Origin of the sequence: Corynebacterium sp. HMSC074C05 (assembly GCF_001838325.1) — a bacterium.
In the GTDB taxonomy this organism is placed as follows: Bacteria; Actinomycetota; Actinomycetes; order Mycobacteriales; family Mycobacteriaceae; genus Corynebacterium; species Corynebacterium amycolatum.
Genome location: NZ_KV836295.1, coordinates 48,527 through 106,197, shown reverse-complemented (window position 1 = coordinate 106,197; position 57,671 = coordinate 48,527). Strand labels below are relative to the sequence as shown.

The 57,671-nt window shown below is 60.0% G+C and carries 46 protein-coding genes and 1 tRNA gene (1 of these 47 cut by a window edge); 28 read left to right on the top strand and 19 right to left on the bottom strand.

Going from position 1 to position 57,671, the window contains the following annotated elements; all coding sequences use genetic code 11:
- Window positions 1–119: the 5' portion of an HAD family hydrolase gene (locus tag HMPREF3042_RS08635; RefSeq protein ID WP_049189454.1), read on the bottom strand. Its footprint begins 763 nt before the window's first position; 119 of the gene's 882 nt are visible here — the first part of the coding sequence; its start codon is at window positions 117–119; its stop codon lies off the left edge, out of view.
- Between the two features lie 519 nt (window positions 120–638).
- On the opposite strand from HMPREF3042_RS08635, the gene HMPREF3042_RS08630 reads away from it, so the two are divergent.
- The 7 genes from HMPREF3042_RS08630 (at window position 639) to HMPREF3042_RS08600 (ending at window position 5,963) form a co-directional block, all read left to right on the top strand.
- A complete protein-coding gene (locus tag HMPREF3042_RS08630; protein ID WP_246822389.1) occupies window positions 639–2,042 on the top strand; it encodes a CpaE-like family protein in 1,404 nt (467 codons plus the stop codon).
- Window positions 2,035–3,192, top strand: a complete 1,158-nt coding sequence (locus HMPREF3042_RS08625) for a TadA family conjugal transfer-associated ATPase (RefSeq protein ID WP_083327455.1) — start codon at window positions 2,035–2,037, stop codon at window positions 3,190–3,192. Before HMPREF3042_RS08630 ends, HMPREF3042_RS08625 begins: the two co-directional genes overlap by 8 nt.
- Before the next feature lie 73 nt (window positions 3,193–3,265).
- Window positions 3,266–4,138 carry a type II secretion system F family protein gene (locus tag HMPREF3042_RS08620; protein ID WP_246822387.1) on the top strand — a complete coding sequence of 291 codons (873 nt, stop codon included), beginning with the start codon at window positions 3,266–3,268 and terminating at the stop codon, window positions 4,136–4,138.
- Entirely contained in the window at window positions 4,135–4,788 is a 654-nt protein-coding gene (locus HMPREF3042_RS08615; RefSeq protein ID WP_070601320.1) for a type II secretion system F family protein, read from the top strand. The genes HMPREF3042_RS08620 and HMPREF3042_RS08615 overlap by 4 nt, the downstream gene beginning before the upstream one ends.
- A gap of 206 nt (window positions 4,789–4,994) precedes the next feature.
- Window positions 4,995–5,255, top strand: coding sequence for a DUF4244 domain-containing protein (locus tag HMPREF3042_RS08610; protein ID WP_070856806.1), 261 nt, complete (start codon window positions 4,995–4,997; stop codon window positions 5,253–5,255).
- Entirely contained in the window at window positions 5,248–5,601 is a 354-nt protein-coding gene (locus tag HMPREF3042_RS08605; protein ID WP_053092999.1) for a TadE family type IV pilus minor pilin, read from the top strand. Before HMPREF3042_RS08610 ends, HMPREF3042_RS08605 begins: the two co-directional genes overlap by 8 nt.
- Entirely contained in the window at window positions 5,598–5,963 is a 366-nt protein-coding gene (locus HMPREF3042_RS08600; RefSeq protein ID WP_070827629.1) for an Rv3654c family TadE-like protein, read from the top strand. The genes HMPREF3042_RS08605 and HMPREF3042_RS08600 overlap by 4 nt, the downstream gene beginning before the upstream one ends.
- On the opposite strand, the gene HMPREF3042_RS08595 is transcribed toward HMPREF3042_RS08600, so the two are convergent.
- Complete coding sequence (locus HMPREF3042_RS08595) at window positions 5,947–8,283, bottom strand: DEAD/DEAH box helicase (protein ID WP_070857037.1); 2,337 nt, start codon at window positions 8,281–8,283, stop codon at window positions 5,947–5,949. The genes HMPREF3042_RS08600 and HMPREF3042_RS08595 overlap by 17 nt on opposite strands.
- Window positions 8,284–8,596: 313 nt before the next feature.
- Between HMPREF3042_RS08595 and HMPREF3042_RS08590 the strand changes: the two genes are divergently transcribed.
- Window positions 8,597–8,800, top strand: coding sequence for a cold-shock protein (locus HMPREF3042_RS08590; protein ID WP_005511370.1), 204 nt, complete (start codon window positions 8,597–8,599; stop codon window positions 8,798–8,800).
- 692 nt (window positions 8,801–9,492) lie between these two features.
- Entirely contained in the window at window positions 9,493–12,453 is a 2,961-nt protein-coding gene (gene topA / locus HMPREF3042_RS08585) for a type I DNA topoisomerase (RefSeq protein ID WP_070856805.1), read from the top strand.
- Between the two features lie 3 nt (window positions 12,454–12,456).
- Here the strand turns inward: topA and HMPREF3042_RS08580 are convergent, their stop codons facing one another.
- Window positions 12,457–13,779 (bottom strand): DUF418 domain-containing protein, encoded by a 1,323-nt coding sequence (locus tag HMPREF3042_RS08580; RefSeq protein ID WP_371440726.1) that lies wholly within the window; start codon window positions 13,777–13,779, stop codon window positions 12,457–12,459.
- 235 nt (window positions 13,780–14,014) lie between these two features.
- Here HMPREF3042_RS08580 and HMPREF3042_RS11025 point away from each other — a divergent pair, with 235 nt between their 5' ends.
- Window positions 14,015–14,368 carry a hypothetical protein gene (locus tag HMPREF3042_RS11025; RefSeq protein ID WP_246822385.1) on the top strand — a complete coding sequence of 118 codons (354 nt, stop codon included), beginning with the start codon at window positions 14,015–14,017 and terminating at the stop codon, window positions 14,366–14,368.
- A 237-nt stretch (window positions 14,369–14,605) separates the two neighbouring features.
- The gene (locus HMPREF3042_RS08570) at window positions 14,606–14,809 is read left to right on the top strand and encodes a helix-turn-helix domain-containing protein (RefSeq protein WP_005511351.1); all 204 of its coding nucleotides are present in this window, start codon (window positions 14,606–14,608) and stop codon (window positions 14,807–14,809) included.
- A 49-nt stretch (window positions 14,810–14,858) separates the two neighbouring features.
- Here HMPREF3042_RS08570 and HMPREF3042_RS08565 read toward each other — a convergent pair whose 3' ends face one another.
- A complete protein-coding gene (locus HMPREF3042_RS08565; RefSeq protein WP_191622167.1) occupies window positions 14,859–16,385 on the bottom strand; it encodes an adenylate/guanylate cyclase domain-containing protein in 1,527 nt (508 codons plus the stop codon).
- Window positions 16,386–16,467: 82 nt separating this feature from the next.
- Between HMPREF3042_RS08565 and HMPREF3042_RS08560 the strand changes: the two genes are divergently transcribed.
- Together HMPREF3042_RS08560 and HMPREF3042_RS08555 are read left to right on the top strand one after the other, a co-directional pair.
- Complete coding sequence (locus HMPREF3042_RS08560; RefSeq protein WP_070856803.1) at window positions 16,468–17,841, top strand: DNA polymerase III subunit delta'; 1,374 nt, start codon at window positions 16,468–16,470, stop codon at window positions 17,839–17,841.
- Between the two features lie 134 nt (window positions 17,842–17,975).
- Window positions 17,976–18,048 (top strand) — tRNA-Thr (locus HMPREF3042_RS08555).
- Window positions 18,049–18,086: 38 nt separating this feature from the next.
- Here HMPREF3042_RS08555 and HMPREF3042_RS08550 read toward each other — a convergent pair.
- On the bottom strand, window positions 18,087–18,998 hold the full coding sequence (locus HMPREF3042_RS08550; RefSeq protein ID WP_241482050.1) for an SNG1 family protein: 912 nt from the start codon (window positions 18,996–18,998) through the stop codon (window positions 18,087–18,089).
- A gap of 131 nt (window positions 18,999–19,129) precedes the next feature.
- On the opposite strand from HMPREF3042_RS08550, the gene HMPREF3042_RS08545 reads away from it, so the two are divergent.
- Both HMPREF3042_RS08545 and HMPREF3042_RS08540 read left to right on the top strand, forming a co-directional pair.
- Entirely contained in the window at window positions 19,130–19,729 is a 600-nt protein-coding gene (locus tag HMPREF3042_RS08545) for a TetR/AcrR family transcriptional regulator (protein WP_048732292.1), read from the top strand.
- Window positions 19,730–19,890: 161 nt separating this feature from the next.
- Window positions 19,891–20,862 (top strand): N-acetylmuramoyl-L-alanine amidase, encoded by a 972-nt coding sequence (locus HMPREF3042_RS08540; RefSeq protein WP_016421946.1) that lies wholly within the window; start codon window positions 19,891–19,893, stop codon window positions 20,860–20,862.
- Between the two features lie 81 nt (window positions 20,863–20,943).
- On the opposite strand, the gene HMPREF3042_RS08535 is transcribed toward HMPREF3042_RS08540, so the two are convergent.
- The gene (locus HMPREF3042_RS08535) at window positions 20,944–22,995 is read right to left on the bottom strand and encodes an acyl-CoA dehydrogenase family protein (protein ID WP_070856802.1); all 2,052 of its coding nucleotides are present in this window, start codon (window positions 22,993–22,995) and stop codon (window positions 20,944–20,946) included.
- 214 nt (window positions 22,996–23,209) lie between these two features.
- Window positions 23,210–24,553, bottom strand: a complete 1,344-nt coding sequence (locus tag HMPREF3042_RS08530; RefSeq protein WP_070856801.1) for an MFS transporter — start codon at window positions 24,551–24,553, stop codon at window positions 23,210–23,212.
- A 750-nt stretch (window positions 24,554–25,303) separates the two neighbouring features.
- Between HMPREF3042_RS08530 and HMPREF3042_RS08525 the strand changes: the two genes are divergently transcribed.
- Together HMPREF3042_RS08525 and HMPREF3042_RS08520 are read left to right on the top strand one after the other, a co-directional pair.
- Entirely contained in the window at window positions 25,304–26,593 is a 1,290-nt protein-coding gene (locus HMPREF3042_RS08525) for an MFS transporter (protein WP_070856800.1), read from the top strand.
- Between the two features lie 129 nt (window positions 26,594–26,722).
- Window positions 26,723–27,688 carry a GDP-mannose 4,6-dehydratase gene (locus HMPREF3042_RS08520; protein WP_038629306.1) on the top strand — a complete coding sequence of 322 codons (966 nt, stop codon included), beginning with the start codon at window positions 26,723–26,725 and terminating at the stop codon, window positions 27,686–27,688.
- A 61-nt stretch (window positions 27,689–27,749) separates the two neighbouring features.
- On the opposite strand, the gene HMPREF3042_RS08515 is transcribed toward HMPREF3042_RS08520, so the two are convergent.
- The 7 genes from HMPREF3042_RS08515 to HMPREF3042_RS08485 form a co-directional block, all read right to left on the bottom strand.
- Window positions 27,750–28,745 carry a DsbA family protein gene (locus HMPREF3042_RS08515; protein ID WP_070856799.1) on the bottom strand — a complete coding sequence of 332 codons (996 nt, stop codon included), beginning with the start codon at window positions 28,743–28,745 and terminating at the stop codon, window positions 27,750–27,752.
- 49 nt (window positions 28,746–28,794) lie between these two features.
- A complete protein-coding gene (locus HMPREF3042_RS08510) occupies window positions 28,795–29,217 on the bottom strand; it encodes a DUF2304 domain-containing protein (RefSeq protein ID WP_038627495.1) in 423 nt (140 codons plus the stop codon).
- The gene (locus HMPREF3042_RS08505) at window positions 29,214–29,906 is read right to left on the bottom strand and encodes a glycosyltransferase family 2 protein (protein ID WP_038629309.1); all 693 of its coding nucleotides are present in this window, start codon (window positions 29,904–29,906) and stop codon (window positions 29,214–29,216) included. The genes HMPREF3042_RS08510 and HMPREF3042_RS08505 overlap by 4 nt, the downstream gene beginning before the upstream one ends.
- 23 nt (window positions 29,907–29,929) lie before the next feature.
- Window positions 29,930–30,751 carry a glycosyltransferase gene (locus HMPREF3042_RS08500; protein ID WP_070856798.1) on the bottom strand — a complete coding sequence of 274 codons (822 nt, stop codon included), beginning with the start codon at window positions 30,749–30,751 and terminating at the stop codon, window positions 29,930–29,932.
- Window positions 30,752–30,825: 74 nt separating this feature from the next.
- Window positions 30,826–32,175, bottom strand: a complete 1,350-nt coding sequence (locus HMPREF3042_RS08495) for a polysaccharide biosynthesis protein (RefSeq protein WP_070856797.1) — start codon at window positions 32,173–32,175, stop codon at window positions 30,826–30,828.
- 18 nt (window positions 32,176–32,193) lie between these two features.
- Window positions 32,194–33,654 (bottom strand): M1 family metallopeptidase, encoded by a 1,461-nt coding sequence (locus HMPREF3042_RS08490; RefSeq protein WP_070856796.1) that lies wholly within the window; start codon window positions 33,652–33,654, stop codon window positions 32,194–32,196.
- Window positions 33,655–33,664: 10 nt separating this feature from the next.
- On the bottom strand, window positions 33,665–35,839 hold the full coding sequence (locus tag HMPREF3042_RS08485; protein ID WP_083327453.1) for a prolyl oligopeptidase family serine peptidase: 2,175 nt from the start codon (window positions 35,837–35,839) through the stop codon (window positions 33,665–33,667).
- Between the two features lie 82 nt (window positions 35,840–35,921).
- Here HMPREF3042_RS08485 and lpdA point away from each other — a divergent pair, with 82 nt between their 5' ends.
- Window positions 35,922–37,337: a dihydrolipoyl dehydrogenase gene (gene lpdA / locus HMPREF3042_RS08480; RefSeq protein ID WP_038629314.1), complete on the top strand. Its 1,416-nt coding sequence runs from the start codon at window positions 35,922–35,924 to the stop codon at window positions 37,335–37,337.
- 216 nt (window positions 37,338–37,553) lie between these two features.
- Here lpdA and ramB read toward each other — a convergent pair whose 3' ends face one another.
- Window positions 37,554–38,978 carry an acetate metabolism transcriptional regulator RamB gene (gene ramB, locus HMPREF3042_RS08475; protein ID WP_246822383.1) on the bottom strand — a complete coding sequence of 475 codons (1,425 nt, stop codon included), beginning with the start codon at window positions 38,976–38,978 and terminating at the stop codon, window positions 37,554–37,556.
- A 214-nt stretch (window positions 38,979–39,192) separates the two neighbouring features.
- Window positions 39,193–40,485, bottom strand: coding sequence for an isocitrate lyase (aceA, locus tag HMPREF3042_RS08470; RefSeq protein ID WP_070549779.1), 1,293 nt, complete (start codon window positions 40,483–40,485; stop codon window positions 39,193–39,195).
- A 1,018-nt stretch (window positions 40,486–41,503) separates the two neighbouring features.
- On the opposite strand from aceA, the gene HMPREF3042_RS08465 reads away from it, so the two are divergent.
- The 9 genes from HMPREF3042_RS08465 to HMPREF3042_RS08425 all read left to right on the top strand — a co-directional run bounded on the left by HMPREF3042_RS08465 (window position 41,504) and on the right by HMPREF3042_RS08425 (window position 53,782).
- A complete protein-coding gene (locus tag HMPREF3042_RS08465; protein ID WP_070856794.1) occupies window positions 41,504–43,714 on the top strand; it encodes a malate synthase G in 2,211 nt (736 codons plus the stop codon).
- Window positions 43,715–44,016: 302 nt separating this feature from the next.
- Window positions 44,017–44,790: an HAD family hydrolase gene (locus HMPREF3042_RS08460; protein ID WP_038627507.1), complete on the top strand. Its 774-nt coding sequence runs from the start codon at window positions 44,017–44,019 to the stop codon at window positions 44,788–44,790.
- 15 nt (window positions 44,791–44,805) lie between these two features.
- Window positions 44,806–47,421: a glycoside hydrolase family 65 protein gene (locus HMPREF3042_RS08455; protein ID WP_070856793.1), complete on the top strand. Its 2,616-nt coding sequence runs from the start codon at window positions 44,806–44,808 to the stop codon at window positions 47,419–47,421.
- A 418-nt stretch (window positions 47,422–47,839) separates the two neighbouring features.
- Window positions 47,840–48,580, top strand: a complete 741-nt coding sequence (locus HMPREF3042_RS08450; RefSeq protein WP_070856792.1) for a succinate dehydrogenase cytochrome b subunit — start codon at window positions 47,840–47,842, stop codon at window positions 48,578–48,580.
- Between the two features lie 19 nt (window positions 48,581–48,599).
- Entirely contained in the window at window positions 48,600–50,618 is a 2,019-nt protein-coding gene (locus tag HMPREF3042_RS08445) for a fumarate reductase/succinate dehydrogenase flavoprotein subunit (RefSeq protein WP_070856791.1), read from the top strand.
- Window positions 50,618–51,367: a succinate dehydrogenase/fumarate reductase iron-sulfur subunit gene (locus tag HMPREF3042_RS08440; RefSeq protein WP_016421966.1), complete on the top strand. Its 750-nt coding sequence runs from the start codon at window positions 50,618–50,620 to the stop codon at window positions 51,365–51,367. Before HMPREF3042_RS08445 ends, HMPREF3042_RS08440 begins: the two co-directional genes overlap by 1 nt.
- Before the next feature lie 40 nt (window positions 51,368–51,407).
- The gene (locus HMPREF3042_RS08435) at window positions 51,408–51,806 is read left to right on the top strand and encodes a hypothetical protein (protein WP_016421967.1); all 399 of its coding nucleotides are present in this window, start codon (window positions 51,408–51,410) and stop codon (window positions 51,804–51,806) included.
- 190 nt (window positions 51,807–51,996) lie between these two features.
- Entirely contained in the window at window positions 51,997–53,346 is a 1,350-nt protein-coding gene (locus tag HMPREF3042_RS08430) for a DUF445 domain-containing protein (RefSeq protein ID WP_070856790.1), read from the top strand.
- Window positions 53,347–53,470: 124 nt separating this feature from the next.
- Window positions 53,471–53,782: a DUF2516 family protein gene (locus tag HMPREF3042_RS08425; RefSeq protein WP_042388363.1), complete on the top strand. Its 312-nt coding sequence runs from the start codon at window positions 53,471–53,473 to the stop codon at window positions 53,780–53,782.
- Window positions 53,783–53,933: 151 nt separating this feature from the next.
- Here the strand turns inward: HMPREF3042_RS08425 and purU are convergent, their stop codons facing one another.
- The 3 genes from purU to HMPREF3042_RS08410 form a co-directional block, all read right to left on the bottom strand.
- Complete coding sequence (gene purU, locus HMPREF3042_RS08420) at window positions 53,934–54,839, bottom strand: formyltetrahydrofolate deformylase (RefSeq protein WP_038627519.1); 906 nt, start codon at window positions 54,837–54,839, stop codon at window positions 53,934–53,936.
- 17 nt (window positions 54,840–54,856) lie between these two features.
- Window positions 54,857–55,627, bottom strand: coding sequence for an LmeA family phospholipid-binding protein (locus HMPREF3042_RS08415; protein ID WP_070856789.1), 771 nt, complete (start codon window positions 55,625–55,627; stop codon window positions 54,857–54,859).
- A 116-nt stretch (window positions 55,628–55,743) separates the two neighbouring features.
- A complete protein-coding gene (locus HMPREF3042_RS08410; protein WP_038627523.1) occupies window positions 55,744–56,241 on the bottom strand; it encodes a DUF2505 domain-containing protein in 498 nt (165 codons plus the stop codon).
- An 85-nt stretch (window positions 56,242–56,326) separates the two neighbouring features.
- Between HMPREF3042_RS08410 and HMPREF3042_RS08405 the strand changes: the two genes are divergently transcribed.
- Window positions 56,327–57,502: a UDP-N-acetylmuramate dehydrogenase gene (locus tag HMPREF3042_RS08405; protein WP_070857035.1), complete on the top strand. Its 1,176-nt coding sequence runs from the start codon at window positions 56,327–56,329 to the stop codon at window positions 57,500–57,502.
- Window positions 57,503–57,671: the final 169 nt, after the last annotated feature.

Genomic DNA, 57,671 nt, shown 5'->3' with positions numbered 1-57,671 from the left:
AGGTCAAAGAACGCAGCGACGCGAGAGTTAGCGGTGGCGGGAGCATCGTCCACGATGCCTGTGTTCGTAGAAGCGTGCGGCTGCGGCGTTGTTGAAGCCCTGTTCTCGCCGGTGTTCATAGACTCTGAGCTTACCCATGGATGTCGGGCTCGGGGAGACGTGACATCGAATATCGTGACATCGAACATATTGGGCATTAAATCCTTTAAAAGGTATTTGCAGATTCCTCGTGATATGTAATACTTGGACGTGGCTGGCCCCTTCTAGTTCTTTTTAGAAACAGACTGCGAGGCCGCCCCGGCTCAATCCCCCCCCGAGCCGGTTAAAGACGCCTCGCGCCAATCCCCCCCCGGCGCGGGGCGTCGCCCCTTTTTGGGCCCAATGTTGAGGGGTATGTAGTAAAAGTGCGGGCTGCAAATGTGAAACTGTGCGAGTTTATGACCCTACCAGCCTTTTTTCGTGCCATTTTTGACATAAACGCAGTCACTAACTTGCATTGGCCAGGCCGCGCAGTAGCCATAAGGCAAAGGCGACATGGCGTTCTGCAGTTATCCACAGTCTGAAAATTATCCACAGACAGCGAGGTTTTGGCCCCTTGCGAGCATCATTGAATCCGCCTTCTAGTGCACGCTATGGCCATGGCAATCAAGAAACTGTCCATGGCTCAGCGAACCGAGGCTCCAGCAAATCCAGTAGTCAACGCTGTCGATGATGAAGCGCTGCGTGAAGAGGTTGCACTCATAGTCGCTGCTACCGGTCGTGACTGTGTGCAAGAGACCGTGCCACCTGTGGCTGCAGCGCCAGTGGCCGCACAAGCATTGACATCGTCGCCAGCATCACCACCAGTATCAGCCACAGCGTCAGTGCCCGCATCGACCGGAGCGGGAGTTTCATCGGCCCTGTGGCGTCGGGCGCCAGCGGTGTTCGTCGATGCGTTGGCAGCCCGAAGATTAGCCGGGCGGCCTCATTGTGAGGGAGCAATCTTTCTGGTCCGCAGTGATACTGAGGCGGAAGATACGCAGGTGGCGAAGGTTTTAGCTCCTGTTTACAGCGCCAGCTTGCCTGCGGATAACGTCGATATTGTCGAACTGCTCGGCCGAGCCGAGGTACACCCGGATGGTCCGAGGCTGTCCGATTTCCAACACAGCTCGAGCCTCCTGAACCACCAACACACCCCAGCGTCACCTGCGAGCGCAGACGTGATTACAGCACCAGGTACAGAACCGGCACCGAACGTGCCAGCAACTACAACCGATTCCACGGCAACGTGCCTGATGTTGGTTCCTGCGGTCGGCGGTGCCGGTGCTTCCATTACGGCGGCAGCGAGTTCATTGGTTCTTTCCCGTGAAAAGCCCATCTGCTTGGTGGACGCAGATGCGCTGGCGGGAGGTATTGATCTGGTGCTCGGGATGGAAACGGAACCGGGACTGAGGTGGCAAGACTTCTCGGCTGCTGATGGCCGTCTCGACGGGGCGGCACTCTACGAAGCACTGCCATCCTGCCCGCGATCACCCGCGCTGAAAGTGTTGACGTGGACTCGCAGTCGCACGCCCGAGACGGCTTACAACCACGCCTCGGCGGCCACCAAATTCGACAGTGCCGACAGACCCGGCAGAACCGACAGACCCCACGATGTTCGACACATTGCCAGCACCATTAGTTGCCTTATTCATGCCGGAATTACGGTTATCGTGGATTGCCCGAAGCAGGTGGAGTACGTCACCACTCTCGGCGCGCTTGCCGATGACACCGTCATCATCCTGCCCACCTCGGTCCGAGCTATCGCAGCCGGTGGACACCTGGCCAGCGTCTGTGCACAGGCAGGATTCACGCCAAGTCTTGCGGTTCGGCACCAGCAGCACCGCGATATCAGTGTCGAAGAGGTTGAGTACGCGCTCGATCTGCCCATTGCTGGTGAGATTGAGTACTGCAAGAAAGTAGCTCACGAGATAGATGTGGGCGGGCTCGCTGGGGCCGTCGGCAAGCTGACGCGGGGATTGGAAGCGATGTTTGCCCTTGTCGGCGGTGGTGGCGATGGATGACGTCAGGCTGTTGGCGGCGGTGCGGACGGCGCTTGCGGAGCGGCCTGGGGTGGCATCGCATAGTGAGGTCGCCGACATCATTCGCGCAGAGACCTCGGGGGTTGTCTCCGATGTGAAGGTGCTGGAGATTCTGCGCACGATTCGTGAGGAAACAGTGGGCGCGGGCGTGTTGGATGCGCTGTTGCGCCGCCCGGGTGTCAGCGATGTGCTGGTCACCGCGCCCGGCGAGGTTTGGGTCGACGCTGGCAACGGACTGGAGCGGACCGAGATTTCCTTCGCGGACGAAGGCGAGGTGCGCGCGTATGCGGTGCGGCTCGCGTCGCGGTGCGGACGAAGGCTTGACGACGCGCAACCTTGGGCCGACGGCCATATTCCTGGTGGTGTCGGCGGCTGTGGTGTGCGAGTTCATGCGGTGCTTTCACCACCGTCAGCGACCGGCACTCAGATTAGCCTGCGGGTGCTGCGTCCGGCTCGTCGCGGACTTGCGGAGCTATGCGATGTCGGGCTGTTTCCACCGGAGATTCTGCCGGTGTTGCGGGGAATCGTGGCGGGACAGCTGTCGTTTATTGTCGCCGGAGGCACGGGTGCGGGAAAGACGACGCTATTGGCGGCGATGCTCTCAGAAGTTAATCCTGACCAGCGCATTGTGTGCATCGAGGACACTCCGGAGTTGCAACCGCAGCATCCGCATGTGGTGAAGCTGGTGACCAGGGCCGCCAACTTGGAGGGGGCCGGTGCGATTGGGCAGCAGGAGTTGCTGAAGCAGGCGTTGCGCATGCGTCCCGACCGCATCGTCGTCGGAGAGATTCGTGGCGCCGAAGTGGTGGATCTGCTGGCTGCGTTGAACACGGGGCATCGCGGTGGGGCGGGGACAATTCACGCCAACCGGATTGGGGATGTCGTCGCGCGCTTCGAGGCTTTGGGGCTGATCGGTGGCCTTAGTCGCGCCGGGCTGCATGCGCAGTTGGTCTCTGCGGTGCAGGTGGTGTTGGTGGTCGAACGCGCTGATGTTCGCCGGCTGGCACAGATCGGGCTGCTGCGCGGTAACCCACCGGAGGTGGTGGAGGTTTGGACTGCTCGGGACGGGCCGGGGCCGGGGTGGGAAACGTTGCAGAAGTTGCTGGTCGGCAGGGAACAGTCGGTGGAATAACCGGTGGAATAACCCGGGGGCAAAGTCAGGGGATTAGACGGGGAGATTAACAGCTATGGGGGAGGGATTTAGCGTGACCGTACTCATTGGGGGCGCGGCTGCGGCAGTCGCTATCTGGCCGGACAGCTCGGCGGCGGTGCGCTCGCGAGCGCTGGCAGGCCGTGCCCGTGAGGTGTCCTGTGGACTGAAGTGGTTGCAGCGCATGGTTGGACTTGGGGCTGGTTCCACGGGGTCGAGCGCCGCAAGCACTGGCAGTGCGAATAGAGCTGCAGGGCTATCAATCCTCATCGTTGCAGGCCCGGCACTCGTGTTGCTGTGGCTCGCCGGGATTCCAGGTGCCATCGCCGGGCTATTGCTGGGCCGCACCGCAGGGGCCGTAGTGCGCGCTGTGGGGACTAGGCGCTGTGAACGTCGGGAAGCGGACAGCGCTGCGGTAGCGCTGGAAACCTTGACCGCGCAGTTGCGCGCAGGTGCGGCGGCCTCAAGAGCGCTCAACGCGGCAGCAGCGGAATTGCGCAGGGCAGAGGACATGACTGTGCTGGCCGATCATCTTGCGCACGCGGCGCACCGCGCGAACTTCGCCGACCCGTGGGAGACCGAAGAGTCTTCGGAGCAACTGCGTCGGATTGGGCGTATGTGGACGGTGGCGCAGCAACATGGTCTGAGTTTGGCCGGGTTACTGGACTGCGCGCGGGGTGATCTGCAGGCTCGTCAGGCACATCGTTCTCAGACCTCCGCTGCGCTGGCGGGACCACGCATGACGATTGCCATTTTGGCTTCGCTCCCAGTCTTCGGGCTGATTATGGGGCAAGCTTTCGGAGCGTCCCCATTCGAGTTCCTCAGTCGCGGTATCGGAGGAATTGTGCTGGTCATCGGTGTTGGATTGGTGTGCGCGGGCATAGAATGGGCCGTCGCGATCATCGATCGTGCGGAGGCCGGACAATGATCGCCGCCGCACTTCTCATCGCTGCCTACCTCTGCTTGCCGACATTCAATCCCGTCCGCAGCCGACTGCCCGAATTGGTAGCGGAGTCGGATGCTCGTACGCGAGGAAGCGTGCGCCGGCAGGTGACCAGTCGGGTTGCGCAGATTGCCGCACAGGTGAGGGAACGTGTGCGAACTGTCATTGGCGGTGAGCGCATCAGCCCGGCTGTGCTTCTCGATGCCGCGGCGGCCCTCGACATCATTGGCGCTTGTTTGAGCTCCGGTATGCCATTGTCCCAGGCAATGGAAGCAGCCGCCGATGGCGCAAACTCTGAGCTGGCCGAGCCACTCCGACAGTGTTCCGCCAGGTTATCTGTGGGCGCGCACTCCGCTTGGGACAGCCTTGCTGCCACACCCGCGCTCGTGCCCCTGGCGACGGCTGGGCGCCGCGCAAGCGAATCCGGCACCGTTCTGGCGCAGGCATTGGAAGACACCGCTGCCACGTACCGCAGTCAAGCGCACGATGCGGCGCAAGCCGTCGCGGAAAAGGCTGGTGTCCTCATTGCCGGGCCGCTGGCGTTGTGCTTTCTACCCGCGTTTGTGGTGCTGGGATTGGTGCCCACAATCGCCGGGCTTGCCGACGAAATGTTTGCAGGACTGATGCCGTCATGAAGCTCGGACAGTTCTGCGCTCAGCCTCGCGTGCTGGCACGCGCCGGATGCAGTGCTGGTTGCGCTTTCGGTTGCGTCCTCGCTTGTGCACGCGGGCCACCTGCCACGCTGCAATCCACCATGCGTCAGCGCGGGTCAACGCGCGTCAATGCACATCACACCTCACAACTGACCTGTCACTCGACATCCACATAGGGGGAAACATTCATGACCACTCAAAACTCCAACCGTCCAACCAATCTTCCGACCAATCCGCTGACCGCTGCACAGTCCCAGCTGCGCTCGTATTTGACCAAGCGTCTGCACGCTCTGACAACTGAGGAAAACGGCATGTCAACCGTGGAATATGCTTTGGGAACGATCGCGGCCGCCGCTTTCGGGGCCCTGCTTTACACCGTCGTGACCGGCGGGGATATCACCCAGGCGCTCACCGACATCATCGAAAGGGCGCTCAACACCGATGTCTAGCCGCATCCGCTCTACGCTTCATCGCCTGTGCGTCGGCGACGAAGGCCAAACCACGGTAGAAACCGCTTTCGGTCTCGCGGCACTGGTCACGGTCATGGTCACGGCTCTGTCCGGGCTGGTCACAATCGCAATGTACCTAGGGCTTACCGACGCAGCCGGAGCCATCGCACGGGCTGAGGCGCGGGGCGATGCGGAGACAGTAGCCGAGCTTCGCGCAGACGCGGATGGGCAGGTCGCGATATCGGAAACCTCCGGTACCGTGCGCGTGACCATTCGGCGCTCAGCGGGGCCATTTTCGCTGGAAGCACGCGCGGTCGCACTGCGGGAAAGAGCGGCATCGTCATGAGAAACGTGACAGCCCGCCTTCTCCGCGAAGAAGAAGGTTCCACCACAGTCGCAGCTGCACTGTTCATCGCCGCTTTCGTCGTTCTGACTTTGGTCGGAGTTACGGCCGGGGTGAGGGTGGTGCAGGCGCGGCAGGCAGCGGTAGCAGCGGATCTGGCCGCGGTGGCCGGCGCTGTGGCTGCGCAAGAGAGCGACGATGCCTGCAAAGCTGCGGGGTCAATCGCAAAAGCTAACCACGCACGCCTTGTGACCTGTGAGATTGAAGGGGAGGACGTGCAGGTCAGCGTCCAACGAAAGGAGAGAAAAGCCACGTCCAGGGCAGGGCCGGTAGCGGTGGAGGATGCTGCTACTGGCCGTCGTTAAGCGCGCGCGACACCCCACTGAGCACCTTGATTGCGCCGGCCTTGTCCAGCGGATCGTTGCCATTGCCGCACTTGGGCGACTGGATGCACGATGGGCAGCCGGATTCGCACTCGCAGGCGGCGACGGCATCGCGGGTTGCGCGAATCCACTGAGCGAAGGCCTCGTAGCCACGGTCGGCAAACCCCGCACCACCAGGGTGCCCGTCGTACACAAAAACGGTGGGCTGCTGGGTATCGGCGTGCATGACCGTGGAAACACCGCCGATGTCCCAGCGGTCGCAGGTGGCAATCAGTGGCAGCATGCCGATAGCCGCGTGCTCGGCTGCGTGAAGAGCCCCCGGCGCGATGTCGGAGCCCACGCCCCAGGAGCGCAGGGTGGACTCGGGCATTGTGTAGGCCACGGCGCGCGTGACCAAACGCTGTGGAGGGTAGTCAAGTTCAACACTGTCGAGAATCTCGCCGGTATCCAGGCGGCGAAGATAGGAGGTGACCTGGTGAAAGACCTCGACCTGGCAGGAGGCGACCTGTAGGCCCTGGTAGTGGCGCATATCGTCAACATCGAGGATGCGGATGGTGGTGTCCATGCGCGAGCTGGTGGAATAGCGTGGCTGCTCGGGGTGGACTAGGGCGACGAGGCTGTCGAAGTCCAGCTGGTCGACAAGGTAGGACTCACCGCGGTGCAAGTAGACGGCACCGTCGTGGACCTGCTGCATCGCACGGCCAAGATCGATGGTGCCAAGCAGTCGGCCATCGGTCTGGTCGACGATAGCTACTTCCTGGCCATCGCCGCCACGGACGTTCACGGCATCGTGGGCAGTGGCAATGCGCGGTCCCTCATCGCGGTCGGTCGGGTAGTAGACGGGCTCTTGTCCTTCCCAGGTGCGCTTGCGCAACCAGCCTGCGGACACCATGTCTTCGGCTACGGGCATGGTTCCCCACGCTTGAAGCTGGCTGGTGGTGACGGGTTTCTCCACAGCCGCGCAGTAGAGGTGTGACCACACCACATGCGGGTTGCGGGGATCGAAGACGGTCTTTTCCACCGGCCTGCCCAGCAGCGCGGACGGGTTGTGGACCAAGTACGTGTCCATGGGGTCATCGCGAGCCACCAACACCACCAGCGCTCCCTGGCCACGACGGCCCGCGCGGCCGGCCTGCTGCCAGAACGAAGCGACCGTGCCCGGGAAACCGGCCTGTACCACCGCGTCGAGGCCACCGACGTCAATGCCCAGCTCAAGTGCATTGGTGGTGGCCACACCCAGCAGGGTGCCGTCATCGAGCATGCGCTCGATGTCGCGGCGTTCTTCGGCCAGGTAGCCGGCGCGGTAAGACTCGATGCGCTCGGCGATATCGCTGCGGCGGCGCTTTTCCAGGCGCTCGCGCACGCCGAGCGCTACCTTCTCGGCATTGCTTCGCGAACGGGTGAAGGTCAGGGTGCGGGCACCCTCGACAAGCAGATCGGCCATGATATCTGCGGCCTCTGTCGGGGCGGGGCGGCGCACGGGGGCGCCGTTCTCGCCTTGGAGGTCGGGGAGCAGGCCGGGTTCCCACAGGGCGATAGTTCGCTCGCCGACCGGGGCGCCGTCTTCGGTGATGGCCTCGACAGGCTCGCCGATGAGGCGACGAGCCTGGTCAGCGGGGTCGTTGGTCGTCGCAGAGGCAAAAATCACGGTCGGCGAGGCGCCGTACTCGCGGGATAGCCGCAGGAGGCGACGCAGAATCTGAGAGACGTTGGCGCCGAATACACCTCGATAGGCGTGGCATTCGTCGACGACGATATAGCGCAGGTTGCGCAGCATCCGCGTCCACCGAACATGGTTGCCGAGCACCGAAACATGCAGCATATCGGGGTTGGTAAACACCCAACGGGCGTGGTCGCGGATGGCGCGCCGGGCGTCTTGTGGGGTGTCGCCGTCGTAAAGCGAAATCAGCGAACTCAGTGACGCCGGTGCCATCGCGCGTGCAGTGTCCAGCTGATCGGCGCCCAGCGCCTTGGTCGGGGAGAGGTACAGCGCGGTGGCCGCGGGGGTGGCGGACAGTTCTGTGAGCACGGGCAGCAGGTAGCCGAGCGATTTACCCGACGCCGTGCCCGTCGCGACGACGCAGTGCACGCCCTCGCGGGCGAGGTTCGCGGTTATCGCCTGATGAGTCCACAGGTTCTCAATTCCGCGATCTACCAGCACTTCTCTCAGCCAACTTGGCACCCACTCAGGCCAAGGCGCAGTCACGCCAGCGCGCGCAGGAAGATCCGCAATGTGCGTCACCGTCGCCCGCGGATGCGCACGAATAACCGGCCCCAGCAGCTCCCGCCCAAACGACTCCACCGACACCACCCTTTCCTGTAAACGCGCACTTCATATGCTTGACGACGCTGCCTATCAGCCACATTCTCGCTATTCGACACCCCAGTTTGTCAGGGTCTCGAACACGGGTTTACGGGGGTGGCAAGAAGCTGTTCCTAATCGGCGCTCGCGCCCCAAACGTGGCAGACTTTTTGAGTGTATCGCCCGCCAACGGGCACCCAGCAAAAACTCGCACGAGGCGAAAGGGTGATTTGGCCGTGTTTACTTCATTGTGCGTGGCCGGATGTGTGGCGAATACTTGTTTTATCGAATCCTGAAGTTGGGAAGTTTTGTAATGGCACAGGGTACTGTGAAGTGGTTCAACTCGGAGAAGGGCTTCGGGTTTATCGCCCCAGCTGACGGTGGCAACGACGTGTTCGTTCACTACTCCGAGATCCAGGGCACTGGTTTCAAGACGCTGGAAGAGAACCAGGCAGTCGAGTTTGAGATTGGTGAGGGCCAGAAGGGTCCGCAGGCTCTGGATGTGAAGCCTCTGTAAGTCAACCGTTTCCGGGTTGAACTGGGCTATTGTCTGGTTTGGCGCGCGGAATTTTTGGCTTTTCAAGGTCCATGTTGTGTTCATAGGGTGAGCCTTGATTCTCCCACGTGGAAAGTAATTTCTGCGTGGGATTTTTGCATTTCTGGGGGGGGAAGGTGCGCGACAATCGCGGGGTAACAGGCAAAAAGTGTGTCCGCTCAGCGTTCCGACTGGCGCGTGGGCGGGTGGGCGCTTTTTGCTTCTTACCTCAATGCACGTTACTGACTGTGTTTATGGCTGGGGGCGTTGGATCGATGCGAGTTACTGACTACGTTTATGACAAAAACGGCCCGAAAAATGGCTTGAAAGTGTCATAAACTCATACAGTTTCACATTTGCAGCCCCTTCAGTCACACCCAAAATCCGCCCGATACTTGAGGAATCCACGCGACAAACTAGATTGTGTGTACGGTATTCCTTATATTCTTCATATTCTTTCCAGATAATCTTCCGGGAGAACGCGGCCGGGAACTGATTTGAACTGATCGGAACCGGTTGGAACTGATTGGAACTGATTGGAACCGGTTGGAACCGATTGCGGGCTTCTCACAGCTGAAGCCCGGCCAGAGTCCGGCCAAGAACCCCAAGATTTAAACGAAAACAAGAACCTAAACAGTCAAAAACATTCAACGTTGCAGGATAGAAAAACTTCTATGGCGAATTCAGACGGCCTAAAGCGCCTTGTAATTGTCGAGTCGGCGACGAAAGCTCGCAAGATTCAGCCGTATCTCGGCGATGATTACATCGTGGAGGCGTCGGTGGGCCACATTCGCGACTTGCCCCGTGGCGCAGCCGACGTTCCGGCTCGTTACAAGAAGGAGCCCTGGGCTCGTCTGGGTGTGAATGTCGACAACGGATTCGCCCCGCTGTATGTCGTCAGCGCTGATAAGAAGAAGAAAGTCGCCGACCTGAAGGCCAAGCTCAAGGAAGTCGACGAGCTCTATCTCGCAACTGACCCCGACCGTGAGGGCGAGGCTATTGCCTGGCACTTGCTGGAGGTTCTGAAACCCAAGGTGCCGGTGCGTCGCATGGTGTTCCATGAGATCACCAAGCAGGCCATCCTGGAAGCCGCCGCCAACACCCGTGAGCTGGACCAGAACTTGGTTGACGCCCAGGAGGGTCGCCGTATCCTCGACCGTCTCTACGGCTACGAGGTCTCCCCGGTGCTGTGGAAGAAGGTCATGCCGCGCCTGTCGGCAGGCCGTGTGCAGTCGGTGGCAACGCGCGTCATCGTCGAGCGTGAGCGCGAACGCATGGCGTTTATCTCCGCCGAGTACTGGGATGTCGCCGCAACTTTGGACACCGGCTCGGCTTCTGCTGACGCCAACCAGCCGAAGGAATTCGTCGCAACCCTGACCAGCGTTGATGGTCAGCGCGTAGCGCAGGGCCGAGACTTCGATGACCGTGGCCAGCTGAAGAAGTCCGATGGCATCCGGGTCGTCGATAAGCAGCTCGCCGAAACCCTGGCGGCGGACCTCGTGGGCTCTGAGCTCAAGGTCGCGTCGGTGGAGGAGAAGCCGTACACGCGCCGCCCGTACCCGCCATTTATGACCTCCACGCTGCAGCAGGAGGCGGGTCGAAAGCTGCATTACACCTCTGAGCGCACGATGCGTGTGGCGCAGCGTTTGTACGAAAACGGTCACATTACCTACATGCGTACCGACTCCACGACGCTGTCCAAGGCCGGTATCGATGCCGCGCGTAAGCAAGCGCTGGAGCTCTACGGCTCGGAGTATGTCGCCGATGCGCCGCGCCAGTACTCGCGCAAGGTGAAGAACTCGCAGGAAGCGCACGAGGCAATTCGTCCGGCGGGAGAGACGTTCGCAACGCCGGGGCAGCTGGCGGGATCGCTGGATGCCGAGGAGTTCAAGCTCTACGAACTGATCTGGCAGCGCACGGTCGCCTCGCAGATGGCCGACGCACGCGGCACGTCCATGAAGGTCACCATCGCTGGCGCCACCGACACGCACGCCGTCGAGTTCGCCTCCACTGGACGCACGATTCGCTTCCCGGGCTTCCTCAAGGCATACGTTGAGGTCTCCGCGCTTTCCGACGGCCGCAAGGTCGCCGACAACGCTGAGAAGCGTCTGCCACAGTTGACGGAAGGCCAGGGCCTGACGGCCACGGACTTCAGTGCCGACAGCCACTCCACCAACCCGCCTGCGCGCTTCACCGAGGCCAGCTTGGTGAAGAAGATGGAGGACTTGGGAATTGGTCGTCCGTCGACCTACGCGTCGATTATCAAGACCATTCAGGATCGCGGCTACGTCTACCCTCGCGGTAACGCACTGGTGCCCTCGTGGGTGGCCTTTGCCGTGGTGGGGCTGATGGAGGAAGCGTTCTCCGATCTGGTCAACTACGACTTCACCTCCGAGCTGGAGGATGAGCTCGACGGCATTGCTGCGGGCAACAAGGATCGCACGACCTGGCTGACCGGTTTCTATTTCGGTGATGACAAGGATCACCGCCACAAGGGTGCCGATGCCATTGCGACCCACGGTGGTCTGAAGAACATCATCGACGTGAACTTGGAATCGATTGATGCTCGGAAGGTCAATTCGCTCCACCTCTTCGACGATGCCGAGGGTAACCCAATCATCGTTCGCGTTGGCCGCTATGGGCCGTACCTGGAGCGCACTCGCCCGGGTACCGGTGAAAACGGTGCCGACGAGGTGCAGCGCGCCAACATCCCGGAGGCCATGACTCCGGACGAGCTGGATCTGGCCGCCGCCGAGAAGCTGCTGGCCATGCCGCAGGGTGGTCGTGAGCTGGGCATTAACCCGGCCAATGGTCGCATGATTGTTGCTCGTGATGGCCGCTACGGCCCCTACGTCACCGAGCTGGTCACCGATGAAGAGCGCGAAGGTGTCGTAGCCAAGGCTGAGGAGATCATCGCAGCTGAGCGCGCCGAAGAGGACGCTCAGCGCGCTGCCGAGGGCAAGCGAAAGAAGAACTGGGAAACCAAGACCGCTGCCAAGCAGAAGGAAAAGCGCACCGCGGAAATCATCGAGGAAACTCTGAAGCCGAAGACGGCCTCGCTGTTTTCCTCCATGGAGCCGTCGACTGTCACGCTGGAAGAGGCTCTGAAGCTGATGAGCCTGCCGCGCGAGGTCGGTGTCGACCCGGTCGATAACGAGGTTATTACTGCTCAGAATGGCCGTTACGGTCCGTACCTGAAGAAGGGCACGGACTCGCGTTCACTGGCTAACGAAGAGCAGATTTTCACCGTGACATTGGACGAGGCGCGTCGTATCTACGCTGAGCCGAAGCGCCGCGGTCGCGCTGCTGCGAAGCCGCCGCTGAAGCAGCTGGGCGACAACGATGTCTCCGGTCGCCCGATGTCGGTGAAGGATGGCCGCTTCGGTCCGTACGTCACCGATGGTGTCACCAATGCTTCGTTGCGCAAGGGTGATACGCCTGAGACGCTGACCGATGCCCGCGCCTGCGAGCTGCTGTCTGAGCGTCGTGCGAAGGAAGCCGCCGATGGTGGCACTAAGAAGGCTGCGAAGAAGTCGACTCGCAAGACCACAAAGAAGGCTGCGAAGAAGACCACCAGGAAGGCGGTCAAGCGCACCACCAAGCGAGTGGTGAAGGCGACCCGCCGGGGCAAGTAGGGCTTAAGGGGCCGCCGCGCCCGCCGCGCTCGGCGTACCCGGCGCACCCGGCGCATCCTGCGGAGCAGGCTTGGGGCCGCCGACCCCGGCCAACTCTGCCCGCATCGTCGGCCCGTACGACAGCCGGCGATGCACCTTCTCAAACGGACCCTGCATGCCGCGACGCTCCATCGCCCACGCGGCCAACAACGTCACCAGCCAGACACCAATAGCGATGAGTGTTTGCACAAATGCACCCATGTCGCGCGGGATGTTCAGAGTAAACGGGTACACCAGCACAAAGAAGATCACCGACTGCATCAGGTAGCCCGTCATCGAACGCTTGCCGAGCGCCACAATCGGCACCAGCCAACCAGGCACAGCGGCGCCCTCGTTCAGGCGTCGTTGGAGCGGCTGCAGCGCCAACGCCAGCCCGGCTAGGATGCCAGGACCGGCGAACACTCCGGCAAAGTTATTAATTACCAAGAAGGCCATGTGCTGTCCGGCTGGAAGAACTCCAATCGCTGCCAACCCCATGGGGATTCCGACACCGAAGGCGACGATCACGGCCACCACGAGCCACCGAATAAGCAGGGGGCGGTGCGCGTCAACGTCGTCAAGCACGCCCTTGCGAGCCCACACGAAGCCAATCATCATCACCGGCAGGTAGAGGAACAGCTGCAGCGGCAGGGTAGTGATGCTCATTGTCAGGACCTGCAGATTCGCGGCGAGCATATCCAGGTAACTTGTTTCAATCGCACCGCCGTTGACGAACTGGCTCATGTCGGAGCCGACGAACTCGGCGTCGGGCATCGCAATTACGAATCCCAAAAACAGCAGGCTCAGTGCAGCGTTGATCGTCAGCGCAATCCACGCGAGAATCGTCAGCACCTTGTTGCTGAGGCCCATAAGTAGCCCGAGGATGATGCCGCAGATGCCATAGAGAAACATGATGTCGCCAAAGAACAGAAACAGCATGTGCGCAACGCCGAACAGCCCCAGGAACGCATAACGCTTTACGACGACCACCCGCGCCCGCGACCGTGGAAAGTTCCTCCTGGCCAAACTGCGGACGATGAGTCCCACACCGAAGCCGAGCAGCGTTGCGAACATCGGCAGCCCGCGGTTATGCGCGGTCACTGCGGTAAACAGCACGGTGGCCTTGTCGGCGATGCTGTCGCTTATGACGCCGCCGAAGAATGCTGCGGGCAGTTCGGGATCTGCAACCAGCCAGGCGGTGGCAATGTTCGCGATCGCGATGCCGAGGAGAGCGAACCCGCGCGCAGCGTCGGGGACGAGCATGCGAGGTCTGGGGTTGGGGCTAGAACTGGGGCGGTTGTCAGTCATTCCTCCAACGTAAGGGAACTGTGGGTGGGTGCGCAGGTTGGCGGCGGACGGCGAGGTGGGGACGGCGGTTGTCGTGACGTTATGTTGTAGAAGCCTTGCGGTATATCGAAAAGCGATATAGTATCGAAAATCGATACATCGAATAACGATGTGTTGGGGTTTGGCTGCAGCTCCAAGCGCCCCGCAGAATAATCTCACTAACCGCGCCAATTACGGTGCAGTAAGGAAGTTAGCTATGGCATCTCCACAGACCAAGAAGCCAAATGACCCGTATGTCAATCAAACTAAGGAGCGCCGGGATGTAATCGTGAGCCTTTTTGCCGGAGTGTTTGCACTGGTTTACATTTTGCTCCAGCTCCGCCATCCGGTTCTTCATCAGCAGTTCCCCAGTGATCTGACCCTGCTTTTGCCCGAAGTGCTGGGAAGTGACAAAGGGGTTCCTATCGAGGTTATGAGTGGTGGAGTCCTCTCCTTGTTTATTGCTGCGACTGTTGTTCGATGCGCTATCGTCGCCGCGATTGCCGTGCTCTGCGTGTTGTTCTCACTCTCGTACCTGAAGGGCGAGTTTTTTACAGTTAAGACTGCGTGACGAGTTATGGCTATCTCCTGGCTGGTAGCGATGTATCCGGCAAGTAGTTTCCTACAGCATATGGGTGAAAACTGGGTCGCAAGTGGCCTGAATCTGAGCGCGTGGTACCAGCGTGATCATGCCGATTTCAATGAGCACCTGGGAATATGGTTTGTGCTTATGATAGTCATCTCCACTCTCGGAGTTATGTTGTTCCGAGCTGCGCGAATGCAGGAAGATCAGGAAGGACTCATTTAAATGGCGAAGGTTGTGTGCCACTTAGATGAGCTGCTTGAAAGCCGCGGAATGACGTTGGCAGCCCTTTCCGAACAGGTCGGGGTCACTCCGGTCAACCTCTCAGTGCTGAAAAACAACAGGGCGAAGGCCGTGCGATTCACGACGCTCACTATGTTGTGCGAAGCTTTGGACTGCCAGCCAGGAGATTTATTCTCGGTGGAGTAAGTGTGTTCGCCGTCTGAGAAGTCTAGGGGTACTGGGCGCCCAACGAGCCCTAAGCTTCGTCGGCAAGCGTCGGGCGCACCGGGCGTGCAAGCTGCGTCATGTGCGTACGGCCGCGCAGCTCCACGGACTTCAGGGTGGTCCAGCGAGCCTGCTCGTCCTCGTTGGCCAGGCGAATGGTGGAAGCTGTGGCGAGCACGCGGCCCGGGGTGTCCTTGGCCAGCTCGGTCAGACGGGCAGCCTGGTTAACCGCGTCACCAATAACCGTGTATTCAAAACGGTCGCGGGCACCGATGTGGCCGGCAACGACGTGCCCGGCGGAGACGCCGATACCCGCGGTGAGCTGGAGGTCGAGCAGTTCCTCGCGCAGTTCACGGGCTGCGGTGAGAGCGTGACCAGCAGTGTCGTCGAGGGGCAGGGGAGCGCCGAAGACAGCCAGAGCCGCGTCACCCTGGAACTTGTTGATAATGCCCTTATTGCGGTGCACACAGTCAACAACGTGGTCGAAGAAGGCATTGAGTTCACGGACAACGACCTCTGGCGAGTTCTTCTCCGCGAAGTTGGTTGAACCAATCACGTCCACGAATAGCACTGCGACGAGGCGATTCTCGCCGCCTAGAGTCGGCTTTTCTTCCAGGGCCTTACGAGCGACTTCAGAGCCGACGTAGCGGCCGAAGAGGTCACGCACCCGCTGACGCTCCTGCAGGCCGCGCATCATTTCGTTGAAGCCCGCTTGGAGGACACCCATCTCGGAGCCGTCGTAAATAGGCACGCGCGTTTCCACCTGGCCCTGGCGGACCTTGTTAATTGCGCCCGTGAGATCCCGAATCGGGTCGACGATGGACATGCTGGCCAGCATCGTGCCGAAATAGCCCGTGATGAGTGCCAAAACTGCCAACGCGGTAATCGTAGGCAGGAGATCCGCCGCATCATCTGTAAACATGCCACGGCGCTGACCGAGCAGCACAAGCAGGATTGCCACCACTGGAACACCGCTGGTCAACACCCATGTCTGGCGCAGGCGGTGACCAATCGGTGGCTCCAGCGAGGAATCCGGAGCCCGACGCGCCAGCGCCTCCACAGCGACCGGACGCACCATGCGCTCCGCAATCAGATAGGTCAACAGCGCCACCATGGCGCCACCGAGTACCGAGGTGAGCAGCACCATCATGCCAATCTTGCTGTCATAGGTGAACGCGACCGCGCTGAAGACAATCACGCCCAAAGACCAGATGACGGTACCCAAAAGTGCCTGGTAGACGGGCACGCGCATGACCAGATATCGTACCCGCCGCGGATCGTGCATATCCGGATGACGCTGCCATTTCACCAGCGGTTTGAACAGGATCCAGGTAGTGCCGATACCTGCGATAATTGCCAGAACCAGGTACCCAGCCAGGGCATAAATGACACTATTAGCCAACCGTGGCAAGTGAGTTTCTTGGTTCAGTGGCAACAGCATGCCGAGGAACAAGCCGACAATCATGGCTCCGACAAGGTTGCAGACGAAGATAAATGAGGCATAAGCAGGCCACATTGTCCCGCTTAGCCATTTCAGATTTCGCCAGAGCCGTTGCATGACTACTACCTTAGTGGCAACCCCGGATTGCAGGGAGTAGTTACCTCACAAGAGTCTCGTGGGGCGCGCTAGAGTTGTGGCCATGACAGAGCCCATGACAAAGCGCAGCGTGTTTTCTCGTATGCCCGAAACCGGTGGGGTACGCCAGCGGCTGCAGGCTGCTGTGCGCGCTGCGCATTATCGCTTTGCCAATGGTCAACCGCTGGCAGGCGATGGGGCGGAGGTTTCGCCGGAAGGTGGGGACGCGGGGTCGTCGTTAAGCGATGCGCCACGCGACTCGGACATGACGCACGCCTGGCTGTTCACTGGTCCTGCGGGGTCGGGGCGGTCGGTGACGGCGACGGCGTTTGCGGCGGCACTGCTGTGTACGAGGCATGACAACCCCGGATGCGGCGAGTGCGAGGGCTGCCGGACGGCGCTGGCGGGAACGCATGGCGACATCAAAATCGTGCGCCCGGAGGGCACCATTATCTCGGTGGCGACGGTGAGGGACGAGCTGCGGCCCTGGGCTTACAAGATGCCCACGACGGCGGATTGCCGCGTGCTGATCATCGAAGACGCCGACCGTCTCAACGAATCCGCCTCAAATGCGCTGCTCAAGGTGGTGGAAGAGCCGCCTCTGCGCACCGTCATCATCATGTGCGCACCAACGACAAACGCGGAGGATTTCTCCGTTACGCTCCGTTCGCGCTGCCGTCATGTCTATGTGCCGACGCCGCATATCGACGATGTCGCAGACCTCCTGCGCGCCGAGCGGCCAGAGCTTACCGACGAGCAAGCGGTCTGGGCCGCGACGGTGTCCAACGGTCACATTGGGCGTGCGCGTGGCTTTGTCTCCGATGAGGGCTCGCGTGCTTGGCGGGGTAAGGCCCTGGATTTCGTGGAGGCTGTGTTCGATCCGGCGAAGTCATACGTGGCGGCGCGTGAGCTGGCCAACGAAGTAGCAGGCGAGGTCAAGCGGCGGATGGAGCCACTAGAGGCTGAGGAGCTGGAGAACCTTGAGCGTTCGCTGGGTGTTGGGGCGTCCGGTAAGGGAGCGCAGGCGGCACTGCGTGGCTCTAAGGGTGTGATTAAGGAGTTAGAGGATAATCAGAAGCGGCGGCGCAGGCGTGCGGAGTCAGATCTGATCGACCTGTCGTTGACCGACATTATGGGGCTTTACCGTGACGCCCTGGTGCTGGCGTTTGGGGCGGAACGTGGTGGTGAGACTGCTTCGGGGGATTCGGGCTTTGGTGCTGGTTCTGAGTTTGGCGATGGCGCGGTCTACCTCATAAATCCAGACCGTCGTCGGACAGCCACGGAGCTAGCCCGACGCCTTCCGCCGGAGGCGATATTGGCCTCCATCGATGCTGTCACCGAGGTGCGCGGCATGCTCGTGACTGCAGTGAAGTTGACGGTCTTGATGGATGAATTGATGGCTAAATTGCAGATCGCGGGGCAGGTTGGTCGTAGGTAAGCCGGTAGCCGCGCCTAATGCAGCGGACTGCAGGCCCCATTTTGGTAGCGATGGGGGCAGTACAGTAGTATTACCGCTTGTACATTTTGTGCAGGGTTATTTCTGCTTGCTTGAAAGCTCGGCGCAATGTGCGTGCCGCCTTAGCTCAGTCGGTAGAGCGTCTCACTCGTAATGAGAAGGTCGCGAGTTCGATTCTCGCAGGCGGCTCGGTTTGAAACGGGATCCTTTAAAAAGGGTCCCGTTTTTTATTTTTTGGATCGGTCAAACATGAGGAGAGCGAATCCAGCGGCAACCCAGACGATGAGAACCCACCACGCTGCCCCAGCACCGTTGCCATCGAAAAATGACAGTGACCTGACTAGGTAGCCAGTCGCCCCAATGGGCATCCACTGGCCAAGGGTGGACCAACCGGCCGGAAGCAGCCAGGGGCCGGTGGACAGTCCAGAGAGCGGGTTCGCCAAGAAAATCGTCAAAATGGCGCCGATGCCCACACCGGGAGTGCCAATAATGGCCGCAAGCCCGGCGGTAAGCATTGAGGTAGCCAGGATTCCCAGAGAAATAGCCAGCCATTCCATGCCGAAGCTGCCCGAAAGCGTGCCGTAGACAGAGTGGAGCATCCACGTTGCCACGAGGGCTCCGAAGACTGCGATGCCAGCGAGGACACCCAATTTCGTCCACTTCTTACCTCGGAAGAGGAAGGTGGCTATAACTGCCGAGATGATACCGCCGAAAGCCAGCGGCAAGCCGAGGAGCGCGACACCGGAAGCTTGTGGGTCATCCTGTGTGGTTGGAGCCAAATCCTCCCGCTCTACAGGGATGTTTTGAGACTCGAGGGTCGTCGCAATGCCGTCGATAAGCTGCGAGTAAGGTGCGCCGTTGCCTGAAGCGGTGTAGGCGGTAGCGCCCGTCGGGGAGATGACGATGCCGCCAACAGTTTCGCGATTGAGGATTGACTCGCGTACGGCGTCAGGGGTGTCCATCACCTGGATATCAGGAGCATCGTCGCCAGCTTTGTGTTCGATGGCTTGGGTGATTTGTTCGGATATTGGGGCGGGGGCAGTCAGCGCAATGGGGACATCGTTCGGGCCGGAGGCAAATGTCGGTGCCAGGAACGCGAAGAGCATGAGCCCGATGACGAGCGGAATACCGAAGATCACGGCTACTGCTTTGGGGGCGGGTGAGGCTTTTTCGTCTCAGTCGTAGCTGTTGACATGGCCTATCTCCTAACTGGAGCAGAGTGTTTCACTTACAAAGTGGAGCATAGTGTTCCGTTTGTTAGGATGCAAGTGTGAGACAAGATGCAGTGATGAACAGTGATGCCATCGTGGAAGCAGCGCGAAAACTCTTGATAGAGCAAGGAGCCGGTGTATCCATGCGTGCGATTGCCAGGGAGGCCGGTGTCGGTTTAGCTACGGCAAGCAGGCACTTTCCCAGCAGGATTGAGCTTCTCGGCGCAGTCAGTGCTCGTGTTGCAGCTGATATCGACAGGGTTACTGAGGCAGCCGTAGCTCAGTTTGACGACGATCCGGACGGCGCTTGGCACGAAGCAGTCCACGCGATCGCGAAATTAAGTGTTGCGGCACTTGCCCAGGCATTATTCAGCGATCTCAATACCAGTTTGGGGAGCGAGGCGAAAAAGATTGATGGCATTATCGAAAAGCGAATGACGGAGTTGCGTCAGAGCTATACGCGACTGCTGGATAAGGCAAAAGCAGCTGGGCTATGCCCGGAGGACGTTGCACCGCTTGATTTCCACCTTGGGCTCGCTGTGGTGTCGCGTCCCCTTCCTAACTCTGCAGCGGTCGAGCAGTACTTTCCCGGTGTGCAAGAAAAGCTTGTGGACTTAATGCTTACGGGTTTGGCAGCACAGGCGAAGGGGAATCACTAAACCCCTCGGTGATAAGTCCTGAAAAATCCTGCACACGTCCCGACGTGCGGTGATTCCCCGAAACGAAGGGGGAGGAAATCTCGGAGCCGGCGACTCTCAATCGAGTGTTTGCTACTGTTACTCAGCACATAGCAGGTACGCGGAAACTAGGAGAACGCACTATGCGGCAGCCCGGACACCAGGGACTAGCAGTGCAGCGATCAGCAAGACGACTAGCTGTGGCTTTGGTGGCTGCGGCAATTTTGCCAGCCGGTCTTGTAGCTTGCACCATCGACACGGAGGCTTCCAAAGCAGGAAGCGCTCAGCAAGCTGCGTCGACAGAAACGCAAACGTCGTTGGCAGCTGAAGAAGAGGCTATGCAGATGCCGAACCCCACTCCGCCGAATGAGGAGTCTGCAATGTCTGATTCTGCTAACCCCGACGCAGTCGCTTCTGGCGATGCACAACAACAGCAAGCTAATCGCGCTACTTCGCGTGCCGACGGCTCCAGCGCTGTAGCCGGCAAGGTCATCTACCTCGACCCGGGACACGCCGGCACCCCACCACCAGCGGACATGATGGTCACTGACGGCCGCGGTGGCCAGAAGCCATGTAATACCTCCGGTACCGCTTCCAATGACGGCTTCCCGGAGCATGAGTTCAATTGGCTGATGGCGCAGGAAATTAAGCAGCTGCTCGAACAGCGCGGTGCTCAGGTGCTGCTCAGCCGCGTCGATGACACCGGTCGTGCAGATTGCATCGATGCCCGTGCAGAGAAGGAAAATGCCTCCAACGCCGATGCCGTGGTGAGCCTTCACGCAGATGGTGCTGGAGAGGGCAACCGCGGATTCCATGTGTCTGCGATTTCGCAGCCGCTCGCCAATAATGACGAGCAGGGATCTACCGCGCTGGCAACCGCGCTGCGCGATGCTTTTGTCGCAGCCGGTTTTGCTCCATCCAACTACCTCGGTAGCCAGGGGCTGAATCCGCGCGCTGACCTCACCGGACTCAACCTATCGACGAAACCAAAGGCACTGGTCGAATACGGCAACATGCGTGATAGCAGCGACATTGCCCTCTTGACCTCCAACGAAGGCCGTCAGCGCTTGGCAGAGGCCACTGTGGCTGGGTTGGAAGGTTTCTTGGCGCAGTAGCCAACCTGCGCATCCAGGCCGTAGCTACCTCACACCAGTCACCGCCACAGCAGCCACCACAGCGGCCAACCGGCCAACACGCTAACTAGCCGGGTTTGCCTTAGCTTTCGGTGTCATCGCGTCGTAAGGCTCCATCATGGGGATATCCAGCATGGTGCTGGGGACACCGAAGGCGTCGACAAGCACCTCAGACCAGGGGCCAAGGGAATCAACAAGATCGGCCAAGCCCGCCCGCGCGCCCTTGGTGCGAGTACCGGTGAGCAGTGACTGCTCCAAGAACCAGCCGGCGTTATCGCAGACCACCGACAGGAAGAACACATCGCGAACCTGCTCGAGCACCTCTTGAGAGCGCTCATCTGTGAGTGTGGATTCAGCTTCAAAGAACGCTTCCAAAATCATGCGATCGATATGCGCCCACGCGCAGGAAATCATGTGGTCCTGGACCTTGTCCACCAGCTTCGCGGCCTTTTCCACAGGCAGTTTCCGCGCCGGGCGCAGCCTGCGAGCAAGGGACTTGAGAAGTCGATTCTCGCGCTCGATGAGCAATTGCATCTGGCTGGCGGGGTCAAAGAGCGAGGACTCATCAGCGTCAGTCAGCGCATCCAAGAGGTTCTGAACGACGGCGTCCGCACCGGTGCGACGGCGCAAAATGCCACTGAAATTGTCGAGGCCGAAGCGCACCATTTCCAGGTTGGAAAAACTCTGTACCTCCCGGGCAAAACCACCCAAAAGTTCCTTGGTGACCAGCTGCAACATCACCACGTTGTCGCCCTCAAAGGTAGTGAATACGTCAGAGTCCTCTTTGAGAATGGTCAACAGGTTCTCCGCCATGTAGCCAGCTCCACCGGTGGCCTCACGCATCTCCTGGATGGCATCGGTGGCATGCGCGGTGTTGGCGACCTTCAATGCGGCGGCATGTGCCTCCGCTTCACGTAGATCGCGAGCCTGCTCCGGGGTTAGATTCGCACGGTCCAGCCCTTCCGCTTCGAGGTCGTGAATCCGCTTGATCAGCAGGTTGGTGGCAAATTGCAGACCGTACGAACGCGCAATGCGGGGGAGTAGTCGGATTCGGTGCTGGCGGTGCTCAATGAGTTTCTTTTCCGGCAGCGAATCGTCGGGAGCAAATTGGCGCCGCAAGTGTGCGTACTTGGTGCCGATGGTCAGTGCGGTGCGGGTTGCCGCACCAGCGGCCGCACCGACTGTCACGCGGCCGCGCACGAGGGCACCGAGCATCGTGAAAAACCGTGCATTGGGGCTGTCAATATCGCTGCTGTACTCGCCAGTGGTCGAGACATCTGCAAAACGGTTAAGCAGGTTCTCCCGCGGCACGCGGTAATGATCGAACATGAGAGTGCCGTTGTCCACGCCCAAGAGGCCACCCTTGGTGCCGTGGTCGCCAATCGCAACCCCGTCGACAGGCGAACCGTCATCATTGCGGATCCGGGCAACAATGCAGTGCACACCATGGGATTCTTCTTGTCCTGGTGTGTAGAGCTGGCAAAAAACCGCAGCCCAGCGCCCATCGCGCGCGGCGTTGCCCAAAAACCATTTCTCAGAGGAAGCTGTCGGCGAATTGAGGATGAATTCTTCCGTCTCGGGGTCGTAATGTGCCGTGGTTTCGAGTGATTGCACGTCCGAGCCGTGGCCGCGTTCGGTCATCGCAAAGCAGCCGAGAGCCCGCAGCTCAATGAGGTCACGCACCAACTCGCTGTGACGCTCAGTCCCCAGATTGCTGACAGCGCCGCCGAAAAGGCCCCACTGCACTCCGGACTTCACCATCAACGACAAGTCGGTGTGGCCGAGCATTTCAATCCCGGAGAGTGTCCCGCCGGTATCTCCTGTGCCTCCCTGGTCAGTGCGGAAAGCACCATAGGGCATGCCGGTCTTAAGCACCTTGGACAACGCCTCGGTGGTGTGCTGCCTGGCCTCCTCCACGGTCAGCCCAGAGGTGGGCCGCAGGGTGGGGTCTTCTAAAAGGGCGCGGACATCAGCGCGCGCCTCGGGGAAATAGCCGTCCAGGACCTTTTGCAGTGCGCGTGCCACTTCCGGTTCCGGACGGGAGGGGAGTGTCTTCGGAGCGTCGGTCGAGCGCCGGCGGGGGATTCGCGTGGAGCTGGAAGAATTCTGTGCCATAACCCAACGTTAATGGGATATCTGGGGCTTGGCAGTCGCTTTCGACGGAGAAACTCATGAGGAAATCGGGACCGAGGAAAGAGAAAACGGGTTACCGGGAGAAAAAGAAGGTGGAAACGCAAAAGCCGTCGTCAAGCAAATGCTGTGTTGTGCAATGCTTGACGACGGCTTACGTAATCAACCCTCGGTGGGGCAGATTCCTTAGCTGTGGGAACTAGACGCGCGACTTAACTTCGTCGAGGTTAGTTTCCGGGTGCTCGATCAGGTCTCGGTCTTCGAGACCCTTCGGCAGCAGGAACAGGGCAATCAGTGCCGGGATAGCCATGGCCATCAGGTAGACGGAGATGTAGAACGGGTTGCCGGTGGCGTCCATAATCATCTGGGCAATCATCGGAGCGAATGCGCCACCGAGGACGGCGCCGATGGCGTAAGCGATGGAAGCGCCGGAGTAGCGGACCTCCGCCGGGAACATCTCGGAGTACATGGCCGGCTGCGGACCGAAGGTCAGGGCCAGTGGCAGGGTGAGAACTGCGACGGTCATGATGTACAGGAACGGACCCTTATCCAGGAGGTTCCACATGACGGCCTCCCAAATCATAATCACGACGTAGCCGATGATGAAGGTCTTAGCGCGGCCGATACGGTCGGACCAAGCGCCAGCAAGGAACATGAAGATGGTCCAGCAGATACCGGCGACGAGAGTACCGGTCCATGCAACGGTTGCCGGGTAGCCCAGTGTCTTCTGTGCGTAAGCGCCGAAGAATGCAATCACGAGGTAACCGGTAGCCTGCTGAGCAGCGAAGATCAGGGCACCCTGGATGACCTTGCCCCAGTGGTTGCGGAAGAGCTCTGGCAGCGGAGCGGAGCGCTCAGCAGACTCGGCCTGCATAGCCTGGAAGACCGGGGACTCGTCGACGCTGCGGCGAATCATGTAACCAATCAGAACCAGGATGAAGGACAGCAGGAACGGCACACGCCAGCCCCAGTCCATGTAGGCTTCCTCGCCGACGATTGCCATAACAATCAGCATGGTGCCAGTAGCCAGGGTCAGACCCAGCGGAACACCGGCCTGCGGGAATGCGCCGTAGAGACCGCGCTTTTCCTTCGGTGCGTACTCCACGGACATCAGGGCTGCGCCGCCCCATTCGCCACCCGCGGAAAGTCCCTGGAAGATACGGAGCAGAACTAGCAGGATAGGTGCTGCGATGCCGATTGACTCATAGGTCGGCAGCAGACCGATGCAGAAAGTAGCTGCACCCATACCGATGAGGGTGAAGACCAGAATCATCTTGCGGCCGTAACGGTCACCGATATGGCCAGCGACGATCGCGCCAAGCGGGCGGAAGAGGAAGGAAATACCCAGGGTTGCCCAAGCGAGGACCTGGGCCACCTGTGGATTCGACTGTGCAGCAGGCTCGATGAAGTGCGGAGCAAGCACGATAGCTGCGGCCTGAGCGTAAATCAGGAAGTCATAAAACTCGATGGTCGTACCCACGAGAGTTCCCGTGAGCACCTGACGGCGCTGCTTGGGATCATTCGCGATGATCGAAGTAGTCATAAAAAACAAGACTTTCTTTACATACCCGTCCGCACGGCCATCGAGGACCTTGGTGATCTCAGCGGTCGCGCAGAAATCGCCCCAGGTTTTTCTCAGCCAGCGCTTGGGGAAAGGACAGAATGTTTGACGGTGTCGAATTCTTACACAGCCAGACCGGTAGCGACCAGCGTTTGAACTTCAGCGAGCGGTGACAAAAAGTGAACAACGGGGGTAATGGGGGTTGGTGAATGGCGGTAGAGTTCCTTTGTTTGTGACCGATTTATTTATACACATGTCTGAAAAAGGCGGATTCGGGGGTGTGTAAAGGGGGTGCGTTGGGCGCTACTTAACGACGGGTTGTTTCTGGCTCAATTTGCGCGACCTAGTGGCCGTCTATGTGTGAGATTGTCTTAAATAGGGGAAATCTGCGTTTTATGGCTGTTCGACTACCCCCACATTGAACTAATTTGTAATTATATATTCAGAAGTTGTGCGAATGGTGTGGCAAAAGTGGCTCAAGATACAGAAGAAGTAACGGAACAATAACGATGTAGTGTCGAAAAGGGCACTGCCCCCGGATGGGGCAGGGAAACAAGGTTGGCAACAAGTCACCCCGAGACGGGGGTGTGGGCCCCAGGTTTCAGGGGCATTTTGGGGCGGTGGTAGCGCCAAGCGCCGAAACCACCCCGACACATCTTTTGTGGTTAGCCCCCGTAACTCAATTTCCACCATTGCGCGTAAGGCGCTGGGGACCGTCGTAAAGTAAACGACATGTCTTCTCACGCAGGAACTAACGGCAATGAAAATGAGGTACCTCACGGCAGGGCCAAATCCAATAAGGGCACGCCGTTGTGGTTGCTCGCCGCAATTGCAGTTTTCGCCGTCGCGTGGGGTGGCAACGAATTCACGCCGCTGATGGTGATGTACCGCGAAAATGCCGACCTGGCGCCGGTGTTCATTGACCTTCTATTGCTGGTCTACGCCCTCGGCATCGCGCCGGCACTGCTGATTTCTGGCCCAATCTCGGACCGTATCGGCCGTAAGCCGGTGATGCTCGCCGCGCCGGTTCTCTCGATTCTGGGGTCGACTCTTATTGCGTTGGGCGAGACTACCGCCCCGCTTATCCTCACTGGTCGCTTTATCTCTGGCTTGGCAGTCGGCATTGTCATGGCCGTGGGCGGCTCGTGGGTAAAGGAGCTCTCCGATCCGCGCTTTGACCCCAAGGCCAAGTCAACCTCGGGCGCGAAGCGTCAGTCCATGGCTCTGACCTTGGGCTTTGGTCTGGGTGCGGGAATTGCCGGCACGCTAGCGCAGTTCGCACCGCTGCCGGGGCAGCTGGCTTATATCATCCACATCCTGATTTCTATCCCGACAATCTTCGGTCTATTGGCTGTGCCGGAGACCCGCCAGTCTCCGCACCTGGGCGGCAGCAACGCCCCGCACGAAAGCGTCTGGGAGTCCCTGCGTACCCCTTCGGTAACTAACCGTCGCTTCCTGCTCGTCGCCGCGATGGGAGCGCCGTGGGTCTTCGGTGCAGCCGGTGTTGCCTACGCAATCATTCCGTCGTTGCTGCAGGACCACGTCTCCCAGCCAGTGTTCTACTCCGCGATGGTCACACTGTTCGCGCTACTCTGCGGTTTCGGTATTCAGCAGATTGGTCCACGCTTTGTGACCGAGCACAACGCCCGCGGTTCGCTAATCGCAATTGGCATCGTGGTTATCGGCATGGGAATGGCCGCATGGATGTCCGCCAACCCCACCGCAGTGACGGCGTTCATTGCAGCGCTGGTGTTGGGCGCCGGCTACGGTCTGTCCATGTTTACCGGCCTCAACGAGGTACAGCGCATCGCTGGCCCACGCGATATGGCTGGTCTGACCGGTATCTTCTACTGCCTGACCTACGTCGGCTTCGCATTCCCGGCAATTCTGACCAAGCTCTCCGAGTCCATCTCCTGGATGACCTACCCGGTCATGCTCGGTGGCGGTATGGTCATCGCCATCCTGATGGGCTTGGTTATTTTCTTCAATTCCACTGTCAACCTGCCACAGCGCGCTGAGTAATCTCGCATTCCTCGGGAGACTAATCAACCCCGTCAATGTGAGGTTGGCACACGTATAAGCGGTTCTCCTTACTAAGCGCCTATAGTTCTTCCTATGGAGAAGCACAAGAACGAATCACCGGCCACCGCGATGACAGAATCGTCGGCAAGCGCGAAACCGCGCGCGCTGGTGACGGGTGGTGCGGGATTTATCGGTTCGACGCTGGTTGACCGGCTACTGGCTGAAGGGTACGCGGTCACGGCGCTGGACGATCTCTCCCACGGAAAGCTGGAAAACCTCCAGCAGGCATCGCTTAACGACGATTTTGAGTTCATAACCGCCGATGTGCTGGAGGTGGACTGGGACGAGCTGCTCGAGCAAAGCGGCCCGGAGGTTATTTTCCACCTCGCAGCGCAGATTGATGTGCGGATTTCCGTGGCCGACCCGGTGCGAGATGCGACGCTGAACATCATTGGCACAATCAAACTTGCCGATGCGGCCCGAAAGCACGGTGTCCGCAAGGTTGTGTTTACATCGTCGGGCGGTTCCATCTACGGCACGCCGGAGGAGCTTCCGGTGACGGAAAATGTGCCGGTCAATCCGATGAGCCCCTATGCCGCCTCAAAGGCAACGGGCGAACTGTACTTGAATATGTTCCGCAATCTTTACGGGCTCGAATGCTCGCACATCGCGCCGGCGAATGTGTACGGCCCGCGGCAGGATCCGCACGGCGAGGCCGGTGTGGTGGCTATTTTCGCTCAGCGACTGCTGGCGGGAGAGCCAACCAAGGTATTCGGTGACGGAGGAAATACCCGCGACTATGTCTATGTCGACGATGTGGTGGATGCTTTCTACCGCGCATCCGGCGAGGTCGGTGGTGGAATGCGCTTTAATATTGGCACCGGCGTAGAAACCTCGGATCGGCAGCTGCACTCGTTGGTGGCGCAGGCTGCGGATGCCGAGGATAATCCAGAGTTTGCACCGCCGCGCACTGGTGATGTGGCGCGGTCGGCGTTGGATCCCACGCGGGCGCGTGAGGTACTCGGCTGGGAGCCAGCTATGAGTATTCAGGAGGGCGTTGCCCGTACTGTGGAGTACTTCCGGAATCAGGGCTAGCGCAACTTGCGCGGGTGGCTTCGTGCACTCGCCCGCGTAAGTTAGCAGCGAGTCAGCCAGGTTACTTGCCAGCTTCCTCCGTGCGCTTGGCGTGGATGAGAGCCAGCTCGATATTGTCCTCGAACACATCGACAGGCTGTGCGCCCGAGACGAACTGAGTACCAACGAGGAAGCCTGGAATACCGGAAATGCCCAGCATGGAACCGAACTGGGTGGCATTCTCGACCGCCTCGGTCCACTTGCCGTCCTTAAGCTCCTTTTCAAAGCGCTTCATGTCCGGCACACCGGCCTCACGAGCGACGGCAATCAGTTCCTTTTCAGTGAACTCCGGGTGGCCCTGGCCCTTCTCGCCGGCCTTCTTAAACAGCGCACGGGAGAATTCCCAGAACTTGCCCTGAGCTGCCGCGGCACGGCCGGCCTCAGCGTCCTTGATGGCCTTCTCGCCATTGATGGCCATGTCGTTCCACTCCAGGCGGACCAGTCCCTCATTGACGTACTTTTCCACGAGGGCAGGCTCGGTTTCGTTTGTGAACTTCGCGCAGAACGGGCATTCGAAGTCCGAGTAGATCGAGATTACGACCGGCGCATCCACTGCACCGAGAGCAAAAGGATCATTTTCATTGCGGCGGTGGACATTGTCCATATCCTCCGGGGACTTTAGCTGCGCTCCCGCCTTTGGGCCGTAGATGCTGGCGTCGAAAGAGCCATTCGGGCCAGGTACAGGCGCAATTTCCCCCTTGCCTGGTGCAACGCCCGCCATGTTGACGGTGCTCACGCCGTTGAAGCTAGCCGAACGCGAGCCAGCGAAGAAGCCCGCTGCGCCGACAACGATCAATGCTACGACAGCTAGCGCCCATGCGGCGTTCGGAATCGAGTACCACGACTTGGTTTTTCCATCACTGTCGGCAGACCAGGACTCCAAGTCCTGCTCAGTGGGTACCGGCTGAGAAGCCTGCTGGGGTTCCTGCTGTGTCCCCTGCGGCGCTGCGTCTGCCGAGGGCTGCTGCGAATCGCTGCTGTTGTCAGCGGCGATGTTGTTCTTATTTTCTTCGCTCATGGCTTCTATGGAACCACAGCCTCAGATTCACATGCGCTTAGCGTGCCGATTAGTCGGACGGAGCGTTGTTCTCGACGTTTGTCGCGCTGTCTTTTTGGCTGCTGTTCTGGCTGCCCGAAATCACAATTTCTTCTTCCGGACGCACAGCGGTCTTCAAGGCCACTGCACGAGCCAGTCGTGCGTAGCGCAGCTCCTGTTCGCGGAAGCGGATGTAGGACGACACCGTGGTAAACACGAACGCCAACACCAGTACGTAGAGCAGCAAATCGGTGCCTCGGTTCACACCAATCCAGTTGGCCACCACGGTCAGATCGTCGGGACGCACGATTGCCCACAGGCACGCGATGACGAAAACGACGAATCCCAGTTTCACGCCCGCCTTGGCGCGCGCTTTACGACGGTTAGCGACGAAGTAAGCCACCAGGCCCACCATCGCCAGCAGCAAAATAATTTGAACGATGGATGCGGTCATGGCAGCCTCTTCGAAATCAGGGAGTCGGCAAGGATATTGACACCGTTGAACAAGGATTGTCCTTTGGACATGGAGTATTCCGTGTAGAGGATATCCACCGGCTGCTCAGCGGTACGCCAACCTCTGCTGTCCATGACCTCGACAAATTCGGAGGCATGGCTCATGCCGTTCATGCGCAGGTTCAGTTGCTCTGCCACCGTGCGGTTGAAGGCGCGCAGGCCGTTATGAGCATCGGTAAGCCCGAGTCGGCGCGTGCGTGGTGACAACATGACTACCGTCTTGAGGACAATTCGCTTAATCAGCGGCACCTGGTCATCCTCGGCGCGAGGGCGGCCGAAACGGGTTCCCACAATGATGTCGATTGGTTCGGTGCGCAGTCGCTGCACCATAGCGACGACGTCCTTGACCTGGTGCTGGCCATCGGCGTCGAAGGTGACAAAGTACTTCGATCCAGCCTGCGCGCGAGCGTATTCCACGCCGGTCTGGATAGCGGCACCTTGACCCAAATTGACAGGGTGGTTGACCAGGTGAGCGCCGGCCCTGTGGATCTCCAGGCTGGAGTTATCCGAAGAGCCGTCGTTGACCGCGACAATGTTGGGGAAGGTCTCGCGAGCGTGCTCGAGAACCTCACGAATAACCTGGCCCTCGTTGTAGCACGGCACAATCAGCCAGGTGTCCGAGAAATCCATGTTGTCAGTCATCGCTCCGAAGCCTACCGCACAAACAATCGTCGATATGCGCGTGACATGAGCTGAGTTGGCAAAAGTCGGAAAAGTGTCCGCACCGCCAAGTTAAATACCGCCCGCGGCCGGGAAATCAGTCCTTCAGCTACCAGCGTGCGCTGGAGCTGGCGTTCACTGCGGATGATGCCGCGCGAGGTTCGTCGCTCGAACATGCCGTCGGCGCGGAAGTACACCAGCGGCTCGGGCAGATTCTTAAACTTCGCGCCGGCGGCCATGAGGCGCACCCAAAGGTCATAGTCCTCCATCAGACGGATGTCGCGATATCCGCCGACCTCACGCACTTTCGCCGTGCGCAGCATCGAGGAGGGGTTATTTACAGGCGAATTGATCTTGATATAACCCGCAATCTCGGCGTGCGTCTGCGGCAGAGTCCGCACGCGCACCACATTGTTCGGCGTGCCCTCGAACTCCGCCATTGCACTGCCCAATACATCCAACTCCGGGTCAGCGGCCAGCGTGCCCCACTGCTTTTCAAATCGGTCCGCACGCGCAATATCGTCCGCATCCAGCCGCGCCACCCATGGGGTCTCCACCAGCTGAAGACCCGCCTGCGAAGCCACTCCCGAGCCACCATTTTCCGCACACCGCAGCACTGTCATCTCCGAATGCGCCTGTTCATGCTTGACGACGACCCGGTCGAGTTCCTGCCCAATCGGGCCATCGATGACCACAATGACGTGCGCGGCCGGACGCGTCTGGTTCCACAGCGACTGCAGCGCAGCATCGAGCTGGTCGGGGACGACGCGGTGGTAGACGGTCATGAGAACCGTGAGGTTAGTGATGGTGGACATGTGAGTCTCGAACCTTGGGAGTTGCAGGGGGATATGGACGGTGCTTCTTGGGACGGCATCGGATGCGGGTGGTGTTATTCCACCGCAAAAGCCTCCGATACGGCTGACCTGGCAGCACGTGGGGAAAGTGTGCGCAGCGCAAGCAGGTGAATGGCAACACCTACTGCAGAGCCTACGGCGATAGCCGCGACCGTGCGTACCGACAGGTGCCCAGGGAGGAAAAGAATGGCAACGGCGATCGTGGTCGCAGCCATCCAACCGATCAGATACATATGGTGCTTTTCCACTGCCAAGGTGACCGAGCCGGTAATCATCAACATGGCGGTCAACGTCGCACCGAGCGTCAGCGCCGCGAGCACCGGCCCGGACACGTGATAGCTGTCGTCCAGGATGAGAGTCATGATCCACGGGCCGATGAGCCATGCCAGGCCCGCCCCGAAGGTGCCGAAAGCAGCCAACGCTCCCAACGGCTTGGCCAGCGCTGCCAGTACACCCTCGGAGCGATGCCGGACAAAGCTCACAATGATGGCGTTTTGGAACTTCTCCAAGGGCATGAGCAGCGGAGCGCGGGTCAGCGTTACGGCGTAGGCGATTCCCGCAATGGTCACCGCTGCGGTGAAGTTGTTGGCATGCGGAGGGGTAAGTGACTCGGCTATCCCGGCGCCAGTGGTGACCGCTTCGCCGGCAATCTTGACGATTGTCGGAAAACCTGTGACCAGCACAGCAGATGCGCCAGATGCGCCCATGGCCGTGACCATGAGAGTGATGAAGCGGCGCACCGGGACGTCGGCACGCGCGAACATGACCGAGCGAGTTGCCGAGGAAAACAGCGCGAGAATAAGCCAACTGACTGTCCCGAACACCGTGATAATCAGCCAGGCCAGCAGGCCCCAGCCGAAGTACCAGGCGACGAGTGCCAGTGCTACGCGCACGAGAATGTCGATCATGATTAGGGCGGCGTAGGGGCCCCACAGCTGGCGGCCGCTGAGCAGACCCGAGGTGGTGGCCTGCATGGAGTACAGAGCAAGGCCAGAGGCCATGAGCAGAATTGCAGTGCCGGCATCATCCTGCACGACCAGTGGGGCCCACAGCGGACCCGTCACTGCCATGGTGATGAAAGTAACTGCGGCGACGCCCAGGGAAACTGTGATGGGACGAGCGCCGAGAGTTTGACCCGCTTCCGAGGCTTCCCGCTCCCGCCCCTGATCTTGCTCCCGCTCCCGTGATTCCGCAGCACCGATTGCGCGCGTGGTCTCCTGCATCAGCCCGCCGAGAACACCCGTGAGCGCGAAGAAAAGCCCCCAGAACGCCACAAACTGCAGATTTACTGCATTGGGAAGTGCGCGGGCCGAGATAATCAGCACCGCGAAGCTGCCTATCGCGGCGACAATCGTGGCCAGCGACAACCATTTGAAACCGGACATTGACAGGCCTCTAGCTCTCTAATCCTTGGCCTTCGAGTAGCCGAGCTTTGCAAACTGAGCAGCCAGCTTCTCGACCACGATTGGAGCACCATTATCGCCGATGCCCTGGTCAGCAGGGGAGCGCGTTGGGTCAGTGGGGAAGTCCGGCAAGGAGCTGCGTGACAGCCAGGAGTCAAAGATGACATCCAGGTGCGAGGTGGTGATGCCACGCTCACGGCACACGCGGTTGGCCAGTGCGCGGAAGTCCACTGCATCGACCACACTGTGGCGGTTAGTGGTGGTCCACTTGCGCACCAGGTCGAAGAACACCTCGTCGCCCAGCAGCAGACGCAGAGCGTGCACAGTCAGCGCGCCGCGCTTGTACAGACGGTCGTCGAACATCAGCTTTGGCCCTGGGTTGGCAATCACGATGTCCTGCTCTTCCTCAAGCAGATCCAGGTAGTGCTTGCGGGCGTGCACATCTGCGCTGGCACCACCGCTGACCTCGGACCACACCCACTCGGAGTAGCAGGCAAACCCTTCGTTGAGCCAGATATCGCGCCACTGCGAAATGCCGACACTGTTGCCGAACCACTGGTGCGACAACTCGTGGGCGATCAGTCGATTCCACGTGTCCTTGCCGTCGGCGTGGTTGGCACCGAAGATGGAAAGCCCCTGAGCTTCAATGGGGATCTCCAGGTCATCCTCACAAATGACCACCTGGTAGGCGCGGAAGGGGTAAGGGCCAAAGAGCTTGGCGAATTCATCGAGCATGCGCCCCTGATCGCGGAAGTCATGGCGAGCATTGGCCACCAGCTCAGAAGGCACCCACGCCACCACAGTCGAGGTTTCACACGGCAGCTCGACCTTCTTAAACTGACCGACATTGATGGTGGCCAGGTAGGAGGCCATGGGCTCCTCGGTGACAAACCGCCAGCGGCGGCGCGATCCGCCCACGTTCACCGGAGCGTCGGCAAGCCCTGGTGCGACGACCTCGTAGGGAGCGTCGGTGACCATCGTGAACTCGTAGAACGCCTTGACCTCGGGATCGTCATCGCAGGGGTACCACGATGCCGCGCCCACCGGCTGCGATGCCACGAGCGCACCGTTTTCCAGTTCCTCCCAGCCAATTTCGCCCCACTTCGAGCGCACCGGACGTGGCGTGCCCGAGTAAGTGACAATCAACTGCAGCGTCTCGTCGGGAGCTAGCTGGCGGTCAAAGGTGACTCGCAGCTTACGACCCGAATGGCGCCAACGCTTCACATCGATAGAGTGTGCCTGCGAATCGGAAATCGCATCCACCGAATCGGCCCCCAGCGCATCCGCAAAGTCGAGCGTGATGTGCGAGGTCCAGGCGTTGATCTCGATATGCAGAGTCGCCGTCGCCTTCAGACGATTCGGCCCGACCCGATAGTCGAGGTCCAGCTCGTATTTGTTCACCCGGAAACCCAGGTTGAACGCGATACCGGTATATGGATTAGTGAAATCAGCGCTACTCACGGCTGTTACCTTACTTGAGCTTGTTCCACAGCCACGTAGATATGAGCGCCTCGACAAACGCGACCTGCGAATTATCCGCTGCGCCCGCGTGCCCGCCCTCTGTGTTTTCGTGATAGTCCACCGGCTGTCCCGCCTCTTCCAGCAGCCACGCCAGGCTCCGCGCATGCGCCGGGTGGACACGGTCGTCCCTGGTGGAAGTCGTAATCAACGCCGGTGGGTAGGCGCGCTGCTCTCGCTTGACGACGCGCTGGACCGGCGAATACTGCGCAATTGCAGCCCGCTCGGTGGGGTCGTCCGGGTTTCCATACTCGGCCATCCAGGAGGCTCCCGCGGACAGCCTGTGATAGCGCATCATGTCCGCCAGCGGCACCTGGGACACCACTGCGCCTACCAACTCCGGGTAGGAGGTGAGGCAGACAGCGGTCAGCAACCCGCCGTTGGAACCACCGCGCACGCCCAGCTGTTCGCGCGTGCAGTAGCCACGTGCAACAAGGTCGCGCAGCACGGCCTGATGATCCTCATAGACCCTCATCCGCTCAGTCTTGACCACCGAGGAGTGCCAGGTCGGACCGAATTCGCCACCGCCACGCAGGTTGGCCTCCACGAAGTAACCACCGCGCTCGAGCCAGGTCAGGCCACGAATCGCCGAGTACTGCGGGACCAGCGAGACCTCGAAACCGCCGTAGGCGTGCACGAGGGTTGGGGCTGGGTTCGGAGTGGGTGCGTCTGTGGTTGTCTCCGCGCCTGTGCCATCACCTGTACCAGCGCCCGCCTCCGCGCCGAAGCGGCCGGTGATGCGATACGGAATGCGCGTGCCATCGGCCGAGGTCGCCCAGTGCTGGCGTGTCTCCATCCCCTCACTGTCGAAGAGCGCCGGAGCACGCCGCACTTCCGTGAGCGGGCTGCCGACTTGCCCGTACCAGAGGGTTGCCGGCTGCGTTGCCGAGGTCGACACCAACCAGATCTCATCATCGCGTTCAGAGGTCGTATCAATCACGCTCACAGTGGCCTGCGCAGGTAACTCGCCGAAGGCCTCCACCGGCTCCCATGAGGCCTCGCGCAAGACAACCAACTTCGTCGCGACATCCTCCAACAGCGTCAGCACCAGGAAGTTCTTCGTCCACGCGAGCTGCTGGAACGACGTGTGCGCATCCGGGGTGAAAATCACCTCCACCTCACGCGAGCCTGCCAGCCACTTTTCTAGCTCCACAACAGCCACGCCACCAGCCGGAATGCCGTTGAAGTCCGTGCGCGGCATCAGCACCAGCCACTGCCTATGGACACTCGTTCGGCAGTCCTGCGGCACCTCCAGAATCTGCAGCGAAAAGTCCCCATTCTGCTGCGCCGCCAACTTGCCCGAACGCTCCGCTGCCACGAACCGCTGCGAATTATAAAAATCATGCGCACGCTCGACAAACAGCCGCTCGAAACCCTCCGTCGCGTCGAACCAGCCGCCCACGGCCACATCATCACTGTGGCCCGAGAAAATCACATCCGCGCTTGACGACGGCATGCCGCGCCGCCACCTACGTACCTGCCGAGGGTAGCCCGAATCCGTCAGTGACCCGGGACCAAAATCACTGCCAACGAGAATCTCGTCACGGCCCAACCAACAGACATCGGACTTCGCCTCCGGGAGGTAGAACGGCTCATCCTTGACAAAAGTGCAGTTGACGAGGTTAAACTCCCGCACCACGGTGGCATCGGCGCCGCCGCGAGAGAGCAGAATTAACGCGCGGTCATACTCCGGATAACGGCACACCGTGCCCTTCCAGACCCAGTTTTCTCCTTCGGCTTTCGCCAGCTCATCGAGGTCAATCAGCACTTCCCACTCGGTCGCCTGCGGATCTTCCTGGCCAGCCAGATAGCTCTGCAACGAGGTGCGCCGCCACAGACCCCGCGGATGCTCGGCATCCCGCCAGAAGTTATAGAGGTACTCGCCGCGCCGCACCGGGTATGCGATCCGGGCATCGGTGTTGAGCGCAGTCAGGATGCGTTGTTCCAGGTTGGTGCGGTCGCTGGTGTCGTCGGCAAGCGAATCGACGCCTGCGACGCTGGCCTCCGACTGCGCGCGAGCCCACGCCAGCGCCTGGGAGCCGTCGATATCGTCCAGCCAATCGGGGACAAGGTCAGTGGAGAGGAAGGAGAAATTGTTGCCCAAGTCGGTGTCCGTGTCGGTGCCCATGCCCACCACCGTAGCCGACAGCAGTAGGTAAAACCGGGACTCGCGCGTGAAGTAAAGGCAAGTCGTGCGTAGACTTGTGCACGTGGCTGAACATTTTGATCTTGTAGTACTCGGCGGCGGTCCTGGCGGATACGTCGCAGCAATCCGTGCATCCCAGCTGGGTCTGAAGACCGCTGTGGTGGAGAAGCAATACTGGGGCGGAGTCTGCCTCAACGTTGGCTGTATCCCATCCAAGTCTCTGTTGAAGAACGCCGAGGTGGCGCACATTTTCAACCATGAGGCTAAGACCTTCGGTATCTCCGGCGATGTCTCCTTTGACTTCGGTGCCGCACACGCGCGTTCGCGCAAGGTGTCCGCGGGCATTGTCAAGGGTGTTCATTTCCTGATGAAGAAGAACAAGATCACCGAAATCAACGGTTTCGGTGAATTCACTGGTCCGACCTCCATGGCCATCACTGATGGCGATGACGAAGGCAAGGAAATTACCTTCGATAAGGCGATTATTGCGACCGGCTCTGTCGTCCGTTCCCTGCCGGGCGTTGAGGTCGGCGGCAACATCGTTTCCTACGAAGAGCAGATTCTCTCCGACGAGCTGCCGGACTCCATGGTTATCGTCGGCGCTGGCGCCATCGGTATGGAGTTCGCATACGTCTTGGCTAACTACGGCGTGGATGTCACCATCGTCGAGTTCATGGACAACGTTCTACCGAACGAGGACGCAGACGTCTCCAAGGTTATTGCCAAGGAATACAAGAAGCTGGGCGTCAAGCTCATGACCGGACACAAGACCACCTCCATCGTGGACAATGGTGACTCGGTTGAGGTCAAGGTCGAGGCCAAGGATGGCGGCGACGAGCAGACTCTGACCGTCGACCGCGTTATGGTCTCCATCGGCTTCGCACCGCGCACCGAGGGTATCGGCCTGGACAAGGCTGGTGTTGAGTTGGGCGAGCGCGGCGAGATTGTCATCGACGAGTACATGCGCACCAACGTCGACAACATCTACGCCATCGGTGACGTCACCATGAAGCTGCAGCTGGCACATGTCGCTGAGGCACAGGGCGTTATTGCAGCCGAGCACATGGCGGGTCACGAGACCGAGACTATCCCGGACTACAACATGATGCCACGCGCAACCTTCTGTAACCCACAGGTTGGTTCCTTCGGTAAGACCGAGGCACAGGCCAAGAAGTGGGCAGAGGAGAACGGTCGCGAGATTAAGGTCTCCACCTTCCCGTTCTCTGCAAACGGTAAGGCGCAGGGTCTGGCGGAGCCGGTTGGTTTCGTGAAGCTCATTGCAGATGCCGAATACGGCGAGCTGCTGGGTGGCCACATGGTGGGCGCCAACGTTTCCGAGCTCATGCCGCAGCTGGTTCTGGCTGAGAAGTACGAGCTGACCACTGAGGAAATCGGCCGCGCCGTCCACATTCACCCGACCATGTCCGAGGCCATGAAGGAAGCAGCCGAGGGCGTTATGGGCAAGATGATCAACCTGTAAGAGGTTGTGGCTCTGCCCTGGGGCCAGTTTTCGCTGGTCCCGGCTCAGGCAGATACGAGTTAGTGCTTAAGTTTATGACAGTTTGACCGTGAAAATCGGTGCGAAAGTGTCATAAACTTAAGCACTTTCTTTTTTTTGGGGTCTTTCTTTTTGGGGTCTTCCCCCGCAAATCAAGCCTCCGCAAACAGGCCGACCCTGCGCCCGTCGTAAAGCGAATTAGTACGGTGAGACGGTGGAACGGTGCATGTTGATGTCGATATCCCGATGAATCGGCGGGAACGCGCGCTGCGGACATGCCTCGCGGGAGCAGACCCTGCAGCCGGCACCGATCGGAGTGGCGGCGTCGAGGTCCGCGAGATCGAGACCATCGGCGTACACAGTGCGCTCAGCGTGACGGGCCTCGCAGCCCAAACCGATGGCAAAAACCTTGCCTGGCTTGCCGAAACGCGCCGCATGATGTTCCACGGTCCGCGAGATCCACATGTACGGCCGACCATCCGGCATGAGCGCGACCTGCCGCATGACTTTGCCGGGATAGGAGAAGGTCTCGTAGACGTTCCACAGTGGACAGGTACCACCCGAATGCGTGAAGTGGAAGCCCGTGGCGGATTGGCGTTTGGACATGTTGCCCGCGCGGTCGACGCGCACGAACGTCCACGGAATACCGCGCAAGCTGGGCCGTTGCATTGTGGACAGGCGGTGGCAGATGGTCTCGTAGCCGACTCCATACGTGCGCGACAACAGCTCGATGTCGTAGCGTTTCGACTCAGCCATCGCATGGAACGACTCATACGGCAGAATCAGCGCCGCCGCGTAGTACGTCGCGACTCCGCGTTGCGCCAGCTTCCGCGACTCCTCCGACATGAAATGCCCGGACGCGACGGCCTCGGAAATGGTCTCCCCCTGCTCCAAAAACCCCAGCTCCGTGGCCATGCGGAAGGCCCGCTGCCCCGGCGAGAGGTGCCGCGCGAGGTAGAGCGTCTTCGTCCGCCGATCAAGGCTGTGCTGAACATCGCCTAACGACGATTCCAGCGCAATCCGAATCCCATGGTCGTTGGACAGCCTGTCGGCCAGCACAGAGACCACATCGGTGGTCTCATCGGTGATGCGCAGCTCGCGAGCCAGCTCCTCGGCGGCGGTGTCGACCGAAGCGATGTAGTTCTGGCGGGCATAGAAGTAGTCGCGGACTTCCTCGTGTGGCATGGTCAGCGCCTGTGAGCCGGAGGCGGTGTCGGTGCTGTTGCCGAAGTTGCGCTCTTCGGTGGCCAGGGAGAGTTTGTCGGTGACGTTGCGGTAGCGGCGGTGGATGTCCACCATGATGCGGGCGATGTCGGGGTGGTTGCGGACCATTTCCGAGATTTCCTGCAGGTCCATGGGGGACTTGGCGATCTCTTTGTCCATCACCACATCTTGGACCTCAGCGAGGAGGCGGGAGTCGTCATCGCGGGAGAAGAAAGTCGCGTCAACGCCGAATGTGTCCGTGATACGAAGCAGAACAGGAACGGTCAGCGGGCGGACGTCGTGCTCGATCTGGTTGACGTAACTAGCCGAGAGACCCAACGCCTGCGCGAGCGCGGCCTGGCTGAGGTCGCGCTCGCGGCGGAGCTGGCGGAGGCGGGATCCGACATAGGTTTTCGACATACTGCCCAGCATATCGCGGGCTTTGCTGAATTTGTGTAGAAAACCGTTGCAAGCTTTGCTTGCGTGTGTAGGTGCTCAGGTTCTCTGGCACGCTTCACGACGGCCCGGAGTCGACACGTCGATGAACACACAAAAACACCCAGCGGTGGCTGCAGGTGCAGCCCTCGCTGGGTGTTGAAGCTAGGTCTTAGACCTAAGCCCTAAGCCGAGTGACTTAGAACTGACCCTCCTCGGTGGAGCCCTTCAGGGCGGTGGTGGAGGAGTTCGGGTCGACGGTGGTGGCGATGCGGTCGAAGTAACCAGCGCCAACCTCGCGCTGGTGCTTGACAGCGGTGAAGCCGCGCTTCTCGGCAGCCTCGAACTCGCGGTTCTGCAGGTCGACGAATGCGGACATCTGCTCGCGAGCGTAGCCGTAAGCCAGGTCGAACATGCCGTAGTTCAGGGCGTGGAAGCCAGCCAGGGTGATGAACTGGAACTTGAAGCCCATCTTGCCCAGCTCGTTCTGGAACTTGGCGATCTCGTCCTTCTCGAGGTGAGCGGACCAGTTGAAGGACGGGGAGCAGTTGTAAGCCAGGAGCTGGTCCGGGTACTCAGACTTGACGCCCTCAGCGAACTTCTTAGCCAGCTCGAGGTCCGGAGTACCGGTTTCCATCCAGATCATGTCAGCGTACGGAGCGTAGGACTTTGCGCGCGCGATGCACGGCTCCAGGCCGTTCTGGACGTGGTAGAAGCCCTCGGAGGTGCGGTCACCGGTGATGAACTTCTGGTCGCGCTCATCAACGTCGGAGGTGATGAGGGTAGCGGCCTCAGCGTCGGTGCGGGCGATGATGACGGTCGGGGTGTTGGAGACGTCAGCAGCCAGGCGAGCAGAGGTCAGGGTACGGATGTGCTGCTGGGTCGGAATCAGGACCTTGCCGCCCAGGTGGCCACACTTCTTCTCAGAAGCAAGCTGGTCCTCCCAGTGGGTACCAGCGGCACCAGCGTTGATCATGGCCTTCTGCAGTTCGTAGACGTTCAGAGCGCCACCGAAGCCAGCCTCACCGTCAGCGACGATCGGCAGCAGCCAGTTGTCGACGGAGTCGTCGCCCTCGATGCGAGCGATCTCGTCTGCGCGGAGCAGAGCGTTGTTGATGCGGCGAACGACGTTCGGCACGGAGTTAGCCGGGTACAGGGACTGGTCCGGGTAGGTGTGGCCGGAGAGGTTAGCGTCACCAGCAACCTGCCAACCGGAGAGGTAGACAGCCTTCAGGCCAGCGCGAGCCTGCTGAACGGCCATGTTACCGGTCAGTGCACCCAGAGCGTTGATGTAGGAGTCGTCCTTAACGTTGACGCCTTCCCACAGGATCTCAGCGCCACGGCGAGCGAGGGTGTTCTCCTCGACGACGGTGCCCTGGAGCTCAGCGACCTGCTCAGCGGTGTAGTCGCGGGTGATACCTTCCCAGCGCGGGTTCTCGTCCCAATCCTTCTGGATTTCGGCGGCGGTACGTGCCTTACCAACGTTAGACATAAACGGAGTCACTTCCTTTTGCTTGCTTTTCGAACTCCGGGTGCTGACTTAAGAACAATTCCGACAGAACCGATCTACAGGCTGACCCGATAGTGACCGCGGTGTCGCGTGAATGCAGGGGGTGCTAGCAAAATGCCGTACCCCTGCACGCAAACACGCGAACAAAAACAATGTCCGCTTCCGCGTGCCATGTCTCACATTTTGGGGCATAGCGCTAAGTTCGTCAAGCAGCTTCGGATGTGAATTCAAGTATGTAATACGGATAACACTTGTGAAGATTGCAAACATTGCATTGTGTAGCTTGGCTTTAGTAATTTTCGCCTGTGACCGGCCGGTACATTTGTACTGTTATTTCCCTATGGCGGGCTCGCTAATAATGCTCCCCCCGCTTTGGGGTGATTTATAATTTGGTAATTATCAAACCTAGTCGTTAACGGTGTTTGGGGTTTAGGGGGTGCTTCACTACCCCCGAAATTACGGCCGTAGAGGTAGAAACGGGCTTCTAAATACACTGCCGTTACACCATCAATACCCCGCTGGAGCGTTCCTGGATGGTGGTCAGAGCTTCGGTTGCCATCTCGCTTTTACGGTCTGGTTTGAAGGTGGAGGCTGTCGCGACACGATTGGTCACTGGCCGTTGATACGCAGGTCGCAATAGTAAATGCCTGTGAGGCACGACACTTTCCCATTGCGTGTGGTGTTCCGTGGCTGGAGGAAAGAGCGCCGGGGATGCTGCGGTCAATGCGGGTGGGGGAGGGCTGGTTGTGGCGTCAGGGCTGAATGCCCGAATGGTCATCGGGGAGGGGTGGGGTCTGTTCGCGGGGTGCTCGTCGTAAAGCGAATGAAATGGCAAATGTGAGCGGCGCTATACCGGGCTGGCGGTTGGGGGTTATGAAAAAAGACGGTCCATAAGTGCGCCGAATCACATACAGTAGGGGAACAACGCATCCAGTGCGTGAGCCGCTGACGTGGCTGTGGCTGGATGGGCAAATTGCAATCAATAGTTTTGAGGAGAGCAATGGCACAGCGTATTTCGGCAGGTGGAATGCAGGTCGCGAAGGTTCTTTACGACTTCGTTAATGACACCGCACTCCCCGCCGCCGGCATTGAGGACAAGGACGCGTTCTGGAACGGCTTTGGTGACATTGTCGCTAAGTACACTCCGCGCAACCGCGAGCTGCTGGCCAAGCGTGATGAGCTGCAGGAAAAGCTCGACGCTTGGTACAAGGAGCACCCGGGTGAGCAGAACCAGGATGAGTACGTCGCATTCCTGAAGGAAATTGGCTACCTCGTTGACAACCCGGGTGATTTCCAGGTCACCACCGAGGGCGTCGACACCGAGATCACTTCCACCGCTGGTCCGCAGCTGGTTGTGCCGGTCCTCAACGCCCGTTTCGCCATCAACGCTGCGAACGCACGCTGGGGCTCGCTTTACGACGCGCTGTACGGTACCAACGCTATTGCTGAAGATGGCGGTGCGGAGAAGGACACCCCGGGCTACAACAAGGTCCGCGGTGACCGCGTTATCGCATGGGGCCGTGACTTCCTGGACAAGGCTCTGCCGCTGGTCGACGGTTCCCACGCGGACGTCACCTCTTACGACATTGTCGACGGTCACCTGCAGGCAACCCTGGAAGGTGGCGCTACCTCCGGTCTGCGCGAGCCGGAGACCCTGGTCGGCTACACCGGTGACAAGGACGCACCGGAGTCCATTTACTTCAAGCACAACGGTCTGCACATCCAGCTGCTGATTGACCCGGAGTCCCCGGTTGGCAAGACCGACAAGGCTGGTGTCAAGGACATCATCCTGGAAGCCGCTGTCACCAACATCATGGACCTCGAGGACTCTGTCGCCGCAGTTGACGCTGCCGACAAGACCCTGGGGTACACCAACTGGCTGGGCCTGAACGTCGGTGACCTTGCAGTCGAGTTCACCCGTGGTGGCAAGAAGCTGTCTCGTGCCATCAACGACGACCGCACCTACACCGGTCTTGACGGTTCCGAGGTCACCCTGCACGGTCGTTCCCTGAACCTGATCCGTAACGTCGGCCACCTGATGCAGAACCCGGCCATCCTCGACCGCGACGGCGAGGAGATCTTCGAGGGCATCATGGATGCCGTCATCACCGCTGCTTGTGCAATCCCGGGCCTGGACCAGGACAACGCACGTAAGAACTCCCGTACCGGTTCGATTTACATTGTGAAGCCGAAGCAGCACGGCCCGGATGAGGCTGCTTTCACTAACGAGCTGTTCGCTGATGTGGAGAAGCTGCTGGGTCTGCCGCACAACACCCTGAAGGTCGGCCTGATGGATGAGGAGCGTCGTACCTCCGTCAACCTGGACGCTGCCATCAAGGCTGTCTCCGAGCGTGTCGTCTTCATTAACACCGGCTTCATGGACCGCACTGGTGATGAGATCCACACCTCCATCCAGGCTGGTCCGATGTTCCGCAAGGCTGTTCAGAAGACCGCTCCGTGGATGCTGGCTTACGAGGACAACAACGTCGACTCCGGCCTGGCACACGGCCTGCAGGGCAAGGCTCAGATCGGTAAGGGCATGTGGGCTATGACCGAGCAGATGGCTGAGCTGCTGGAGCAGAAGATTGGTCAGCCGAAGCAGGGTGCTTCCACCGCGTGGGTTCCGTCCCCGACCGGTGGTGTGCTGCACGCTACCCACTACCACGAGGTTGACGTCTTCGGCGTTCAGGACAAGCTGCTTACCGACGGTCGCCGCGACACCTTCGGTGATCTGCTCACCATCCCGGTAGCGGCAGCTAAGGCTGGTGAGCCGGGCGCTGACTGGTCCGATGAGGACAAGGCTAACGAGCTGGACAACAACTGCCAGTCCATCCTGGGTTACGTTATCCGCTGGGTTGAGCAGGGTGTTGGCTGCTCCAAGGTGCCGGACATCAACGATGTTGACCTGATGGAGGACCGCGCTACCCTGCGTATTTCCTCCCAGACTCTGGCTAACTGGCTGCTGCACGGTGTTGTCACCGAGGAGCAGATCATCGATTCGCTTCAGCGTATGGCCGAGGTCGTTGACCGCCAGAACGAGGGCGATGAGGCGTACCTGCCGATGGCCCCGGACTTCGACAAGTCCATCGGTTTCCAGGCTGCCAAGGAGCTCATCCTCGACGGTGTCAACCAGCCGTCCGGTTACACCGAGCCGATCCTGCACCGCCGTCGCCTGGAGTTCAAGAAGCGCGAGGGCATCGACCAGGATTAATTCTGGGTCAGGCTGCGGCTGCCGAGCCTGAAATAACAAAATAGCTACCCAAACTGCCGGTGTGTAGGTGGTATTGGCAAACCTCTGATGCCAATTCCGCGTGCGCGTCGGCAGTTTTATTTGTCGGTGCGGGGCGGGCTTGTGCTGGGAACGCACGCGTTGGGTGCCCCATGGTGGAAACATGCGATGCCCTCCGCCGAGATACCCGGGTTCACAAGCGGGGTAGGGGCAACGTTGCTAGCGTTGATTGAGAAGTTAATTGCGAATATGCAGTCTGTAACGTCCAAGGAGCTGCGACCCCCATGACTAATTCCACGACCGACAGTGCTACCAACCTTGCCAAGGCCAAAGAATTCCTCCATAGCGCGGGCGCAATCCTCTTTGACCTCGACGGGGTAATTACCCCTACCGCCGATGTGCACGAGCAGGCGTGGGCGGACATGTTTAGCGACTACTTTGAGCACAAGGGTGTCTCGGCCTACACAGAGGAAGACTACTTCACCTACCTCGATGGCCGCCGCCGGGATGAGGGTATTGCAGCAATTCTGGAATCTCGCGGCATCTCGCTGCCACACGGTAGCGATGAGGACACAGCGAAAGACGAGACGATTGTGGGGCTCGGGAAGCGCAAGAATGACGACTTCCTGGCGCGAGTCGAGAAGGGAATTGAGGCCTACCCGGGGTCGGTTGCGCTGCTCGACGAGTTGCAGGGCGCGGGGGACTCGTCGGCAAGCGAAAAACCGCAGTTGGCGGTGGTTAGCTCGTCGAAGAACGCGGTGCCGGTGCTGACGGCCGCTGGGCTGCGTGAGCGGTTCGTGGAGATTGTTGACGGCGTGGTGGCGCACGAGAACAACCTGCCGGGTAAGCCAGCCGCCGATACTTTCGTGTACGCGGCTGAGAATCTGGGGGTGGCACCGCGCGATGCTGTGGTGGTCGAGGATGCCATCAGCGGTGTGCAAGCGGGTGCAGCCGGCGCATTTGGTCTGGTCATTGGTGTTGACCGCGGTGCTGGCGCAGAAGCGCTGCGCCGAGCGGGTGCCGACATTGTGGTCAGTGATTTGGCGGAACTCGTCTAGGCTGGCTCGAGACAAATGGCTGAGAGAAAACCGGAAGGCATCATGGCCAACGATTCAACCACAGCAGCAGCCGACGAGACCGAGCGTGTGATTCCGCAGGTGCAGGGTCACGACGCGGAGACCGCCGAGGCTGAAAAACAGGAGGAGACGGTGTCCCCAGTTCGTCGTAAGCAGCGTCGTAACTTCCCGGCGGGTCGTGCGGATAAGCACCACCACCTGGTGAATGCCGAGGGACTCATGGACCGAGACATCACTCCGGTCGATGAGTGGCGTCTGATTGAGACGAAGCCGAACGGCCTTCCGCTCGGTTTGGGCGAGACGCTGTTTGCGCTGTCGAACGGGTACATCGGCATGCGTGGCAACCCGCCGGAGGGCCGTGACTCCAGTGAACACGGCACTTATATCAACGGTCTGCATGAGACATGGCCGATTAGGCACGCCGAGGACGCCTACGGCCTAGCCCGCCAGGGGCAGACGATTGCCAACGCTCCGGACGCCAAGGCAATGCGTCTCTACATTGACGATGAGCCCCTGCGTCTCGGCAATGCTGAGGTCAGCGACTACGAACGTAGCCTGGATTTCCGTGAGGGGGTGCTGCGTCGTCGGTTCATTTGGCGCACCCCGGGTGGCAAGCACGTTCGCGTCACCTCTGAGCGCATGGTGTCTTTCCAGGAAAAGCATGTCGCCGCGATGAGTCTGGAAGTCGAGCTGCTGGATGCGGATGCTGCGGTGATGATCAACTCGCAGATCCTCAACCGCCAGGACGGCGAGGACGAGTACCACGATGCCGCCAAGGCGCAGGGCACCGAACTGGATCCCCGTCGCGCCGAAGCATTGGAAGACCGCGTTCTGATTCCGGCATTTCAGTCGGAATCGGCGCACGGGCAGCGCTCGACACTGGGCTACCGCTGCGCAAACTCCGGTATGACCGTGGCCACTTCCATGGACCACACCTTTACTGTCCGCACTCCCGACGGCACGGAGCCGTTCGTAGAGGTTTCGCAGTCGACCGAGCCGGATGTGGCCAGCTCCCTGTTTAACCTGGATGCGCCGGTCGGCACTGTCATCCGCCTGGAGAAGCTGGTCGCGTACCACTCCTCCCGCAAGGTTCGTGCCGAAGAGCTGGCATTCCGCTGTGAGCGCACCCTGAACCGCGTCGGACGCATCGGCATGCTGGGGCTGATGGAGAACCAGGAGGAGTGGCTCGAACGCTTCTGGGAGCGCTCTGACGTGGTCATTTACAATCAGCCGGAGATTCAGCAGGCAGTGCGCTGGAACATTTGGCAGATTATCCAGGCCGCCGCCCGCGCTGAATTCCAAGGTGTGCCGGCCAAGGGAATGACCGGCACTGGCTACGGCGGCCACTACTTCTGGGACACGGAAATCTACGTGACCCCATTCCTTACTTATACGTCGCCGCAATTCTCGCGCAATGCCATGCGCTTCCGCTGGGACATGCTCGAAGCCGCGTGGGCGCGTGCCGACGAACTGGCGCACGACGGTGCCCTCTTCCCGTGGCGCACTATCAATGGTCAGGAGTCCTCGGCTTACTTTGAGGCCGGCACGGCGCAGTACCACATCGATGCGGACATCGTGTACGCGATGATGAAGTACGTCTATGCCTCCGGCGATGAGGAGTTCCTGCTCAAGGAGGGCACGGATCTGCTGCTCGGCACGGCCAGATTCTGGATGTCGCTGGGATTCTTCGATGCCGAGCATCGAGAGTTCCAGATTCACAGCGTCACCGGTCCAGATGAGTACAACACGGTGGTGAACAACAACCTGTACACCAACGTGATGGCGCAGTATAACCTGCGGGTTGCTGCGGACGTCGTCAAGCAGATGAAGCGTGATCGCCCTGCTGCCTATCGCGAACTGACCAACCGCTTCGACCTCACCGAGCGCGAGGTTGAAGAGTGGGAGCAGGCCGCTGAGGCGATGTACATCCCGTTCGATGAGAAGCTCGGCATTCACCCTCAGGATGACCAGTTCCTGCTGCGCAAGCGCTGGAATCTCGACGACCCCGAGGTTGGCCCGCTGCGCCCGCTGCTGCTGCATTACCACCCGCTGACGATTTACCGTCACCAAGTCATTAAGCAGGCGGACGTCGTCCTCGCACTGTTCCTCATGGGCAATCGCTTTACGACGGAACAAAAGCGCGCAGACTACATGTATTACGATCCGCTCACCACTGGTGATTCCTCGCTGTCCGCCGTTGTGCAGTCCATTGTTGCGGCCGAGTTGGGCTTGCAGGAGCAGGCAATGGACTTTTTCCTCCGCGGACTCTATGTGGACCTGGCGAACTTGCATGGCAACGCTGCCGATGGTGTCCACGTCGCATCTGCCGGTGGAGTGTGGCAGTCCCTGGTCTATGGCTTCGGTGGTTTCCGCGACCACGATGGCCGCTACAGTATCGATCCGCGTCTGCCGGAAGACTGGAGTGGTCTGACGTACCGAGTCACTATTCATGGTTGTCGTATCCGGGTGACGGTGCGTGGCCGCACGGTGGAAGTCGTCCTAGAGGAGGGCGACCACCAGGTTGGACCGATTATGGTCGCGGGCCATGAGGTCATCATTGGTCCGGAGCCGTTGACCGTGGTGATGGCGAACTCGGATCAGAGCGAGGATTAGTCGGACGGCTTCGGCTGTACACGGTGCCAATAGGGGGGGGGGATTGCCTGTTGGGGGTGGCTGTTTGGGTTCTTTGGGGAATTCGGCAGGGGTAAAAATAAAGAATTTCGCAACATAATTATTGAGTATTAAAACCGTCCACCTGAGAAAAGTGGGCGGTTTTTTATTTTCGTGCTATTTATGTTGCGTTATTAGCTGGTTTGGGTAGGTGAAAAATCGGCAAAAGTCGGGGTAGGGGCGTTTTTATGGTGGGGAAGAGGATTTATACAGCGACGACATCAGAAGTGGCTAAAATGCGATAACCTGAGAAAAGGCGGAGAAAAGCCCTAGGTAACCTGTGAAAATCCCCACCCAAAAGGGGGAAAAATGTTTACCAGGCGCTGTGTGACTTTAGAGTGAATATGACACTGGAGGTGCCATGACTGTTAAAAGTTCAAACCGTGACGCAATCGCGCACGGCAAAATTAATGTAGAACCGCTGCGCGAGCAGCCTAAATACCCCTCATGGGCTCTGAAGCTGACCATGGCCGTCACTGGCGTGCTGTTTGGCCTCTTCGTTATTGTCCACATGCTGGGTAACCTGAAAATTTTCTCTGGCGCGGAAGACTTCAACGCATACGCGACCTTCCTGCGCACTGTCGGTGCTCCGGCAGTTCCGAACGAGGGCATTCTGTGGATTTTCCGCATTGTCCTGCTGGTAGCTATTGTCCTGCACATTTTCGGTGGCCTCACCCTGGCTGCACGTGCTAAGCAGTCCCGCGGTAAGTTCCGCCGTCAGGGAATGGTGTCCAGCTGGAACACCTTTACTGCACGTTCGATGGTGATCACCGGCATCGTGCTGCTGGCTTTCATCATCTTCCACCTGCTGGACCTGACCATCGGTGCTGGCGTTGCTCCGTCTTCTTTCGAGCACGGTGAGGCGTACCAGAACGTGGTTGCGTCCTTCTCGCGTCCGGGTGTTGTTGTTTGGTACATCATTGCGCAGCTCGCTCTGCTGCTGCACCTGTCCCACGGTCTGTGGACTGCTACTTCCGACCTCGGTATCACCGGTAAGCGCTGGCGCAAGGTTCTGCTGTTCCTGTCCGGCCTGCTGCCGCTGCTGGTTGTTGTCGGCAACATCTTCATCCCAGTCGCCGTCCTGACCGGTCTGGTCTCGTAGGTCGAGGAGGAAATTTACTATGACTAACACTGAAGCAACCGCCGCTGCGGACTTCCGCGCGCCGGAAAGCGTTGTCGACGGGGTCAAGATCGGCAAGGTTCTGTCCGATAACTCCCCGGGTGACAAGGTCTCTATGAAGGACCACTGGCAGTACCAGAAGGATCACGCCAACCTGGTTTCGCCGCTGAACCGTCGTAAGTTCCGCGTCATGGTCGTCGGTACCGGCCTGGCTGGTGGCGCTGCCGCTGCTGCCCTCGGTGAGCTCGGTTACGACGTGCAGGTTTTCACCTACCACGACGCTCCGCGCCGTGCGCACTCCATTGCTGCACAGGGTGGTGTCAACTCCGCTCGCGGTAAGAAGGTCGACAACGACGGCGCTTACCGCCACGTCAAGGACACCGTTAAGGGCGGCGACTACCGCTGCCGCGAGAACGACTGCTGGCGTCTGGCTGTCGAGTCCGTCCGCGTCATCGACCACCTGAATGCAATTGGTGCTCCGTTTGCTCGCGAGTACGGCGGTACCCTGGCAACCCGTTCTTTCGGTGGTGTGCAGGTCTCCCGTACGTACTACACCCGTGGTCAGACGGGCCAGCAGCTGCAGCTGTCGACTACCTCGGCTCTGCAGCGCCAGATTGGTCTCGGCAACGTCGAGATCTTCACCCACAACGAGCTGGTTGACATTATCGTCGCCGACGGCCGTTGCCAGGGTGCCATCATGCGTAACCTCATCAATGGTGAGCTGACCGTTCACACTGCTCACGCAGTTATTCTGGCTACCGGCGGTTACGGCAATGTCTACCACATGTCCACGCTGGCCAAGAACTCCAACGCTTCGGCCATCATGCGTGCATACGACCAGGGTGCTTACTTCGCATCCCCGTCCTTCATCCAGTTCCACCCGACCGGTCTTCCGGTCAACGCGCACTGGCAGTCGAAGACCATTCTGATGTCCGAGTCCCTGCGTAACGACGCACGTATTTGGACCCCGAAGAAGAAGGGCGACGAGCGCCCGGCCAACGACATCCCGGAGGACGAGCGCGACTACTTCCTGGAGCGTCGCTACCCGGCATTCGGTAACCTCGTCCCGCGTGACGTCGCTTCCCGTGCCAACTCTCAGCAGATTAACGCCGGCTACGGTGTTGGTCCGCTGAAGAACTCCGTCTACCTGGATCTGCGTGACGCAATTGAGCGCCTGGGCCAGCCGGTCATCAAGGAACGCTACTCGAACCTGATTCAGATGTACGAAGAGGCAATCGGTGAGGACCCGTACAAGGTTCCGATGCGCATTGCTCCGACCTGCCACTTCACCATGGGTGGCCTGTGGTCTGACTTCAACCAGATGACCTCCATCCCGGGTCTGTTCACCGGTGGCGAGGCATCCTGGACCTACCACGGTGCAAACCGCCTGGGTGCAAACTCCCTGCTGTCCGGTTCGGTCGACGGTTGGTTCACCCTGCCGTTCACCATTCCGAACTACCTTGGCCCGCTGCTCGGTACCGACCGCCTGGCTGAGGATGCCCCGGAGGCCAAGGAAGCGCTGGACCGCGCTCAGGCTCGCCTGGACAAGCTGATGAGCATCCAGGGTAAGCACGGCGCTGAGTACTTCCACCGCCAGCTCGGTGAGATTCTCTACCGCGACTGTGGTGTGGCCCGTAACAAGGAAGACCTGGCTCGCGGTATCGAGGAGATCCGCGAACTGCGTAAGGCATTCTGGTCTGACCTGTTCATCCCGGGTGAGCCGAATGAGATGAACCAGCAGCTCGAGTACGCTAACCGCGTTGCTGACTACATCGACCTCGGTGAGCTCATGTGTGTCGACGCCCTCGACCGCGATGAGTCCTGCGGTGCTCACTACCGCGATGACCACATCTCCGAAGATGGCGAGGCAGAGCGCGATGACGCTAACTGGTGCTTCGTTTCCGCATGGGAGCGAGGCAACAATGGTCCTGCATGGGATCAGTCCGGTCACGAATTCATTCGCCACGCCGAGCCGCTCACCTTCGAAGCCGTCCCGCTCATGACAAGGAACTACAAGTAATGAAACTGCACCTTGAAATCTGGCGCCAAGCAGGTCCGAACGTCGAGGGACACTTTGAATCCGTTGACGTTGACGACGCCGTCGCAGAGATGTCGATCCTGGAGCTGCTTGACCACGTCAACTCCAAGTACGTCGAGTCCGGCAAGGAGCCGTTCGCGTTCGCATCTGACTGCCGTGAGGGTATCTGTGGTACCTGTGGTCTGAACGTCAACGGTCGTCCGCACGGCCCGGGCCAGAACACCCCGACCTGTCAGCAGCGTCTGCACCAGTTCAGCGATGGTGACACCCTGAAGATCGAGCCGATGCGCTCCGCCGCATACCCGGTCATCAAGGACATGGTCGTTGACCGCTCCGCTCTGGACCGTGTCCTCGAGCAGGGTGGCTACGTCTCCATCAACGCTGGTACCGCTCCGGATGCAGATACTCTGCACCTGAACCACGAGACTGCTGAGTTCGCACTTGACCACGCAGCCTGCATCGGCTGTGGTGCTTGTGTCGCAGCCTGCCCGAACGGTGCTGCACACCTGTTCACCGGCGCAAAGCTGGTTCACCTTTCCCTGGTCCCGCTGGGTAAGGAAGAGCGTGGCAAGCGTGCCCGCAAGATGGTTGACGAGGTCGAAGGCACCTTCGGTCCGTGCTCCCTCTATGGTGAATGTGCTGACGTCTGCCCGGCAGGTATCCCGCTGACTGCGGTTGCCGCCGTCACCAAGGAACGAGCTCGTTCGTTCTTCCGCGGTAAGGACGACTAAACTCTTTCTCGATTAGAGTTTTCCAGAAGGGACATAGATTATGGCGAATGCAGTCAAGCGTTACCAGGGCGAAGAGCACTTCGTCGACGGTTACGTGCCTCAGAGCATGAATGCCGAATACTCCTCGCTTCACAAGAGCATTACCTGGATTGGCATGGGTCTCATGCTCGCCTCTCTGGCGGCTTGGGGTACCTTCATTTTCGGTCTCGCAACGACCGTTTTTGCCGACCAGACTGCTGCCTCTCACAGCAACGGTTTCTTGGCTAAGGATGCCGCCAACTACACCGACTACACCGGTGGTTGGAACTTCGACGGCAGCGTGTTCATGTGGGCTGGCTTGGTAGTCGGACTGGTTATGGTTATTGCGGGTCTGGCCTGCATCTCCATCGGTCGTCGTGACTACAAGGCTTACCGAAAGGAATTCGGCACTCACCACTAAAGGCTTGCCCCAGTTAAAAGGGGCTCGCCTCTAGGCGGATGCAACGCTAGCCTTTTGAACTAGCACCTCCACAGTTGATGCCACTGTGCACAGTGCGCTGGGGTGGGGAAGTACTGAGAAGTACCTCTCTCACCAACAGCGGATTGCGGCGCGGTGGCATTTTCGCGTTTTCGGCGCCTAATCTATACACATGGATAACAACCCCGCTAAGCTCCCGGCAGCTGTAGATACGGTCTCGGACCGTCTCGAAGTTCCCGGGCCATCACCTGAGGTTGAAGCGGAAAAACGTGCGCAACTGCGTAAGGCCAAGACTTTCGCTACGATGCTGCTGGTCATCGCAACCGCTGTGTATTTCACATGCCGCGGTATTGAGTCTTCACACTTATCCGCAGGCGAAGTTGTGCCCGCGTGGGTGGGCTACGTCCGCGCTGCTTCTGAAGCCGGCATGGTCGGTGCCCTCGCCGACTGGTTCGCAGTCGTAGCTCTGTTCCGCCACCCGCTCGGCATTCCTATCCCACACACCGCTATCGTCCGCCGCAAGAAGGACCAGGTCGGTGAGTCCCTGGCGCAGTTCGTCGGAGACAACTTCCTGAACCCCGCTTTGATTGTGGACAAGGTGCGTAAGGCCGAGATCCCTGAGCGTATCGGCGAATGGCTGGTAGCGCCGGGAAACGCCGACAAAGTGTCAGCAGAGGTCGGTAAGTTCACCGGAAATGTGCTGGAGGCGATTAATCCCGACGATGCCGCCGCAGTGCTGAAGTCAGCAGTCATCGACGAAGCTGCAGCTCCGGAGTGGGGACCACCAGCGGGTAAGGTTCTCGAGCAGCTGATTGAAGAGGGGCGCACCGAGCCCATCGTCCAGCAGATGGCTGAGTGGCTGCACCGGAAGTCGCTGGGCTCCCAGAATCTTATCGACCGCCTCGTCGGAGAGCGCGCCCCATCCTGGGCGCCGAGCTTTGTCAACGATCTCATCGGCGACAAGGTCTATCGCGAGCTGGTTGATTGGACCTGGCAGGTGCAGCATGACCCTAAGCACGACGCGCGCCTGGCGCTCCACCGCTTCCTCACGCAGCTCGCCATAGATTTGCAGAACGACGAGAAGACCATCGCCAAAGTCGAAGAAATTAAGACTGACATTCTTTCGTCCGCCGCCGTCACACAGGCGCCGGCGAAGATTTGGGCATCAACATCCGCAAAGCTTGTCGACGCTGCCCGCGACCCGGACTCCCTGCTCCGTCGGAAGGTCTCGGAAACGGCCGCCCGCTACGGCGAGCGGATCCAATCCGATCCTGAGTTGCGCAAACGAATGGACCGCCGTTTGGAAGCGGCTGTCGTCTTCATCGCTGAGAATTACTCGGGCGAGATTACCTCGATCATTTCCGAGACCGTCGAGCGTTGGGACGCCGATGAGGCTTCCGACAAGATTGAACTGATGGTCGGTCGCGATCTGCAGTTCATTCGCGTTAACGGCACGGTTGTCGGATCACTGGCCGGTTTGGCTATTTACACCCTGTCGACCTTGGTGTTTGGGGCTATTTAGCAGCACAACCCAGCACATCAGACGGTGTGCGTTAGCATGTAAAAAGCAATGCATCCCTGTTAAAGGAGTTGTTCCCCCGGTGCGCCTGTTACCATCTTTGCCCAGTCTTGCGGACTCGCCGCTAATGGCGATTTCCGTCTATGTGGACGTCTTGTTTCAGTTCGCCATTCCGTTTGTCATCGGCATCTTGGCGCTAATCGGTGCGGTGCTTGTCATCACCACCCGCGCGGATGCCTTTGACGCTGCAGACCGCAAGAGCCGCAACGTCTGGGCCGGCATGCTGGTCGGTTCGGCTATCTTCCTGCTCCTGCCGTGGCTGGGCTGGGCAATGTTGGGCATCCCGCTGATTGCCGGGCTAGTCATCACGGGTATTTACTGGTTGGATGTCCGCCCACAGATTAAGGACATTTTGTCGAACGCGCAGGGCGGTTATTAGTCCCGGGCGGGTGCTAGCTTGCACTACTGAGAAAGTGTCTGGGTTTATGACAGTTTCTGGGTGAAAAACCCGGTTATTTTGTCATAAACCCAGACACTTTCTTTTTTTGGGGGTCTGGTTCCCCGAAAACCTACTGGAACACCACGGTAACCTACTGGAACACCACGGTGCGGTTGCCGTAAACCTGCACACGATCCTCCAGGTGCCAGCGCAAACCGCGGGCGAGGACCTGCTTCTCCGCATCGCGACCTTCACGCTGCATGTCCGCAGCGGTGTACTTGTGGGAGACACGCATGACGTCCTGCTCAATAATCGGACCATCGTCGAGGTCCTCAGTGGCGTAGTGGCAGGTGGCACCGATGAGCTTCACACCACGTCGATAAGCCTGCAGATACGGGCGCGCGCCCATGAACGACGGCAGGAAGCTGTGGTGGATATTAATCGCGCGGCCTTCCCACTTCTCGCACAGATCCGGCGGCAGAATCTGCATGAAACGTGCGAGCACGATGGCATCCGGGTTTTCGGCGTCGACAATCTCGGCGACCTCATCGAATGCCTTACGCTTGCCGACGGCATCCTTGGGGAAGGGCACGTGGTGGAAAGGAATGTCATACGCTGCGACCAGTGGCTCCAGATCGCGGTGGTTGCCAACTACTGCAGCGATTTCCATCGGGTAGTCCGACTGTGCGACGCGGCCGAGCAGATCCTGCAGGCAGTGGCCTTCCTTGGTCACCAGGATGACAGCGCGCTTCGGGACAGCGTTGTCGGTGACCTTCCAGCGGACCTCAGGGCCCCAATCACCGATGAGCTCAGCGAACTTCTCGCGCAGCTCTTCTACAGTCAGGTCGAGCGCGTCGGCGCGGACCGCCTGGCGAGTGAAAAACCATCCGGTCTCCGGGTCGGAGAAAAAGTCCGCCTCGGTAATCCACGCACCAATGTCGGACAGGAAGGTCGACAGGGTGGAAACGATACCGGTACGGTCTGGACAGCCGAGCGAGAAGATGTACTGGCGCTCGGTGGGAGTACCGCTTTTTGCGGTGATGAGAGAGCGAGTCATTCTCGGTATCTTACCTGCTAGCTAAAGGTAAGTTCGTTCACGGTCGACAAAGGCAGATTTGCGCCCGTCAGCGTCAACGCCAGGCCCTCCCCGGTGACGTGCGCTTCCTCCACCTGCATGCCGTGGCCGATGTCGTAGCTCAACAGCGTACCGCTCGCTTCTCCCAGCCAGCCGGCCAGGCCATCGAGGTTTAAGCCGAGGATTGAGCCGCCCTCCAGGTTGATTTCGATATGACCGCCGTTGGCAATCGGGCGGAACTTGGAGGTCGCAAATCCGGAGGCGAATTCAATGTTGAACAGGCCTTCGTCTGGCAGCGGCGTAATCGTGGAAGCGCGTACACCGCTTTCCCGGTTAATCAGCGCCTGCAGCAGCTGAGGTGGAATCGTGACATCTACTCGCAGCGACTCTGCCGTCGGATCCGCGCGATTGCTCAGATCCACGTTTTCCAGGTGCACTTCCGCTGCCGGGTCACCGTTGATCTCCGGTGCGCCACCCAGCGCCTCCGGGTTCTTGACCTCCAGTGTGTTCGGAGTGGACAGATCCATCGAGGGCACGGACTTCGTGGCCAAGGCGAGCAGCATCGGGCGGGTGCCGAAGGAAACGCTCGGGTCCTCGGTCACGGTCACACCGCGCTCTTCGGCGGAGGTGCGGTAACCGTCGGAAATCTCCTTGCTCACGAACATCCGGACGCCGATTTCGCCGGCAATCGCAATAAGCGCCACCACGATGATGACACCGAGGACGGTGGGCAGGACTTTGACGCTCGAAGAGCGTTTAGCAGAACTCATGGTTCCCAGTCTTGCTTAACGACGGCTCCGTCGCTACCACCTATCTTCGCCAGGTATCCGCCGGGGAGCCCGGCAAGCGTGGCAAACCCTTCCCCGGTGCCCCCCCGGTGCGCAACCTACTTAGCGACGTAGTCCGCCAGTACCGCGGTCTCAGCGTTGAGGACGCGCTCCAGGTACGGAGCGGCCTTCTCCTCGAGCTTGCCACCGAGCAGCGGCACGTTGATGGCGAACTCGGAGTTGGTGGTCAGCACTGCACCTTCGCCCTGGGCGGTGAGCTTCTGGGACGCACTGAAGGATGCCGGTACGCCCGAAGCTTCTGTGGTCACGGTGGAGGTCGCGCCGTCGTCGTTAAGCGGGCTGATGACGAACGTGCGCGTCATGCCGACCCCGGACTTAACGAACTTCTGCGCCTGCGCCGGAATCTTGTCGGCAGCGACGGTCTGGCGAATCACGACGGTGGTGCCAGCGTCGGTGGTCTCGAACTTTTCCACCTTGCCGTCAGCTGCCGAGAAACGGTTTGCGACCTTCTCCCAGAAACCGGCGTCGGTGAGGGCCTCGTAGACCTTCTCAATCGGCTGGTCGAAGTTGACGGTGTGCGTGTTAGTCGTAGTCATGCGCTTGATGATACGTAACTTGCACTACGCTAGGGGCGTGGAAAATCTCGACCAATCGCCGAACCCAATTCACCTGACCTCCGACATGGAAGAAGCCATCGATGGGCTTGCGGGGCTAGAGGGGGTGGAGCTCAGCACGCATACCGCTTTCTCGGATCTGACGACGCTCCGCCTCGGCGGGGTGCCGCGTGCCGTCGTCCGGTGTAGCACGACGGACGCTGTGGTCGATGTTGTACGCACGCTTGACGACGCTAACGTGCCCCTCCTCATCGTGGGAGGTGGATCCAACCTGGTGGTAGCCGATGAACTCGAGCCGCTGGTGGCTGTGGTGATCGAGGCTGACAACGTGACCATGAGCACTCGCGGACACGGGTTGGAGTCCGTGTCGGCAATCGTGGAGGCCGAGGCCGGTGCAGTCTGGGACGAGGTCGTGGAGATGAGTGTCGACGCCGGTTTTGGCGGCCTGGAATGCCTGTCGGGTATTCCGGGATCGGCCGGAGCCACGCCGGTGCAAAACGTTGGTGCCTACGGTGCTGAGGTATCGCAGGTTCTGGACGCGGTGCAGCTTTACGATCGCGCAACCGGCTCGGTCGAGTGGGTGGAACCGGAGTCCCTCGACCTTTCCTACCGCTACTCGAACCTGAAGTTCACCGCACGGGCAGTGGTGCTGGCCGTGCGGTTCGAGCTCAGCGTGGATGGGATGTCCGCGCCACTTCGCTATGGCGAACTGGCGCGGCGCCTGGGCGTCGACGAGGCCGAGGCTGCGGCTGGCGAGATTCGCAGGCCGGCTGAGCTGGTGCGCGAAAAAGTGCTTGAGCTGCGCCGGGGCAAGGGCATGGTTCTCGAAGACACTGACCGCGATACCTGGTCGGCGGGTTCTTTCTTTACCAACCCGATCATTCCGGAGAACTCGGTGGAGACCGTGCGTGCAAAGGTTGCCTCGCTGCGTGGGGCTGATGAGGCCGCGAATATGCCCGCATTCCCCGCTGGCCCCGGCCACGAGGGGTGCGTGAAGCTCTCGGCGGCGTGGCTTATCGAGCGCGCCGGGTTCCCCAAGGGCTACCCCGGTGACGGTGCGCCCGCACGACTGTCGACTAAGCACACCCTGGCACTGACCAACCGCGGGATGTCCGGCGATGGTGCGCCGACGACCGCTGCCGACTTGGTGGCTTTGGCACGCGATGTGCGCGCTGGTGTGGAAAAGGCATTCGGCGTGACCCTGGTGCCCGAGCCGGTGTGGGTCGGCGTGAGCATCGATTAGGCCCGCGGCGGGTGGCTGATGGCCAGGGGGAGCCGGGCTGGAGAGGCTGGCGTGACTGATGGGGCCGCTGGGGCTGACAGAACCGCTGGGTAGTCCTCAGCTTGCGCTCCCGGGCCTTCTGTCAATGGGCGGGGATAGAGAAAGTGACTAGGTTTATGACACGTGAATT

Excerpts from the sequence above, each read along its gene's own strand:
- HMPREF3042_RS08615 (WP_070601320.1), top strand. The coding sequence starts at position 4,135 with ATGATCGCCGCCGCACTTCTCATCGCTGCCTACCTCTGCTTGCCGACA.
- HMPREF3042_RS08495 (WP_070856797.1), bottom strand. The coding sequence starts at position 32,175 with ATGTCCGGTTTCAAATGGTTGTCGCTGGCCACGATTGTCGCCGCGATA.
- ramB (WP_246822383.1), bottom strand. The coding sequence starts at position 38,978 with ATGTCGAAAACCTATGTCGGATCCCGCCTCCGCCAGCTCCGCCGCGAG.
- HMPREF3042_RS08430 (WP_070856790.1), top strand. The coding sequence starts at position 51,997 with ATGGATAACAACCCCGCTAAGCTCCCGGCAGCTGTAGATACGGTCTCG.
- HMPREF3042_RS08600 (WP_070827629.1), top strand. The coding sequence starts at position 5,598 with ATGAGAAACGTGACAGCCCGCCTTCTCCGCGAAGAAGAAGGTTCCACC.
- HMPREF3042_RS08410 (WP_038627523.1), bottom strand. The coding sequence starts at position 56,241 with ATGACTACGACTAACACGCACACCGTCAACTTCGACCAGCCGATTGAG.
- HMPREF3042_RS08560 (WP_070856803.1), top strand. The coding sequence starts at position 16,468 with ATGACAGAGCCCATGACAAAGCGCAGCGTGTTTTCTCGTATGCCCGAA.
- HMPREF3042_RS08445 (WP_070856791.1), top strand. The coding sequence starts at position 48,600 with ATGACTAACACTGAAGCAACCGCCGCTGCGGACTTCCGCGCGCCGGAA.
- HMPREF3042_RS08425 (WP_042388363.1), top strand. The coding sequence starts at position 53,471 with ATGGCGATTTCCGTCTATGTGGACGTCTTGTTTCAGTTCGCCATTCCG.
- HMPREF3042_RS08500 (WP_070856798.1), bottom strand. The coding sequence starts at position 30,751 with ATGTCCACCATCACTAACCTCACGGTTCTCATGACCGTCTACCACCGC.
- HMPREF3042_RS08450 (WP_070856792.1), top strand. The coding sequence starts at position 47,840 with ATGACTGTTAAAAGTTCAAACCGTGACGCAATCGCGCACGGCAAAATT.
- HMPREF3042_RS08630 (WP_246822389.1), top strand. The coding sequence starts at position 639 with ATGGCAATCAAGAAACTGTCCATGGCTCAGCGAACCGAGGCTCCAGCA.
- HMPREF3042_RS08580 (WP_371440726.1), bottom strand. The coding sequence starts at position 13,779 with ATGACTGACAACCGCCCCAGTTCTAGCCCCAACCCCAGACCTCGCATG.
- HMPREF3042_RS08465 (WP_070856794.1), top strand. The coding sequence starts at position 41,504 with ATGGCACAGCGTATTTCGGCAGGTGGAATGCAGGTCGCGAAGGTTCTT.
- HMPREF3042_RS08570 (WP_005511351.1), top strand. The coding sequence starts at position 14,606 with ATGGCGAAGGTTGTGTGCCACTTAGATGAGCTGCTTGAAAGCCGCGGA.
- HMPREF3042_RS08610 (WP_070856806.1), top strand. The coding sequence starts at position 4,995 with ATGACCACTCAAAACTCCAACCGTCCAACCAATCTTCCGACCAATCCG.
- purU (WP_038627519.1), bottom strand. The coding sequence starts at position 54,839 with ATGACTCGCTCTCTCATCACCGCAAAAAGCGGTACTCCCACCGAGCGC.
- HMPREF3042_RS08530 (WP_070856801.1), bottom strand. The coding sequence starts at position 24,553 with ATGACTACTTCGATCATCGCGAATGATCCCAAGCAGCGCCGTCAGGTG.
- HMPREF3042_RS08625 (WP_083327455.1), top strand. The coding sequence starts at position 2,035 with ATGGATGACGTCAGGCTGTTGGCGGCGGTGCGGACGGCGCTTGCGGAG.
- HMPREF3042_RS11025 (WP_246822385.1), top strand. The coding sequence starts at position 14,015 with ATGGCATCTCCACAGACCAAGAAGCCAAATGACCCGTATGTCAATCAA.
- HMPREF3042_RS08565 (WP_191622167.1), bottom strand. The coding sequence starts at position 16,385 with ATGCAACGGCTCTGGCGAAATCTGAAATGGCTAAGCGGGACAATGTGG.
- HMPREF3042_RS08440 (WP_016421966.1), top strand. The coding sequence starts at position 50,618 with ATGAAACTGCACCTTGAAATCTGGCGCCAAGCAGGTCCGAACGTCGAG.
- HMPREF3042_RS08540 (WP_016421946.1), top strand. The coding sequence starts at position 19,891 with ATGCGGCAGCCCGGACACCAGGGACTAGCAGTGCAGCGATCAGCAAGA.
- HMPREF3042_RS08535 (WP_070856802.1), bottom strand. The coding sequence starts at position 22,995 with ATGGCACAGAATTCTTCCAGCTCCACGCGAATCCCCCGCCGGCGCTCG.
- HMPREF3042_RS08460 (WP_038627507.1), top strand. The coding sequence starts at position 44,017 with ATGACTAATTCCACGACCGACAGTGCTACCAACCTTGCCAAGGCCAAA.
- HMPREF3042_RS08605 (WP_053092999.1), top strand. The coding sequence starts at position 5,248 with ATGTCTAGCCGCATCCGCTCTACGCTTCATCGCCTGTGCGTCGGCGAC.
- HMPREF3042_RS08485 (WP_083327453.1), bottom strand. The coding sequence starts at position 35,839 with ATGGGCACCGACACGGACACCGACTTGGGCAACAATTTCTCCTTCCTC.
- HMPREF3042_RS08520 (WP_038629306.1), top strand. The coding sequence starts at position 26,723 with ATGACAGAATCGTCGGCAAGCGCGAAACCGCGCGCGCTGGTGACGGGT.
- HMPREF3042_RS08455 (WP_070856793.1), top strand. The coding sequence starts at position 44,806 with ATGGCTGAGAGAAAACCGGAAGGCATCATGGCCAACGATTCAACCACA.
- HMPREF3042_RS08525 (WP_070856800.1), top strand. The coding sequence starts at position 25,304 with ATGTCTTCTCACGCAGGAACTAACGGCAATGAAAATGAGGTACCTCAC.
- HMPREF3042_RS08505 (WP_038629309.1), bottom strand. The coding sequence starts at position 29,906 with ATGGATTTCTCGGACACCTGGCTGATTGTGCCGTGCTACAACGAGGGC.
- HMPREF3042_RS08405 (WP_070857035.1), top strand. The coding sequence starts at position 56,327 with ATGGAAGAAGCCATCGATGGGCTTGCGGGGCTAGAGGGGGTGGAGCTC.
- HMPREF3042_RS08435 (WP_016421967.1), top strand. The coding sequence starts at position 51,408 with ATGGCGAATGCAGTCAAGCGTTACCAGGGCGAAGAGCACTTCGTCGAC.
- HMPREF3042_RS08415 (WP_070856789.1), bottom strand. The coding sequence starts at position 55,627 with ATGAGTTCTGCTAAACGCTCTTCGAGCGTCAAAGTCCTGCCCACCGTC.
- topA (WP_070856805.1), top strand. The coding sequence starts at position 9,493 with ATGGCGAATTCAGACGGCCTAAAGCGCCTTGTAATTGTCGAGTCGGCG.
- HMPREF3042_RS08510 (WP_038627495.1), bottom strand. The coding sequence starts at position 29,217 with ATGACCGCATCCATCGTTCAAATTATTTTGCTGCTGGCGATGGTGGGC.
- HMPREF3042_RS08515 (WP_070856799.1), bottom strand. The coding sequence starts at position 28,745 with ATGAGCGAAGAAAATAAGAACAACATCGCCGCTGACAACAGCAGCGAT.
- aceA (WP_070549779.1), bottom strand. The coding sequence starts at position 40,485 with ATGTCTAACGTTGGTAAGGCACGTACCGCCGCCGAAATCCAGAAGGAT.
- HMPREF3042_RS08590 (WP_005511370.1), top strand. The coding sequence starts at position 8,597 with ATGGCACAGGGTACTGTGAAGTGGTTCAACTCGGAGAAGGGCTTCGGG.